The organism is Deltaproteobacteria bacterium CG11_big_fil_rev_8_21_14_0_20_42_23, from assembly GCA_002796345.1.
Classification (GTDB): Bacteria; UBA10199; UBA10199; order 2-02-FULL-44-16; family 2-02-FULL-44-16; genus 1-14-0-20-42-23.
Genome location: PCXC01000007.1, coordinates 80,193 through 126,142, shown reverse-complemented (window position 1 = coordinate 126,142; position 45,950 = coordinate 80,193). Strand labels below are relative to the sequence as shown.

Sequence of the window (45,950 nt, the reverse complement as noted above, 5' to 3'; positions counted from 1 at the left end):
AAGTTGCGCTAAGAGTGAGTTGTCGAAAGCGGCAGGAACTGGTCCACTTGTTTGAAGGGTTTGCAAGCGCGCTAAAATTAACTGTGCTAACGAAACGCGTGGAGCAGTTGTTTTAAGTATACTTTCTCTTGCAGGTTTATCTCTTTTTGCATGAGCTTCACCATGTGCAGGTTTATCCGGTTGTGCTGGCACTTCCAAACGTGGCGAAGTTTTTCCCGGTGCCCGTGGAGTTTGCGGAAGATGAAGGTGCAGATGAGCATGTGCATGACGGTGATGACGATGATGCCTTCTTCCAAGTCTTGGCGTTCCAGCCTCTGCAGCACGTGGTTTTGCGGCCGTAGCAGCATCAGATACATAGAATGTTAAAGAAGTGCCTGTTGGAGTTCGAGCGGCAAAAATAACCAGCGAAACCAATGCGGCTTCTTCAGGTCTTGGTCCAGCGCTAAAAGGAGAGACGAAGGGAGAACTGGAGCTAACTTTTTCAGAAGCTCTTGCTGCAGGAAGTGGCGTGAGAGCTGCATTCCCCGCAAACACAGCAGTGCCAGCTGCTAAAGCTGAAAGGCCTTGTGGAGCCAATGTTATGGGACTAAAAATCACGCGTTTTTTTCCTAACCTTCTAGAGAAGACTAAAAAGAGCCTCTCTTTTTAGTTATCGGTTGTGTTTAAGCCGTGTTGCTTAGAGAGGTAAAAATAATTCATTTTTTTTAAAAAACCAGTAAAAACAAGTGTTTGAAACAAATATTTTTTGCATTCCTTTTGCTTTCGTGAAATGAAGGGAAACTCACTTCCACCTAGAAAGAGGTGCCATTATGCTAGAAGCTTTACAAGCGTTTTTTTCATTTGTGACCGGCCCGTTCTTACTTATTGTTCTCTTAGGAACGGGCATTTTTTTAACCCTTCGCCTCCGTTTCATCCAGATTCGAGGCCTCAAAGAAGGAATTAAAATTACACGCGGTGCTTATGATGATCCGCTTGATCCTGGTGATGTAAGCCACTTTAAAGCTTTGTGTGCCGCGCTTTCAGCCACAGTTGGAGTGGGGAATATCGCGGGAGTTGCAGCTGCCATAGGTCTTGGCGGTCCGGGAGCAATTTTTTGGATGTGGATGACGGCTTTTCTCGGCATGGCCATCAAGTGTACCGAGTGTACCTTGGCGCAAATGTTTCGCACCACAGACAAGGCCGGTAATATTGCCGGTGGGCCGATGTATTACATCGAGCGTGGGCTGGGAAAAAATTGGAAGTGGCTTGCGGTGGTGTTTGCTTTTTTCACCGTGTTTGCTTCGTTTGGCATTGGCAATATGGTGCAGTCCAATCAGGTTGCGCAAGTTTTGCAAAGTAGCTTTGGAGTTTCACCTTACTTAAGTGGTTTGGTGATTGCGGTCTTAACTGGGCTTGTCATTGTGGGCGGAGTAAAACGCATTGGCCAAGTGGCAAGTTTTTTGGTTCCCTTTATGGCGGTGCTCTATATTGGTGCAGCACTCTTCATTTTGTTTCTCAACGCAGACAAGGTTTTTGCTTGTCTTGCTCTTATTGTGAGCGAAGCGTTTGCTCCCACTTCCATAGCAGGTGGTGCCGTGGGAAGTGCGATAATGCTATCAATGCGGGCAGGTGTAACTCGTGGGCTTTTTTCAAATGAATCAGGTTTAGGTTCAGCTCCTATTATTCATGCCGCAGCAAAAACCACCGTTCCTTTTCGCGAAGGCTTGGTTGCACTGCTGGAACCATTTACAGACACCATTATTATTTGCACCATGACAGCCTTGGTTATTTTGTGCACTGGCACTTGGCAAGGTGGAATGAGTGACGCGCCTCTCACCGCAGCAGCTTTTGAAGCGGGTTTCTCCGGTGGTGCTTATGTGGTGACGTTTTCGATAGTGCTCTTTGCTTTTTCAACGGCGATTAGCTGGAGTTATTACGGCGATCGCGCGGCAGAATATTTGTTGGGCGAAAAAGTAGTGTTGCCGTTTCGTTTACTCTACTGCGTGTTTTTATTTGTGGGTGCGTTTGCAAGTGCAAAAGCCCATTGGATTACACAGGTGTGGAATTATGCAGACATCGCAAACTTGTTGATGGCATTTCCCAACTTGTTAGCGTTGTGGATGCTTTCGGGGTTAGTAGTGAAGGCGCGAAACGAATATTTTGGGAAGTGATGTTGGTGCTATAGTGCGATAGTGCTTGGTACTTTGTTTTTTTTGCTTTGTCATCCTGAACGTAGTGAAGGATCTCCTCTGACAATTTAAGTGTTCGATTATAACAAAACACAAAATTAACCGAGGAGATCCTTCGCTTCCACTCAGGATGACAGCAAAGCGTTGGAATTGCTGGATCCCCTGGTCAAGCCAGAGGATGACAGAGAATTGAAATCACTTCCCCGAAAGCATGAAAATGCCGATGGCGATGAGCATGCCTCCAAAAATTCTTTTCATCATCAGTTCTGGAATGGAGAGGGCTATCGATGATCCTATCCACGCAAAGAAGAAAAAACTTGCCGACAGAATAAGGGCCGGAACAATTTGCACATGACCTGCGCCCCAATATTTGTAGAAAGCCAGAGCGCCAATGGGTGGCAGCAACATGGCTACAGACGTGCCTTGGGCGGTATGTTGAGAAAATTTTGCCAGGTACACCAAGGCAGGAACAATAACCACACCGCCGCCAAGTCCAAATATTCCGCTAAAAAGACCTGCAGAAAGACCAATGAAAACATACAGAAGATAATCCATGAGCACTCCTTAAAGTGGCGTGTAAGCTTGATTCAGAGCCATATAGCAGCCTCAAAAAAAGACACAACTTTTATTCCGATGGGACGATACTGATGGGGAAAAAGATTTTACACATCATTATGCTGTAATAGACTTTTACAACAGTCTTACTTTAAAGAACATGACAATTTTATCTCCACAATATGCTCAATTTTTCCCAACTCACACAGTGAATGCTGTAGCCGCTCACCTTCAAACTGCAGCAAGTAATCGCCAAGGCATTTTTTCTCCCGTAAAATGGGATGGCTTTGGCAGAAAAAAATCTTTAGCGGCTGAAGCGCAAACGCTGGTAGATCGCTATCAGCGGGATCAGCATACTCTTGGGTTTGTCGTTGGACTTATTGACTTGTATCGAAGGGATTATTTTCAAACGATTAACGCAAGATTTGCTGAAGTGCCTGCGAGTGTAATGCAGAAGGTAAAAGCTGACTATGGTTCATATTCAAATGGCGCTTTACAGTTATACCAAGCCTTTACTTCAGCAAAATATTATCCGCGCGATGCTGCAATATACTCGGTCGTAAGGCCTGGAAATCTTCCACATTATACTTTTTTACTCAATGGAGGAGCAGATGTTCTCAACCTTAATCTTTTTATGATTGGGTCAATGAGTTATGACGAGGCAAAAAAAACGCCGCATTTTGTTTCCAGCGTTTTGATTGGGGCTTTGTTGGTCTTTGCGCATGAGCAAGGTTGGACACTTGAACTGGAAACTGAAGTAGATCCTCTTACGAGACATTATGCACAAAAGTTTTTACGTAGGGCGAGACCGTTTTATTTGGGAGCTAATCCGCAGCATATTCACGGAAACAATGCTCATCCATTCGAAGCCATGTATCACGATTTATTCCACCTTCGCATTCTTCTTCACCGTTACGCTACAATACTTAGTTTTGGTGAGGCTCATTTCCAAAAGCAAAGCCGAATACTTCAAGCTGTCTTAGCTGCGTTTGATGAACAAGGTATTGATGATTTTGTGTCTGTATTCGATGGAACTTCACTTCTCACAGGTCTTTCCGAAGGATATGATATTGAAGGTGATGGGCTGCTATCCGGAATCCCTGACGAAGAAAAAAATCGCTTTTTACCTTCTTTTTATCAAAACTATTACAGACTCTTTGGCGTTCCAGCACTATTAGCTGGGCGTTCTCGGGGGATGATGGTGACAGTTTAAAATTTCCACGCAACCTTTCCCCCGTAGCATCGATAATCTACACACTATGCTTCAAGCACTTTATGAAGGTGAATCTGATGTTGAGAGAAGACGATTTGCTGATCTTCTTCATGCCGAAGCAAAAAAACGTGGAAGTGATTTTGTGCCACAACTGTAAAACAATTACGAAAGCGGACAGCTGGCGCAGCGGAATAATCCACCCAACTTTTTAATTTCAGACCAATCGATGGGATGCACTTTGATGTCGTATTGACGCAGTTCTTCATGAAGACGATATTGCTTGGCGCCAACCAGCACGTGATCTGGATTTACCGTCAGCACATTTGCTGCCAAGTGAAAGGCTTCTTCTTTTGTTACAGCGATGTGATATTTAAAAAGCTTTTCTAAAAACTGGTGCTGATCTGCAATAAGCTCCGGACACCACACAATGAGATCTTCGTCTAAAATAGACAGCACGCAATCAAGGTGTAAAACACTTGGCGCCAAATGAATGGGAATAATTTTCCAGTCTTTTCCAATTTTTTTCTTCAGTTCTGGCAAAACCGCTTCAGTAGTGCGTTCGCCGATGCCAACAAAAATATAAGGTGCGTGAATGAGAACATCGCCGCCTTCGATGGTGCCGCTTTCAATATTTTCGTATGGAATTTTTTCGTGTTCCAGAAAAACGCGTAAGGCTTTTGTTTCTCCTTTGCGAACTTCTTTTGCTAAGGTGGAAACAAACATTTTTTCACCCACCACAAAACCAATATCGCGCGTAAACATTTGCTGAGGCAGTTCATCAGAGCCTTCCAAAAAAGTAAGATGAACACCCAAGTGCTGAAGAGTGATTGTCCATATTTCATGTTCTCGCACAAGGTTTTCGCGGTGGGGTGGGTCGTTGAGGTAGTAATAACGCTCAACCTCGTTTAAGGCTTCTCCAAGTGAGAAATGATTGGGTTTGCAGACGATGACGTCGTTAAGTTGAGCAAATTCGGTATAAACAGAAAGCTTTCGCATAAAAAGTAAGCGCATTGTGGTGGTATTCAGGATGAAGATCAAGGGTTTTTATTTTGTCATTCCCTCTGACGATTCTATGTCATCACGAGGAACGTAGTGACGTGGTGATCTCCCCTGACAATTTGAATTTATGAATTGCCTGAGGAGATTGCCACCTTTTGCTTCGCAAAACTCGCAATGACAGCAAATTGCCTGAGGAGAAAGAATGAGAATGCTTGATTCTTTCTTAGGCTTTATTATGAGTGTGAAAATGAACGACAAACTTACACTTATCAAACCTTGTCCGCGATGCGGAAAAAGAGTAAATCTCAAAGAAGATCCGTTTCGTCCTTTTTGTTCAAAAAAATGCAAAGAAATTGACTTGGGAAAATGGGCTCTCGAAACTTACCGTATTCCTGGTGAACGTGTGCATCAGGATGAAGAAAGTTTTTTTCAGGAAGAGGAGGAGTTGTGAAAAATATATTTTTCTTTTTACCGTTTTTGTTTTTCGGCATCACATCAGCATTTGCCGTTACACCTCTTGAAAATGCTCTCAAGCAAACAGTGATGTTTGAACGCACAAAAGATGTGGATTATATTTATTCCGCAAAAGTGAAATCAGAACACTGGCAAATTCGCTTAGGCGATTTTCCCGCTGAGCCGCTTTATTTTTTCATCATCAATGGAAAAGAAATCGCAGAGTTCAACGACTGGCCAACAATAAATTGGAAACGCAGCGATGTAAGGTGAGGGTGGTGAAAATGAAACAGCAAGCTTATCGTGCTAGAATTCTTTCACCTGTTTCTACAAGTGAAACAAAAGATTTTTTGGATGGGGTTTTACTTGTCGAGGATGGGAAAATTATCTCTTGCCAGCCTTATCAAGATACGCTGTATTCAGCTCTCCCCATAACAGATTTTAAAGGTTTACTTATTATTCCAGGCTTAGTTGATTTACATAGCCATATTCCTCAATTGGATTGTAGGGGAAAATATGGAGTGACTCTACTAGATTGGCTTGATCGTTATATCTTTCCAGCAGAGAAATCCTTTTCAGATTTGAATGTAGTGGATCAGATTGCAACCAGATTTTTTAAAAAACTCATTTTAAATGGAACAACAACTTCTCTTCTTTATTCCACTATTCATGAAGCAGCTACTCACAGGTGTTTTGAAATTGCTCAAGCCAGTGGGCTTCGAGCCATTATTGGGAAAGTGATGATGGATCAACATTCTCCAGAGGGATTGTTGGAAAAAACAAAGAATTCGCTTGCAGCTTCAGAAAGACTTTGTAGTTTTTGGCATGGAAAAGAAGACGGCCGGCTGCATTATGCTTTTACACCTAGGTTTGCGCCGACATGCTCCGAAACATTGTGGAGGGAAATTTCAAGTTTAGTAAAATCAAGTGGAGCATATCTTCAAACGCATATTGCTGAGACGCTTGGTGAAAATAAAAGAGTTCAAGAATTGTTCCCTCAATTTAAAGATTACTTTAGTCTTTTTGAAGAAACGGGTTGTGCATGTGAAAAAACTGTTTTTGCTCATGCAATTCATCTTTCTGATAATGAGTATAATCGTTTAGGAAAAAGCAAGTCAGCCATTGCGCATTGTCCTACTTCAAATCTCTTTCTAAAAAGTGGAACAATGCCAATTAAAAAAGTTGAGGATGCAGGTATTCATTTTGGTTTTGGAACAGACTTAGGTGCGGGTTTATCATTATCGCTTTTTCAAGAGATGAGACATGCGGATTATTCCCAAAGAGAAATAGATGTATTGCCAACGAAAGCATTTTATCTTGCTACTTTGGGTGGTGCACGCGCTTTAAACCTCGAAGATCATATTGGTTCTTTAGAACAAGGGAAAAAAGCCGATTTTTGTGTGGTAGATATTAGCCATGTAGAGCCCGCTTTTAAGCTAAATAAATTAGATACAAATGAAATTCTCTCACTTTTAATGTATCGAGGTAACGGACGTGCTATTCAGAAAACCTTTGTTAATGGTAACGAGCTGAAAGTAGATTTTATTTAAGAAAACTATTTCATCATTGAAAGAGGATGCTCATGCAGCGAAATTTACTAGGATTTTTTTCTTTCCAAAAAGAAAAAAGCTTTAAACAGAATTTCCTCATAACTCTTACTACCATAGGAATTTCTGTAATACTTTGCACCCTTGGGTTTGAACCCAACTCAGTTCCACCTGATGGTATTGCAACAATTTGGCCTGGAGCTATTACTCAAGTCATTGCCGGAATACTATTTGGAGCTTGGGGTGTGATAGCAACTGTTTCAGCTGGTGTGATAGTAGATATCATAAATGTAAATGATCTCTATATTGTTTTTGGTTTTATTATCCCAGCTTTTATACAATCCTTTATCCCAGCTTTTTATTACCGCTTACTTATCAAACGCTATGGTTGGAATGATAAAATATTTCGATTTACTCCATTTTTAATATACGGAGTCATTATTCCAAATGTTATAGGTGCTCTTATTGCAGCTTTTTTACTTTCTTCTCATACCAACACTTCATTTTATTTTGCTTTTGCAAGATGGACAATCGCAAATATTCCTATAGCGCTTGTATTGGGTTGGCCGCTCTTTAAAATTTTTGGAAAAGTGATGGCTGATGAAGGGTGTGTTGTAAGTGGGTGGTGGAAATGAAAAAATAATGCCAAAAAAATTATTTTATCAGATTTTATTCTTCTTTTTGGTGTTAGGTGTTTTTCCTGTTTTGTTGGTAGCGTTAATTTTAAGCTTGCCTTATCACTTTGATATTTCTTGGTACAAGAGAGTAGTGGGTTTGCTGCTTATTTTTTCTACTGTAAGTACACTTTGTCTTGCTGCTTTAGTTACTCGTCTTCTTAAAGGTCCATTGGATGATATTTTGGAGGCTCAATCAAAAATTAAAGAAGGTAATCTAAAATTTAGATGGCTGTAAGTGATGCAAGTAGTGAAGTGCATCAAATTTATAATGGCTTCAATCAAATGGCTGAGGGACTGGAAGATGCTGCTAAGCAAGAACGAATAATGTTTGAACAACAGTTGTTAGTAAAAATTGCCCAGCAAGTAGCCCACGACATCCGCTCGCCGCTTTCTTCGTTGAAAACTTTTTCAGAATATTTTGGACATTTGCATCTTCCAGATGAGAATTATTCAGATTACTACAATCTTTTGGGCTTGAGTATTAAACGGCTCAATGGAATCGTGGATGGTCTTTTGGAAAAAAATACAAAAAATGTTGAAGCGTCTTCATATTTTTCTCTTTATCAAGTTTTAGATGAGCTTGTTGGAGAATACGAAAATCAAGAGCAATTTAAAAAAATTACATTTGAGAAAAAATATTCTGAGCAAGCCATTTTTCTTTCTGGAAATGCGCGAAAACTTCAACGTTGTTTTGGAAACATAATAAAAAATGCAATTGAAGCCATGAATTACAATGGAGCTGTAATAATTCGAGTGACAGCAAATTGTGATATGGCCAGCGTTTCCATAGAAGACGATGGTCCAGGAATGTCCGATGAAAAACTTAATCGCATTTTACAAGGTGGTTTTTCAGAAGGAAAAGCGGATGGCCATGGTATAGGCATGACCGTTGTGAAAGAAGCTGTAACAACTCATGGTGGAAAACTTTCAGCTTCTTCGCAATTAGAAAAAGGAACAACATTTTTAATTGAGCTTCCATTGTCCAAAAATCTAGTTACAAGGAAACAAAGAATAAACTCCTCACCTCAAGAAGTGTTTACGTTGAGTTGCCAGAGTACTGCTGTTTTAATTGTCGATGATGATGAAAACATGCGTGAACAATGGCGCTTGATCTTAAAAAAACATGGAAAAGAAGCTGTTTTGTGCAGCTCTTATGAAGACTGTGAATTAATACTTCCATCTCATCTCAAAATGACGACAGCCATTGTAGATTATCATTTCGAAAACAGTGAAAAAAATGGACTCGATGTCATCGAGTTTTTAAAAGAAAACGGTTTTACACATCTCTCTCTTTGTACGGCTGAATACTGGAAACCTTCAATTCAAAATCTCGTAAAAAAATTTGAAGTTGGTTTATGCCCAAAACCACTTCCTCACATTGAAATTACAACTTCCTAAACCGTAGGATCAACGTATCTAGCTGTGGCAAGTTCGTGGATGATTTGTTCGTTGGCGGCGGGAAAGTTGTGTTGGAGAAGGTCTTGCGGGGAAACCCATTTTAGTTTTTGGTTTTCTTTTCCTGTTGCTTCGCCTTTTAAAATTGAGCAACGATGAAAACGTAAGTGGACTAGCTGGTCGCCGTAATCGTAATCCACCAACCAATCATGCGGGCGAACTGCAACTTCAATTCCTAACTCTTCAAAAATTTCGCGCTTCAAGCAGGTTCGCCAATCTTCTTTGCCTTCGCGTTTTCCGCCAGGAAATTCCCACAAACCAGCAAGGTGTTTTCCGCTTTGTCTTTTGGTAATAAGAATTTTTCCTTGTTTGTGAATAATACCAACAGCAACTTCAACTCGATCTGATGAAACTTCTTTTTTTAACTTCTTTTTAGGCAAAGTATTTTCTTTTTGAGTTGGAGCTTGCTGCGCAAACACACATTTTTTTTGCAAAGGACATTCAGAGCAGAGAGGGGTTTTTGCACCGCAGATTGAGGAACCAAAATCCATCAAGCTTTGGTGAAAGGCCCAGGCTTTTCCTTTAGGCACCAGCCAATGAGCTTCTTCGGCCAGAGTTTTTAAAAGATTTTCTCCTTCAATGCCAAAGTAGCGTGAAAAAATTCTGCTGGTATTGGTATCAAGCACAAGCTTGTCTTGCTCGTAAGCAAACACGGCAATAGCTCGCGAAGTATAAGGTCCAATGCCAGGAAGTGTTTCTAAGGTTTCAACATCTTGCGGAAAATGTCCGGCATGTTCTGCAACAATGGCCTGCGCAGTTTTTAGCATGTTGCGTCCGCGGCGGTAAAAGCCTAAGCCGCGCCAGTATTCCAGCATTTCATCCCAAGTTGAATTGGCTAAGTCATTGAGTGCTGGATAACGTTGCAAAAAGCGTTGATAATAATCCACAACACGATCAACTTGAGTTTGTTGAAGCATCACCTCGGAAACCCAAATGTGATAAGGGTTTCTGGTTTTTCTCCAAGGAAGATCTCGTCCATTTTTTTCAAACCAAGAGAGGATTGTATTTTGAAAAGCCTTGCTAGTTTCTTTCTTCGTCTGTAAGCTCGGCGTTGATTTTTTATCCATATTGCGGGTGTGTACCTTAATAAGTGAGAGTTGGGAGAAACAAACATGGCACGGAAAAAATATCAACTGGTGATTATTGGTGGCGGTGTTGGTGGTCTTGTTGCTGCAAGTGGAGCGGCTCAATTGGGTGCAAAGGTTGCTCTGGTTGAAAAAGCGCGCTTGGGTGGCGACTGCCTTCACTATGGTTGCGTTCCCACAAAATCACTTGTGCGTTCGGCGCATGTTGCTCATCTTTGCAAAAATGCAGCCCTGTTTGGCATGAAGATGAAAAATTTTGAAGTCGATTTTCACAAAGTGCAAGAACGCCGTTTGAAGGTTCAACATCACCTTGAAGAACATGATGATCCAAAACGCTTCGAAGAAATGGGTGTTGATCTTTATTTTGGTGAGGGCACTTTTCTTGATGCCAATCGCTTTGAAGTTGATGACACCATTTTGCAAGCGCAACATTTTCTTATTGCAACAGGAACTCGCCCCGCAGTTCCACCTATAGCTGGCATTGAGACCAGTGCTTATTTGACCAACGAAACCATTTTGGGCCTCATCGATTTGCCAAAGCGTTTAACTATTCTTGGTGGTGGACCTATTGGAATTGAATACGCGCAACTGATGCAACGGATGGGTTCGCAAGTTTCTGTTTTGGAAATGGGCGATCGCATTTTGCCAAGAGATGATGAAGGCTTAACGCGCCGGCTTTCGCATATGCTTTCTGCTGAAGGAGTTTGTATTCACACTGGTGTTGAAGTGAACAAAGTGGAGCGAAAACGATCTGGTGTTACTGTGACGGCAGCATCCGCAAAAGGTGAAGTAGTCCTTGAAAGCGATCAGCTTTTGGTTTCTGCTGGAAGGCTGCCAAACCTTGCGGGGCTTGGATTAGAGAAGATTGGAGTTGAAACAAGCAAACGCGGTATCAAGGTAAATGACATGCTGCAAACAAGTGTGCCACACATTTACGCTGTAGGCGATGTGACGGGAACGTATGCATTTACGCATATGGCAGAATATCAAGCAGGAATTGCTCTCAGTAATATTTTGTATCCCATCAGAAGGCATGCAGATTATTCAGCTGTGCCTTGGGTAACGTATACAGATCCTGAACTTGCCAGTGTTGGTATGGGGCAGGTAGAAGCGCGTGAAAAATTTGGAGCGTCTGCGATTGAAGTGTTACGTTTTCCCGTTGAAGAAATTGACCGCTCGCTCATTGATGGTTATCAAAAAGGACTTGCCAAAATTATTTGCACTAAACGCGGAAGAATAATAGGCGCAAGTATTCTAGCGCACAGAGCTGGAGATTTGCTTCCAGCATTTTGTTTGGCCATCCGCAAAAAAATGAAAGTGCAAGACTTGGCGCAAACGGTTTTGCCGTATCCAACAGCAGGTCAAATTGTGTGGCGCACAAGCCAGCAGTGGTATCGCAAAAAACTTTTTGATGGTTGGTTTGGAAAAGCCAGTAAATGGTGGTTGAAGTTTAAGCGATAGTTCCACCGCAACTTGAGCCGCAGCCTGCAGTACAAGCAAAGCAGTGTTTGGCTACCGCAATTTCAGTTGGATAGCCGTCGTTGAAATTGACCTCACTTAAGTGGATCTGTTTTCCTGCAAGGGGAAGATCGAGTGCTAAGTTGAAATCGCAGTCGTAGAGATATCCATCCCAGCGAACCGAAATGAGATCTCTGCACATGACATTTTCAAGTGTTTTCTCGTTATAGTTTTCCTTTAACAACTGCATGTAGCTTTCGTATTTTTCATGTCTTTTGAGCCACGTATCAAAACGCTTGATGGGCATATTGGTGAGACAAAAAAGTTGGTTGAAGACGATGCCAAAATCTTGCGAGAGCCGCTTTTTGTAGTCAGCCTCCAATTTTTCTTGAGCAGGAGGAAGGCTTGCGCCACCCGGATTGTACATAAGGTTGAGCACGAGGTTTGTGTTTTCTTTTCCATATCCAAGCGAGTTCAGCATCTGAAGGCCAAGGATACTTTTTGAAAAGGTTCCATTTCCGCGTTGTTGATCAACATTCTCAGGCGTGTAGCATGGCAGAGAGCAAACCAGCTCTACACCTTGATCTGCCAAGAATTGCGCTAAGGTTTCGTAACCTGGTTCGGTGAGGATGGTGAGGTTGCAGCGATCGAGGACGCGAATGTTTTTTGAACGAAGTGCTGAAACAAAATAACGAAAATGTTCATTCATTTCAGGTGCACCGCCAGTGATATCAACTGTTTTCACATCTGCTTCAAAAATTTTTTCAAGCAGCAAGTCCACTGTTTCTTTGTTCATACCTTCAGTTCGTTTTGGACTTGATTCAACATGGCAGTGAAGACACGCCTGATTGCATTTTGCCGTGATGTTCACTTGAACCGTGTTTATTTTTCGTCGCGTTATCCGCGGAAATGTATTAGGGGCTGTTTTCATATGTTGAGTATTATCATTCCAAATTATAACGATGCAGAGTCTCTACAGAAGAATTTGCCAGTCCTCAAGAGAAATTTTCCTCATGCCGAAATTTTGGTGGTAGATGGCGGGTCAAGTGATGGTTCGCAAAGCCTTGTGGAGCAAATGCCAGCGGTTAGCCTTATTCGTTCGTCGCGTTTGCAGCGAGCGTATCAAATGAATCTTGGCGCTTACGAAGCAACGGGAAGTGTGCTTTTGTTCTTGCACGCTGATACCGTTTTAAGTGTTGGTGCCTGTGCAGATGTTATTGCAGCTGCAAAAGATCCGCAGGTGAAGGCGGGTTTTTTTCGTTTCAAGCTTGATGAAAAAAAATGGAAATATCGTTCAATAGAGTGGATGGTGAAAAAACGCATTCGGCTGTTCAACCTTCCTTATGGGGATCAGGGCTTATTTATTCGAAAAGATTTTTTTGATAAACTTGATGGTTTTCCGGCTCTTGACCTTATGGAAGATGTTGCCATGATTGAAAAAATAAAACGCAATGAAAAACTTTTTTCATTTCCTGGAGCAGCACTTACTTCAGCAAGACGATGGAAGAAAAAAGGCGTTGTCCGCATTAGCTTATTTCATGGGGTTTTGCTGTTTGCTTATAAATGCGGAGTAAAACCAGAAACCTTATCAGGTTGGAGAAAGAAGTGGGGATGAAGAAATCAATGGTGAAAATTATATTTTTTTTAGTTCTCATGATAAGCGCTTTTTTTCTGGCAAGATATTATGGATTTAGTCCAGGTGACTGGTCGCCCGAACGTATTCAGACTTGGATAAAATCTTATGGGTCATTAGCGCCGCTTCTTTTTATTTTTCTGTATACCATTGGTCCAGTGATTCTTTTTCCGGGTTCGCTTTTAACCCTCGCTGGTGGATTGGCTTTTGGACCCTTGCTTGGCGGCCTGTATGTGTTGATTGGATCTAATCTTGCTGCCAACGCCTCTTTCTTCTTAGCCAGATTTTTTGGAAGGGAAGTGGTTGAAAAAATCACCAAAGGCAAAGCGGAAAAAATTCAAGCTTTTATTCAACGTGAAGGTTTTTATGCGGTGCTGCTCTTGCGGCTTATTCCGGTGGCACCATTTACTTTGCTCAATTATGCAGCAGGTTTGTCTCCGGTGAAATGGTTTAGTTATTTTATAGCAACACTTTTAGGAATGATTCCCGGCATTTTTGTTTATGTCTTCCTGGGCGGAAACTTAGACTGGAAGCGACCTTCCTTTTGGATGGCACTTGCGCTCTTAGCGCTCTTGTCCGTTGTTCCGTTGTGGTATCGAAAACGAAATAAAAAAATTAATTCACTTTCTTCATAATTTAGTAATTTTCTCATGTACTTTTTCCTTTGCTTTTTCTTGTCATCCTCGCGTACGCGGGGATCCAGGAATTCATTGTCATCACGAGGAGTAAATCGACGTGGCCTGCCGGGAAGGCCACGTCTTGCTTCGCAAAGCTCGCAATGGCAGCAAGCTGCTTGAATTGTGGTTCCCCGCGTACGCGAGGATGACAGTAAAAAACCAAACCAGAGGATGACAAATTTCTATTGCCCTATTGAACAAAAAAAGGTTTCACTTTTTTCCAAAAAAAGCGTGCAAAGAAGAGGCTTGCCAAGATGTTGTGGGCTCCAAAAAGAGGAATGCTTTGGAATGGAGTAGAGATTAAAAAAAGAGCTGATGGAAAAGTGAGATATGACTGAGGCAAAACATAGTAAGGAAGATGAGAAATGCATAAAAGAAGAAACGCTGCAAAACTCCAATAAAAAAGTGCTGGGTTTGAAATGCTGATTTCATCCGCCTTTCCCGACAAGAAGATATTTTTCCCAATGCGACTGAGCATGCGCAAGCAAATCCAAGTAAAAAACAGAAAGAAAAAGGAAAGAAAGAGAGCTGGCGATGTAAGAATGCTCCAAAGGAATGATTCGCTCCCATTTCCGGTGTCGGGGTTGAACTCAAAAAGCGAACGCGCGAACGAACTTAAGTGAATAAAAGCAGCTTCCACAAAAGGCCAAAGCAAAAACGAAATAATATAATTCCAAATGAGAAAAAAGTGATGTCGCGACATTATTTTTCCTTGTAGGTGTTTGAAAGTTTTTTCCCAAACGGAGAAATTTTAAATGCTTCCAAAAATGCTTTTCCTTCTTTCGTTTTTTGAAACTTGATCATGAGATGAGAAAATTTTTTGCTGCTGATATCATTTTTTTTATTTCGTACAAAAAGTGCTGGTGTGGGAATATTTTTGCTTTCAACAACAAGCACCGTATTTATTGGGGAGTGTTGTTTTTGAAATATTTTGTTTTCAGTTTCCGACAGCAAAACAAGCGGAGAATAGTGTGCGTGATCCATACGATGATCGCGCGCTTCCATAAGTTTTAAAAGGTTTAGCGGGTGAGCAATAAATTCGAAACGACCATGATTTTTTTCAAGTGCACTTCCTGCAAAAAGAAAGGAAAAATACTTTTGTGAAAGAGGTTCAGCCATATAAACAGGAAGTGAAGTAATAGAATTTTTGTTCACTTTTTCAGTATAGAGATAATAGTTGAATTCATTTTCTCCGTCTTGAGTGCTTTGTAAAAGAGGTGAAAGTTCATAGTTCAAAGATTTCAAATTTTGGTAAGTGCTATGGTTTAAGAGGAAGAAACTTGAACTTTCTTTTTCCTTTGCAGTTTCTAAAGTATCTAGCTCGGTTCTTTGGTTGAGCGCTATTGCTGTAAGCGAAACTTTTTTTCTCTCAAAAAAATGCTGAAGTGCCGAAATGTTTTTGTTTATCTCGGCTGCATCATAACTGTTGTTTGGCATCCAGATAAGAAACTTATCTGTAGCATAACTTTTTTCCGAAAAAGAAAGCAGGAGAACAAAAAGTAAACACCTTATTATAAACATGTGAGACTCTCTCGAAATTCTTGAAGGGTTATATCATTTGATTTTTTCAAAATCTGAAGCAGTTTTTCTAAGTCTTCCTTCGTATCAACGTCGGAGCATACATCTACATATGTTGTTTTAAAGTGAAGAGCTGCAAGTTTTTTTTCGATTTTTTCCAAAGCATCTTCTGTAGAAAGATGAAGTTCAGAAAAAATCTGTGCATCAAAACGGCTGAGGCCAATGAGCCAAAAACCACCATCTTCAGCAGGGCCCAACACGCAATCGTGCTTATTGAGAAGCTGATAGGCTTTTTTTATTTCATCTATCTTTAGATGTGGAGAATCAGAAGCAATCATAATTACTTTTTGGTGCGTGATAAAGGCCTCTTGAAAGGCGTTGCTCATGCGGTCCGCAAGTGTGCTGCCCACTTGCATTGTATGGTGATAGAAGTGAGAGGGGAAAATGGTGTTTAAGGTTTTTTTCTCTTCATCTGGCGAGGAAATAGTAATGGGAAAAGAACTTAATTCCAAAAGCCTCTTTGCAAGGGTGCGCAAAAAAAGCGTGTACACTTCACTTGCTTTTTGAAAGGTGAAGTCCGGCGTTAGACGAGTTTTCACTTTTCCGGGCACAGGTTCTTTTGCAAAACAGATGAGCATTGGTCCTCGTGTTTGAAAGTTCGTAAATCTGGTCAGTAAATTAGAACAGCATTTCAAGAATGCAAGCAGAAGTCTTGTGTGCGCTTTTCTGCACTTGGCACACAATCTGCTTAAGACCAAGTATGTTTTTAAAGACCTTCTCTTTTTTGCTGCTTTTTATTTTTCCATTTTATGAATGTGCAGTTGTTTATGCACAGTTTCAAGCACCACGTATTTCTTCTGAAGCATCCCTTGCGTTTGTGGCTTTTGAAGATGCTAATGCCGATGAAGAAACGGCTCACTTGGCCAATGAACTGTCATCAATTTTTTTTCACACTCAAGACTATCACGTTGTAGAACAAAAACTTGTTCGCGATGTGTTGGAGTATCATCCTTTTTCACTTCTTGAGGTCAAAGTAAATGATGCAGAAGAAAAAATGAAGCAGGCAAAAGAGTTTTACTATTTTAGTCAGTTTCAAGATGCAGAAATTCTTCTTCGTTCAATTTTTTCGGATCAAACAAGCGACAGCAAAATGAGTAATGGAGCGCTTTTGATGGAAGCTCATTTGCTTTTGGCGCTAGTTTTTAAAGCTCAACATAAAGAAGATGAACTAAGCATGAGTTTTCAAGAAGCTTTGAAAATCAATCCATTTTTTCAGCTTGATGAAACATTATATTCGCCCAGTTTTCGAACAGCTTTTGAAAAAGAACGAAAGAAAATATTTTCTGGTCCCTTGGGAAGCGCCACTATTGTAAGTGATCCAGAGCTTGCTTTGGTTTCTATCAATGGCGTTGTGCAGGGGGCAACTCCACTTTCTCTTTCAGCAATTCCAAGTGGAAAATATGTCATCAGCCTTAAAGCCGAACATTATAAAGAGGAAGCTCGTCTTGTTGAAATTCTTCCAGAGCAGCATTATCGCATTTCTACGCATTTGCAGTGGAATTTTAAAAAAAGAAAAGCAGCTTCTCCCACAAAAGAAAAGAACGAGGCTGAATCTCTTGAACAGTTTCGTTTTGCCCAGCATGCCAGCAACACGTTAAAGCTCAACAAGCTTGTTTTGCTCGACATTGATGTCTCTTCAGATGGAAAAAAAACAGCTTTGGCCATGGTCTATGATGGGAAATCAAAGGTAAGTTTTAAGCCCATTGTCGATTCCCATTTCCTTTCAGATGCAAAAGCAAAAACACAACTTTCTTCAAATATTATAAATCTTCTTCAGCTTGATCCTCTGAAAAACCCAGAAAAATCTCTCTTGGCTTTGGGTGATGCTTCGGTTGGTATTTTGCAACAAACAAAAGATCGGAAAAAACAAAAAAGAAAAAAAGCACTTTGGTATAGCATAGCAGGTGCCGCTGCAGTTGGCGTTATCAGTGCTTTTGCAAGTGGTGCAACTACACGTTCTGGAAGTGCGAATGCAAATCTCACAAACCTTGAAGTGCAATTGAAAGGAAATGGAAAATGAAAAGAATTTTTCTTTTTTTTCTTCTTTGTTTGTTCAGTAGTTGTGGAACTCTTGAAGAAACTTCGAGTGCGTCTTTGAACCTTCAGGTGAATAAAATATTTTCTGCTCCTCATTCTTATGGAACAGCTTCTCATTATAAACTCATTTTAAGTGCAGACGATCTTGAAGAAACGCATTTTAATTTTACAGGAGAAAGTGAGACGCTGCTACTTCAAAATGTTGCATTTGGAAAAAATAGAAAACTTTTTTTACAAGCCTTCAATAAAAAAGAACAAGTGATTTATGAAGCCGTAAAAGAAAATATAAATATCGAAGCAGAAAAAAGAAATGTCATTGAACTTTTGCTAGAGTCGGTTCCTGTTTTTACCAATCCTTCTTCATCTCGAGCTGTTTACAATACTCATCTTCAGTTTCAGGTTTTTTCTAAACCTGGAGAAGAAGTTGTTATCGAGAAAATTGATGAAGATGGAGAACAGCTTCTTCTTGATGTCTCGCAGTCAAGTCTTTTGCTTCAATTTTCAGCAAATACTGGATTAGCAACGTTTTCCCCGGAATTGCTTCCCGCAGGAAAATATCATTTTCAAGTAAGAAATGTGAATAATGGAAAAAAATCAAGCTTAGTTCTTACCATTTTAAATGGAACTCGAACACAAGGCGCAGCTTTTATTACTACAGGTTTTTCTACGAAGCACACTCAACGAATGGGAAAGGTGACATGGTAAGATGAAAATAAGCTCTTTTATTCTTTTTTGCCTTTTTTCCTTTTCGTGTGCGCATCGCGAAGTTGCGAAAACTCATCAGCATCAAGAAGAACAAGTTCATTTCGATGCAAGCAGTTTTCATCCGCGCCTTCATTTTAAAAGTGGAAGTGATGAACTTCAAAACGATGCAAAGCTTCTTCTCATCGAAAATGCTCAGTGGATGAAAGCCCATCCTCTACAAGTTTTTGTTTTGGAAGGCCATGCCGATGAGAGAGGCGAAACTTTTTATAATCTTTTACTTGGAGACAGGAGAGCTAGAAAAATAAAGTCTTTGCTGATGAAGGAAGGTGTTCATGAACAACAAACCATAATGATTGTTTCGCAAGGTGAGGCAAAGCCTCTGAACAAAAATCATGGCTACAAGGCCTGGAAAGAAAACAGGCGAGTAGAATTTATTCTTCGATAGGAGAAAATATGAAAAAAAGTTTTTTTATAGGAATGATTTTTGTGATGCAATTAAGTTTTCCTTCTTTTTTGCACGCGCAGGTTCCGCATGTGATGCACTATCAATCTTTAGTATATGATCAAGACGGAAATTTTATTGAAGATGGAAGTAAAAATCTTGTCTTTAATATTGTAAATGCAGACGGTGAACTTTTGTACAGCGAAGAACAAGAAGTGCATATAAAAGATGGACTTCTCTCCACGCTGATTGGAAGTGGAAAAAATCTTCAGACGCAAGAAATCAATCTTTTAGGTCTTCCGTTAGATCTTTTTCAATCAGAAGAAGATCGCTTTTTAGAAGTAAACCTTGAAGGTGCACCACCGACTTCTCAACTTCATATCAGTTCGGTGCCTTTTGCTTATGTTTCTGAATATACAACAAGCGTGGCGCCCGCTGTGTTAGGTGTAGAGCACTTTAGCGCTGGTGGCTTGTTAGCGCTTCAATCTGCTCTTACTACTGGCATTACGCAAAATCTCGATGCTGTAGAAAATCAAGTAGAGAGCACAAGCCAAACGGTGAATACGCATACCACTCAAATTGCGGATATCAATACTCGTTTAGGTGATCTTAACCAAACGGTAAATCTCAACGGAAACATTGATGATGACATTCAACTTTTTTCTGGCGTCTTGAGTAATAATGGTGTGGCAAGTGTGCTTGGAAATTTTACAGCGTCTACTCAGTGTCACTATTTGCTTTCGCTTTCAAATTCAGGACCTGAGTTTGCGGATGGAGGTCTTAAGTTTACAACCAGTGGATCATGGGAAGGAAATAACTTACGTGTGCGTTGCGATTTGCGAAACCCATCCTATCTTTATCAATGTCAGGTTTCATACCTGATCATCTGCAAAAAATAACAATTCGCAGGAAAATCAGGACACAAAAAAAGCTCCCTGTGAAAGGAGCTTTTTTGCGGGGACGACGGGGCTCGAACCCGCAACCTTTGCCGTGACAGGGCAACGATCTAACCAATTGATCTACGTCCCCCCGAGAAAAACAGTTATTAGTTTTTGGTTTTTAGTTAACTACAAACTATGAACTATAAACTAATAACTGCCTTTATTGTGGGCGTTGCAGGGATCGAACCTGCGACATCTACCTTGTAAGGGTAGCGCTCTCCCAGCTGAGCTAAACGCCCTTCGTCCTAAAAACCGCTTCCGCGTTTCAAGAGCGATACGATCTAGGTCATCAGTAGGGAGGAATCAAGTATTTTCTACAAGTCCTTGCATTTTCGGCATTTCACCCCTAAAAAGCCAAAAATTTTGGGGGATGCATGGAAAGTTTATCACTCTTTAAAGCACTTTTTCTTGGGTTTTTGCAGGGAGCTACGGAATTTTTGCCGGTTTCCAGTTCGGGTCATTTAGTTTTAGCGCAACATTTTTTAGGCCTCACCTTGGAAGGCCAGTCTTTACTGGCTTTTGATGTCTGTCTTCATTTTGGAACCTTGCTTGCGGTGCTTGCCTATTTTTGGCGAGATCTTTCGGCTCTTTTTCTTTCTGCTTTTGCTTCTTCACAAAAAGCTGAACTTTCACCACGCGAATCTCGAACTTTTATTGGCATGGTTGTTTTGGGAACCATACCGGCGGTTATCATTGGACTTGGTTTTAAAGATTTTTTTGAACAACTCACGCATGAACCCAAGGTTGCAGCTGTGATGCTGTTGATTACAGGAACTTTGCTCTTAGCTACTCACTTTGCAAAACAAGAACGCATCGGAATGAAAAATCTCAAAGCTTGGCAAGCCTTTGTGGTGGGCGTTTTCCAGGCGATTGCGATTCTTCCTGGCATTTCTAGGTCGGGCACTACAATTGCCGCAGCTTTGTACTTAAAGTTCAATCGAGATTTCGCTGCTAAGTTTTCATTTTTTCTGGCTATTCCTGCCATTGCTGGTGCCACCATTTTAAGCATTGATGACCTCAAGCATTTTAGTGGTGATATGCTTTTTGCCACAGCGTTGGGAACACTCGTTTCATTCCTCGTTGGTTATGCCTGCATCAAGTGGCTCATGCGTATTATCCGAAAAGGCAAAATTGCATGGTTTGGGGTGTATTGCTGGGCGGTGGGTATTGTTGCGCTGTTGTGTTTGTGAAGATGGGTCAATAGTTCAATAGGGCAATGGAGCAATGACATCATCCTGAACGTAACGCCCGCCTGCCGGACGGGCAGGAAGGATCTCCTCTGACAATTTAAAAATCGAGATCACCACGTCAGCTTTGCTTCCTCGTGATGACAGTGCATTAAGTGAGCTTTCTGATTCGTTCCAAGCGTTCTTTAATCACACGCTCATATCCGTTTTCGGTAGGGGAATAATATTTTCGCTTTTTCAATTGATCGGGAAGATATTGCTCGCCCGGCACCACGTTGTTTTCAAACTCGTGCGCATACTTATAATTTTTTCCATACCCCATTTCTTTCATGAGTTTTGTAGGTGCGTTACGCAAATGCTTTGGTGTGGGAAGTGTGCCGGTTTCTTGAATATCCATCTTGGCTTTTTTGTAGGCCATGTAACTTGCATTTGATTTTGGAGCGCTGGCTAAATAGCTTGCAGCCTGTGCTAGCGGGATCCATCCTTCCGGCATGCCCACAAATTTAAACGACTCCATGCAGGCAATAGCCACTTGCACCGCTTGCGGATCGGCATTGCTGACATCTTCAGATGCAAAGATCACCATGCGTCTGGCGACGAAGAGTGGATCTTCTCCCGCTTCCAGCATGCGTGCTAAATAATAGATGGCAGCATCGGGATCGGAACCTCGCATGCTTTTGATGAATGCCGAAATAACGTTGTAATGTTCTTCGCCGCCTTTATCGTAAACGAGGCTTTTCTTTTGCAGGGCTTGCTCCGCCAGTTTGAGATCTATTGTATCAGCGGCATGTTCAGCGTTGTTGCTGCTTTGCAAAAGGTTTGCTGCAATTTCTAGAGTGGTGAGGGCTCGTCTGGCGTCGCCGTCTGATTGATCGGCAATGAAATCTAAAGCGTCATCGCTGATGGTAAAATGCAATTGGCCCAAGCCTTGTTCGGTATTTTCTAAGCTCCGGTTCAAAAGTTTTTTGACGGCTGCTTTGTCTAAAGGTTCCAACACAAATACTTTTGTGCGAGAAAGCAGTGCCGAAATAATTTCAAACGAAGGATTTTCCGTTGTGGAACCAATAAGCGTTATGGTGCCATCTTCCACATGCGGAAGCAGGGCGTCTTGCTGAGCCTTGTTCCATCTGTGAATCTCGTCGATGAAGAGAATGCTTTTGTTTCCCGCAAAGGATTTTTTTTCTTTTGCCTGCTTAATCACTTCACGCAATTCTTGTACGCCAGAAAGCACAGCGGAAATTTGAAAAAAATGGGCTTTGGTATGACGCGCGATAATTTTGGCCAGGGTTGTTTTCCCGGTGCCCGATGGACCCCAAAAAATAAAAGAGGGAAGGGTGTCAGCTTGAAGCAAGAGCGATAATGATTTTCCTTCACCAATCAAATGCTCTTGGCCCACCACTTCATCTAAGCTGGAAGGCCGCATGCGCTCTGCAAGTGGTGCCCGCGAACTGCCAAGCTGATCAAATAAAGTGCTCATGCCCATGTGATCTCACATAACCCGTTCACAGATCAAGTGCTTTGCTGGGGCTCATTCCACTTGACTTTGCGGGATGCTGCACAGTATGGGGCTTGTATTCTTTTAAGGAGATTTTATGAATATGACACAATTTGGATTAAACCCCGCAACTTTACGCACATTTGCATGGCAATTAACTGGAGCTCCACATATGCCAAGCATAGATGCTACGGGAAACTTTTGGCAACGGGTAACTCTTACTGGTGAAAATGCTACGAATGTGGGAAGAGCGCTGCAAGCATTTGTGCAAAAATGTCCAGACAGAGAAGATGTGTTGGCACGAGCTACACAGTCTAACTGGCATACTGCCCTTCCTTTGTGGCATTTTGCACAAAGGCAATTTAGCAACCAAACGCCAATAGAATGGGCACTTGTGCATGGAGAGCTGCCACCTACATTTGAAGCAGCTGGTTTTACGAACAGTGGTGATTCACGCTTATTTGCCGAGGTAACGCAGAGAATAATTGCTGGTGGAGAAACTGTTTTAGCAGGGGCAGAAGAATTTTGGGGACGGGTTTTAGGAATCTCTTTTCAAGATCCTGATAATTACCGGTTCGAAATAGGCTATGCTTTTCCTTCACTTGTCCATGATGGCGATGCGAACAATACACCTCTTTTGCTTGCAGATCGTCTTGTTGTTGAACATGGTGCTATTGAACGTCATGATCGTAGAGTACAACTAAGTGCGATGTTGCTTTTTGATTTGTTGAATCGAGATGCTCAAGATGGTTTTGGAGGATTGCTTTCCAGACTTTTAACATCACCTTCATCTAGAAATCGTAATCAAATTGAGCAAGAGGTTTTGTTGCATTCTGATCATGATGTTTATCCTGAGGCCGATGAGCTTCAACGAAGGATTGATGCTCTTCTCCATCTTACTGCATCTTCAAGTATAAGCGATCCATTTCCTACTTATAGTGCTAGAGTGTTTTCTGACGGAACATGCACTTTCTCTGATACTTGTCTTCGTGGAATTAATCGATATCATCCACTAGTTGCAGCTATAGCAGCAGTAAGAGCCGATGAAGCCGCATTCTTGCTTCAACACGGCATCGAAAGAGTACTTGGCGTAACATCAGCTGTGTAAGCAACTTTTCTCCCGAAAGGCCGATAAGGGAACATGAGTGTTTTTACCCCTCCTAGGCCTTTTCTTGTCATCGGAGTAGATCGTGTTTCTCTCGCGATTCCTCTTCCGTTTTCTGCTGTACTTTCTGGATGTATGCACTCACCTCTTTTGGCTACTCCAGCAGCTGGAACGCGATATTATTCGCACATTCCTCTAAACAGCGACAAACCTTTTTGCACGAAAGCTCCTTATGCTGTGAAGTTTGCAGGTGACACTATAACGGTGAAAGCAAGCAGTGTGCTCCGCGCAAGTGAAGTGCTGCTGCGGCTTGGCCAAAGGCCAGAGTGGAAGGTGAAAGTGAGCCTCACTCCACATGCGAAAAATGGCTCAAACTCTCAGCACGCTCTCACACAAGCTCTTACCTTATGGTCATTCATGCAAAGAAAGTGTGCAAATTCCTTTGCGTCTCATGCTTTATCCATCCCATCCGATATTCATTTTTCTTGTTCTGCTGAAGATGGAAATGTTCTTACCCTTGTTGGCTTTGGTGAGAAAACTTCAATGGAAGAGATGCTTTCTCTGCTTTTGCTTTTGAGAGATCGAGAAGGCATTGATACTGCAGAAAATAAAAATTGGCATAGAAAAGTCTCAGAGGCTTTTCGTGTGCAAGTTCCTTCAGATTTTCTACGTAAGCTTCAACGTTTTGGGTATGCTTTGAGAGAGAGATTTTGGAATGACATATCAGAAGCTAGAAAGATTTTACTCGAGATAAATCAAAAAAAAATGGATGGTAAAGCTTTAAGCGAAGACGATAATACAAACTTACAGCACGCCTCGGAAATTATTGATAGATCTAGATCACAGCTTCTTGATGTTCAAAATATTGTTTTTTGGCTCATGCAAAATATTGATGCGGATGCTTCAGCTCGAAAAAAATTGAGTACAACGATGCATGATTTTAGCTCTCTAATAAGAGGAGTTGTTGAACCCATAAATTTTGTAAGAGAGGATTGTGTGAGAGGGGAAATCCTTTTGCCTGAGGATATCGCTCTTCTTCGCTCAGAGCATGATGTGGCTCATCTTGAAGATGTTTTTTCACAAACAAGAGCTTTACTTGTCTCAGATCTTCATCACCACGAAGTTAAATATTATTATCCTTATCAAGAAATGGACAGAGTTTCCTTTAAGGAGCGCGATCATCTTTTTTCTTTCAATGATATTCTGTTGAATCTTGTCAGCAACGGAGCACGTTATCACAATTCAAATCTTCCCGCTGGTGAACGAAAAGTGGAAACAAACACCCGCATTTTAGCAGATGGCTCTCTTGAAATAACGGTGACTGATAATGGCATGGGCATGAGTGCAGGTTTTGTCGAACGGCGCCTTGGTCAATTTGAAGCTCGTGAAGTAAAAGTTGATTTGCCGGAAAGCCACGGCATTGGTGTCTCATCTGTCATCAGCACTTTAAACCGTCTTGGCGCTGGCCCACTTTGGGTAAAAAGTATCGAAGGCCAAGGCACAAGCTTCCGCTTCACACTCCCTGCTTCGTTGCTGAATTGGGAAGGTGAAATTTCCGCAACTGAAGGCGCACCAAGTTCTCTGCAAGCACAGTTTCAGCAAAACTTAGACGACGGCTTCATCGTTCCCCATGCCAGTTTGCCGGTAGCGCTTGGTTTTGTTTTTGATCGTGTTCCAGCCTATGCGTATGAAGGAGAGCAGAGAGCAGAGCAGGTGAGAGAAGCTATTTTTGCTGGAGAAGCTTCGTTTACTGATCATGATCAAACTGAAATTTCTTTAGCAGCAGCATTGGCGAAGCGAATCTTTTCTTTCCCTCGTTTAGAAATGGTCCTTCGCCTTCTTGCGGGAGCACAAGATTTAGAAAATATTTTGCTGATAGACAATGGACCAGCAGATAACATTGGATTGGCAGTTGTTGCAGCAAATCTGGGAATGTCAGTTGTGGTGAAAGAACCGAATGCACCAGCTGTTACTGTGCATAAATACAGATTGGCCAAACATTCTGATGTGAAAGCGAAAGAAAGAATAAAGTATGCTGTTGAAGCTGATGACATTGCAGCTGCTACTCCAGCTCATATTGTTGCATGGACAAATCCATTTCCTGGGACCTCCCAATTTATTCAAAGAAGTATTACTCCTCTCGGTCGCTCCATTGATTCAACTTACCCTACAAGAGATGTTGCCGTGGGTGCTTATCTCGTTTTTCAAAGCGAGCAAGTTTATGTTGGTATGGAAGGAAAATCTGATTTTGAAAAAGTTTTTGATATGAGATTACCTGGGCAGTATGATGAAACACCTCATCTTCAGTTTTTGTTTCCAACAACTCACTTTCATGAAGGCTCAATGTTGTTTCAAATCTACCGTCGCATCAGATAAACCCCAACACCACTTTCCCCTTGTGCTTGCGCAAAGACTTCGTTAGTCGAAATGTGGCAGAGTGGAGTTATTCTTTGTTTGTCATCCTCTGGCTTGACCAGGGGATCCACAGTTCTCATCAAATTTAAAATTGCTGGATCCCCGCCTGCGCGAGGATGACAGTGAAAAATCAAGCCAGAAGATAACAAAAGGCAAATTGAAGTTGTTGTTTTCTCCTCACAAAGCAATAACTCCCCCAGCCCCCTCTTAATTTAAGAGGGGAGATTCTTGGAGAAGAGTATGAAAAAAATTGTTTTGTTTTTGTGGTGTCTGCTTTTTTCACTTCAACTTCAAGCAGCGCCACTTCAGCACGTTTCACATTTTGATTGGCTTGTGAAAAAGGAATTTGTGGCAAGCCCAAATGCAAATTTCTTTGAAGCCATTACTCCACAAGAAATTGCTTTTTCGCTTTCGAAGCTTTCAAGTCAAAAAATTGAGCTTCCCCAAAAAAAACACCTTTCGCGAGCAGAATTTTATCAAGCCTTGGGAAATGCACTTGCCACGCAAGTTACCGTGGCACATACCAACGATGTTCATAGCCACATTTTGGAAAATAAACGCGCAAAAGAATTTGGCTATGCAAAAATAGCCAGCGTCATTAAAGCGTGGCGAAAAAGTTCGGAACATTTTCTCCTTTTAGATGCAGGTGATACCACGCAAGGAAGTTTGTATGGCAATTTGTTTAAAGGAGAATCGATTATTGGGCTTCTCCATCTTTTGGGTTACGATGCGATGGCGGCGGGAAACCATGAATTTGACTACGGTTCCAAGCAGACCTTAAAATTAAAACGTCGTCTCAATCTTCCACTTCTTTCTGCGAATGTCTATTCCCACAATGGAAAATATTTCCTTACACCTTATACGTTTAAAACAATTGCCGGAATTCGTTTTGCCATTTTGGGATTAACCACGCCAGAAACTCCCATTTCAACTCATCCCAACAATGTAAAAGGCTTGCAGTTTGCTTCACCCGAAGAAGTAGTGCGTAAACTTGTTCCAGAACTGAAGAAAAAAGCTGATAGAGTGATAGTGCTTTGCCACACCGGCGTTGAGGAAGACAGAAAAATTGCCGCAGCAGTTGATGGCATCGATCTCATCGTTGGCGGACATTCCCACACTCCGTTACGGAAACCGGAATATGTGAATGGGACTTCCATTGTTCAAGCGTGGGAATACGGAAAAGCGATTGGTCGCGCTGATCTCTATTATTATCAAGATGAGCTTGTAGCTTTTTCGGCAGAACTTTTTCCCTACACCGAAAATATTGCCGAAGACCAAGAAATGAAAAAAGCGGTTGATGCCATCGTGAAAAAATTGGGGCCACGCCTTGAGGAAGTGCTTGCCGTTACAGAAGTTCCTCTTGATGGCGAACGCACAAAAGTAAGAACGCAAGAAACCAACATTGGCAATTTTATTGCCGACACACTTTTAGAACGCACAAAATCTATTGCAGGTCACGAAGCTGATGTGGCGCTTATCAACGGCGGTGGAATTCGCACTCACATTCCAGCTGGAAAACTTACGCGGCATCAACTTTTTGATATGCTTCCGTTTCCCAACACACTTGTGGTGCTAGAAGTAAGCGGAAAAGAAATGTGGAAAGCTCTGGAACACGGAGTGAGTAAAGTGGAGCACGCAAGTGGTGCCTTTCCTCAAGTGGCGGGCATGAGCTTCCGTTATGATGCGCGAAGAGCTTCGGGGAAAAGAATCCTTGAAGTAAGCGTTAAGGGAAAAGCTTTAGACCTCCAGAAAACCTACCGATTAGCAACAAACGATTTTCTGGCAAGTGGTGGTGATGGCTATGTCTGGGACGAAAAGAATTTCTACAACTCGGGCATTACGATGTTCACCCTCGTCGAAGAGGCTTTTTCGAAGCAAAAAAGTTTGTCCCCAAAAGTTGATGGTCGCATAATCGACCTTTCAAAGCCATAAGCTGCTGCCAGAAGGCCTGATGTTTGGGTAAAATGCAGGCTAATGCCTTTTTTGCCTTTTCAACGGGCACTATTCATAATATCATAATAGTTTCAAAGTCTTGGAGAAGGGGAAAGCATGCAAGTTCGCTTTGCAGGAAAGTCTGATGTAGGAAAGCGTCGCCAAAAGAACGAAGACAGCTACATTATCTCAGAAAAACTCAATTTAGCTATTGTTGCAGATGGTATGGGTGGCCATTTAGGTGGCGAGCGGGCCAGCAAACTTGCGGTTGAAACGGTGAAGGAGATCATCGATACCTTAGAAGGCGATCCAGAAACAACCTTAGAAGAAGGAATGAATCTTTCTCCAGGCGATTACCGAGCCTATATTCGCTATGCCATTTCCATGGCAAGTGCTCATATTTTTGATGAGTCCAAAAAAGTAGCAACCCTCAAAGGCATGGGCACCACTACGGTGATGCTCTTGTTCCGCAACAACTTGGTGTACATAGGCAATGTTGGTGATTCCCGCGCCTATCGTGTTCGCGATGGTGAGGTAGAGCAAATCACGCAAGATCACTCTTTAGTTGGCGAGCAAATACGAGCTGGGCTTATTTCAGAAGAAGATGCAAAGTCGCATCGGCTCAAAAATATCATTACGCGTTCGGTAGGCTTTCAAGATGAAGTGGAAGCTGATGTTGAAATCCGTGCACTCAATATTGGAGACAAATTTTTACTTTGTTCCGATGGCCTTTCAAACTTGATTGATGCAAATGAGATAAAAGATATCTTGGTTCACAATTCTTTGGACGATGCCAGCGCGCGTTTAATTGACTTGGCGAACGAACGCGGCGGAGATGACAATATCACCGTGGTGCTTGCAGAAGTTGAAGCGTTGAGTGCCGCAGCCAGTGAAGATGAAACCATCGAAGCTTAAACGATCCTCTTCTATACTTTCACCATAATATCGTCTTTCTCGAAGCGAACTTTTTTGGCGTGTTGTAGTGCGTCACTTTCATCTCGGTATCCAGCTGCAATAGCTGCTACGCTTGAGTATCCGCTGTTTTTAAGATTTAAAATCTCATCATACTGTTCTTGAATAATACCTTCCATAGGACAAGTATCAATGTTGAGTAATGCAGCCGTGTTCAAGAAAAATCCCATTGCAATATAGGTTTGTCGCGAAGCCCATTCTCGAATGGCTTCATGATGAGACGCATTAATGAGGCTGTTTTCGATTCTTGTTTGATAAGCTTGCAGCTTTTCTTTTTCAGTTCCACGCACATTTGAGATGCGCTTGATGTAGTTCTCCACATATTCTTTTGTTAATGACGTGAGAGCTGTTAGCACAACAAAATGCGAGCAGTCTTCAACTTGCGTTTGATTCCATGAAGCGGGCGTAAGTTTTTTCCGAAGTTCAACGGATTCAACGACTAAAAACTTCCAAGGCTGTAATCCATACGAAGAAGGACAAAGATGTAAACTTTCTTCCAGAACATGCCAATTAGCTTCAGAGATTTTTTTATGGGCATCAAATTTTTTTGTCGCATATCGCCATTGAAGTTGTTCGAGTATGGTCTTTTGAAGTGAGTTTTCCATTATCCTTTTCTCCCGGTTAAAAAAGAGCAATCTATTACGGTGTTCAGTTTTTTTTGTCATCTTTTTTGTCATCACGAGGAGCATAGCGACGTGGTGATCTCGATTTTCAATTGCCAGAGGAGATTGCCACGTTTTGTTTCACAAAACTCGCAATGACAGCAAATTGTCCAAAGGATCATAAAATAAAAAACATCTTTTAAATTCAATCTCTTAGACTGCTCTTTTTCAGCTCATTTCTGAGAGAATAAGCTTTCACTTTTCTTGACACTGGAAGGGTGAGTTGATAGACACGAGTCACTTGAATTTCAAACCACGTTAGGATGACTCGCTCATCTCTTTTAGGAGATGAATTGAAACATGAAAAAAATAAAACTAAAGCAATACAGCATTCTTTGTCTTTCGAAAGAAAGCGCCAATGTAAAACGTTTCGAACTCAAAGCTAAGCATATTTTTTCTGTTGCGGTGCTTGGGGTGTTTTTTTCGTCGCTTTTTGTTTACTTTGTGTTCCAAACTTTTTCCTACCAACGTCTCTACCAGCAGGCTAAACTTCAGAACCAAGAAGCAACCCATTTTCAACTTGAAAAGGCCGAGCTTCAGCGCCGTGTTGCCACCTTGGCAAGTTCCTTGGGGCGAGCAAAACGTTTTACCGGAAAGCTTGAAAGTCTTTTGAAAGAGCATGAGCTTACCAAGCAAGGAACAGGCCCCATCGATAGCCACGATCTTAGCTTTTTTCAGCGCTCCACTCAGCAAAGTGCCGTTCTTGAAAAGGCTAATCAGTGGGAATCTTCATTTTCTCTTTTAGACATTGATAGTGTTTCTGAAAACATTAGCTCCCTGGAAAGCAACGTAAATAAGCTCGAACAGAATGTTCATTTTGTTTTGTCAGAAAGAAATGACAAACTTCTTCCTTGGAAATCTTTGCCAACCCTTTGGCCAACTCGTGGTTGGATTACTTCCGAGTTTGGCGATCGAAGAGGGTGGTCAAATCATTCCAGATGGCATGAAGGTGTTGATATTGCTGGTCCACGAGGCACGTCTATTATTGCGCCTGGAAATGGTGTCGTGAGTTTTGCGGGATACAAAAGTGGTTATGGTCACACCCTTATTGTCGATCATGGTTCAGGTATTAGCACTTTGTATGGCCATTGTTCGCACATTTTTTTGAAAGAAGGCGATACAATTAAACGTGGTATGGTCATGGCAAGTATGGGAAATACGGGCCGTAGCACGGGGCCACACTTGCATTATGAAATTCACGTTGATGGTGTTCCGGTAGACCCAATGCTTTACATTGCAGAAAAAATCTAAAAGAAATTTTACCTTTTCATCACCACCAAAAAACGATAAGTCGGTAGCCTTCCTCCTTTGAGAAGCAAGTAGAGATGAGGTATTTTTATGTTTTCGCAGGCGTTGAAAAAAATATTTGGAACCAAAAATGAGCGCGTCATGAAGGCGATGAGTCCGCTTATCGATCAGATCAACTCGCACGAAGCTGCCTTAAAGCCATTGAGCGACAAAGAGCTTCAAGCAAAAACCGCCCAGTTTCGAGCGCGTCTTGTGAATGGCGAAGCGCTTGACGATCTTTTGCCAGAAGCATTTGCCGTTGTGCGTGAAGCTAGCATTCGCGTCTTGGGTATGCGTCATTTCGATGTTCAGCTCATTGGTGGTATTGTGTTGCATGAAGGAAACATTGCCGAAATGAAAACAGGCGAAGGAAAAACGCTGGTTGCCACTTTGCCTGCTTACCTCAATGCTCTCGCGGGTAAAGGGGTTCACGTAGTTACGGTGAACGATTATTTGGCAACAAGAGATGCCGAGTGGATGGGAAAGCTGTACGCGTTTTTGGGCATGACGGTTGGAGTGGTGAAGCATGGTATCAACGATGCCGAACGCCAAGCAGCTTATGGTTCTGATATTACGTACGGAACCAATAATGAATTTGGTTTCGACTATCTGCGTGACAACATGAAGTTTGATGCAGCTCAGTTTGTGCAACGGCCTCTCTACTTTTGCATCGTGGATGAAGTGGATTCTATTCTCATTGATGAATCGCGCACTCCGCTGATTATTTCTGGTCAGGCCGAGCAATCAACAGATCTCTATCGAAAAGTAGATGTAATTGTTCCTCATCTCAAAGTTGAAAAGCATTATACTATCGATGAAAAAGCAAAGTCAGTTATGCTCACCGATGAAGGTTGTGCTGAAGTAGAAAAACTTCTTTCCCTCGAAAACTTATACGATCCCATCAACATCGGAATTCTCCACCATGTGAATCAAGCTTTGCGCGCGCATGTGATGTACAAGCTTGATGTCGATTACGTTATTAAAGACGGAAAAATTGTTATCGTAGATGAGTTCACCGGAAGGCTTATGCCCGGAAGAAGATGGGGCGATGGCTTACACCAAGCAGTCGAAGCAAAAGAGCATGTGAACATTGAAAACGAAAATCAAACCCTTGCTACGGTTACCTTTCAAAACTTTTTTAGAATGTATGAAAAACTTTCTGGGATGACAGGAACGGCAGATACTGAAGCACCGGAGTTTGCCAAGATTTACAATCTTGATGTTCGCGTTATTCCCACAAACAAACCTCTTTGTCGCGAAGACATGGCGGACAAAATTTACAAAACTGAAAACGCAAAGTTTCGTGCCGTGGTTGAAGAAATTCGCGAGCTCAATAAAAAACATCAACCCGTTTTGGTGGGAACCACTTCAATTGAAAAATCTGAACGACTCGGTAAATTTTTGAATCAGTTTGGAGTGAAGCATCACGTGCTCAATGCAAAACAGCACGAACGTGAAGCCGAAATTGTAGCGCAAGCCGGAAGAAAAGATGCTGTCACTATTTCCACGAACATGGCTGGTCGCGGAACTGATATTGTTTTGGGCGGTAATCCAGAGTTCTTGGCAAAATCAAAAGTAAATCCCGAAGAAAATCCTGAGGAGTATACAAAGGTCTTGGCAGAGTGCAAAGCCTTGTGCGCAAAAGAAAAAGAAGAAGTGCTTGCTGCTGGCGGCCTTTGTATTTTGGGTACCGAGCGTCACGAAAGCAGGCGTATCGACAATCAGCTTCGTGGACGGTCTGGCCGGCAGGGTGATCCTGGTCGTTCTCAGTTTTACCTTTCGCTTGATGATGATTTGCTTCGCATTTTTGGAGGCGATCGTATTTCCGGTTTAATGGAACGTTTTGGAATGGGTGAAGAAGATGAAATTCAACATCCATGGCTTTCACGTGCTATTGAAAATGCACAGCAAAAAGTGGAAGGCCACAATTTTCAAATTCGAAAAAACCTTCTCGAATTTGATGATGTGATGAATCAGCAGCGTACTACAGTTTATGGAAGACGCCGCGAAGTGTTGACCCAAGAAGATAATAAAGAAATGGTGCTTGATATGATAGATCAAGCGCTTACCGAAATTGTAGAAGAATGTATTCCAGAAAAAATAAGTCATGAATATGACGCCAGCATTTTTGAAGAAAGAATGCAGGCGCGTTTCGATTTGCCCACTCCCATTTTGAGTGAAAGCGACAAAAGCTTGAGCCAAGAAGAGCTTGGCCAAAAGATGTTCGAAAAGGTAGTGGGATATTACAACGAACGTGAAGCCGAAAACACTCCGCACATCATGCGACAGGTGGAGCGAATTATCACGTTGCAGACTTTGGATACCTTGTGGAAAGAACACTTGCTGCAAATGGATCATCTGAAAGAGGGGATTGGATTGCGCGGTTACGCTCAAAAAGATCCGTTGCTTGAGTACAAAAAAGAAGGCTTCATGCTTTTTCATCGTATGATGAACAGCTTTGTGAATGATGTGGTGGAAAAACTTTTCCGCGTTCGTGTGACCAGCGAAGAGAGTGTTGACCGGGCAAAAGAAGAAACTGCAAAACGTTCCGCGCTTCAGGTAAAACATGCCCTTGCAGCTTCAGCTTTACAAGCCAAAGCTCCGCGGGAAGCGAGTGGAGATCACGATATGCGGGCAGAGACGGTAAAGCGCGACGAGGAAAAAGTGGGGCGAAATGACCCCTGTCCTTGTGGCTCGGGGAAGAAATACAAAAAATGCTGCGGGGCCTAGGGCGTGTGGACTGTTAACATGCTGTCATTCTGAGCGCATGCGAAGAATCTAAATGATTTCAAGGAGATCCTTCACTTCGTTCAGGATGACAAGCTTGAAAGTCATTCTCATGTACCACCTTTGTTCTTGTTTCTTTTTTTCTGTTCTAGAGTCTGGTATACTGCTTGCACTAAAGATTAATGATATCAAAAGGATCACTTAATCATATGGCCATGAACTCAGCAAACGATAGTGGTAGCTCACCATCCGGTATTCCCTTTCTCAACATCAATACTATGATTTCAAAGTACAGCGACGTGCTCATTGCGGTGCTTGTTGTCATGGTGATGGCGATGATGGTGATTCCTCTGCCAACATCAATCGTGGATATTTTGCTCACGATTCAGATTACCATTGGTGTGGTAGTTCTTCTTTCATCTCTTTATATTTCTGATGCTTTAAAAATTGCTTCATTTCCAACCATTCTTTTGCTGAGTACTTTGTTTCGCCTGTCGCTGAATATTTCAACAACGCGTCTTATCCTTTCTCAAGCTGATGCGGGTGAAGTGGTGCGAGCGTTTGGTTCGTTTGTAGTTCAGGGAAATTATGTGGTGGGTGGAATTCTTTTTCTCATTGTAACCCTTGTAAACTTCATCGTTATTGCAAAGGGTGCCGAGCGTGTTTCTGAAGTGGGAGCCAGGTTTACGTTGGATGCCTTGCCGGGAAAACAAATGTCGATCGATGCTGATCTTCGTGCAGGCATTGTCACCATGGAACAAGCGATGGAACGTCGTTCGAAGTTGCAACGCGAGAGTCAACTGTATGGAGCCATGGACGGAGCCATGAAGTTTGTGAAGGGTGATGCCATTGCCGGTATGATTATTACTCTCGTCAACGTTATCGGCGGATTCATTATTGGTGTGGCTCAGCGAGGAATGCCATTTGTTGAGGCTATTGAAGTGTATTCTTTGCTCACCATTGGGGACGGTTTGGTGCAGCAAATTCCAGCGCTTATTATTTCAGTTTCATCTGGTATTATTGTGACACGTGTTACGTCTGAAGAAGAAAATAGTAATCTTGGAAGAGATATCATTACACAAATTACGGCTTATCCAAAAGCAATGATTATTGCTTCTATTATGTTGGGAATAATGGCGGTTGTTCCTGGTCTTCCTAAAATTCCTTTTGCTCTTATGAGTTTGCTGGTTGGGGGCACTGCATTTTTTATGATGAGGTCAAAAGAAAAAGCGGTGCAGGAAATTGCAGAGCAACCACGAGAAGAAGCCGTGAAAAAAGCCATCAAAAAACATGGCGATGTGCTGCCGTTTATTATGCCAAGCCCCATTTCGCTTGAAGTGGGTTCTGCTCTTATTCCTTTTGTGGATGATAGCCAAGATGGTGGACGATTTATCAATGAGCTCATTCCTCTTTTGCGACATGGTTTATATTATGAGTTAGGTGTGAATTTTCCCGGTATTCAAGTGCGTGGGCAAACGGTTGATATGGAAGCTGAAGCTTACATGATCAACATCAATGAGGTTCCAGTGGCCAAGGGGAAAATTATGCAGGGCCACATTTTGGTGGGTGAGCCTCTTGAGCAACTGCAGCTGTTTAACATTGAAGGCATTGAAACGATTCATCCTATCGATGGATCTGTTGTAACGTGGATTGCAGAGGAACATCGCAATGTGGCAACGCAAGCAGGTTTTAGAATGTGGGATATTGCAGAGTATCTCATTTTGCATCTTTCGTATGTGTTGCGTAAGCACGCCGCAGAATTTTTGGGCGCGCAAGAAGTGCAGACCATGCTTTCTGAATTGGAAAAAACGCATCCAGCTTTGGTGAAAGAACTTATTCCAAAAGTGATTACCCTTTTGCAGCTTTCCGAAATTTTACAGCGCTTGGTGCAAGAAGACATTGCCATTCGAGACTTAAAAACCATTTTTGCAACGCTTGCGCAGTGGGGTGAAATTGAGCGTGATACCTTGGTGCTTACTGAACACGTGCGTGCGGGATTGAAGCGTTATGTTACGCACAAATATGCTGGTCCAGATAGTACGCTTGCAGTGTACTTGTTAGATCCGGACATTGAAGACTTGGTAAAAAATTCCATTCGCAGAACAGAAAAAGGAAACTACTTGGCGCTTGAGCCAGAGATTACGCAAGAAATTGTGGAGTCAGTTGGAAAAGAAATTGCCTCACATCCATTTCCTCCTGGAGCGCGGCCTCCCGTTATTCTTACCACAGCAGAAATTAGAAGGTATTTCCGAAAAATTGTGGAACTCGAATTTCCACAACTTTCAGTGCTTTCCTATCAAGAGCTTTCAGAAAACTTGCGCATTCAACCTATTGCAAGAGTCTCATTGCCAGAAGAAATTCTTCAAGCTGCTAATGCTTAAATTGCAACACTTTGCTGTCATTGCTGTATGTGTTAGATAATTCGCTGACAGAATTTATTTGTCATCCCCTTGTCATTGCGAGTTTTGCGAAGCAAGACGTGGCAATCTCCTCTGGCAATTGAACGAGGAGATCCTTCGTTACACTCAGGATGACAAATACAATTCCTCACGAAAACAACAAATTGATAATAGTGATCAGCGCCAAAAGCAGGATGAGACTGCCGATGCCGATGAGGCTTATTTCGGTAGTGGTGAGCTTTTGAGCTGTGTGAGGAGTGGGGTAGTTGAGAGCAGTTTTCATTTTGCGTTTAAAGAAGCTTTTTTTCTTTTTCATTTCTTCCGAAACCGATTGTTCACTTTGTTCCGAAACGTCTTCTTTGCTTTTATCTTCCGCCATTTCATGTTCTTCAGCTGAAGAAGTTTCTGGCGCAGCAGTTTTTTCAGTGAGCGGAATTTCATTTGGATTGATCGCCGCAGGTTTTCGTTTTGAAGCCATGCGCTCAAAGCTTTCCACATTAATTTCTTGCGGATTTCGAAACATAACCAAAATAGTTCCAAACGCAATGCGATCGCCATCGTGAAGAAATTCTTCCACTACTCTGCGGTTATTTACGAAAGTTCCATTTTTGCTTTCGAGATCTCGAATGGAAATGCCGCCCCATTTTTTGCTGATCTTTGCGTGATGTCTTGAAATAACATGCTCATTGATGGGAAAAGCAGCTTCGCTATCACGGCCCACGATGAAAGAGGTGATGTCATCCGTGAGATACATTTTTTTGCCTTCTTCAACTCCATTCAACACTTCCAGGCTAGGTGCAGTTTCTTTATCAAGTGCTGCCAATACTTTTTTGAGAAGTTTTACTTCTAACACGTCACTTTCGGTGACTTCATCTTCTTGAAGTCCAGGTTCTGTTTTGTCATCTTCAAGGTAGCGTAAGTCGAAGGTGTCGATGGTAATCACATCGCCACGTTTGAGCAAAAATTGTTCGTTCGCTTCCAAACGTTGACCATTTAAAAAAGTGCCATTTCCACTGCCAAGATCGCTGATGAAATGATCATTTTTTTGTTTCACGATTTCGGCGTGATATCGAGAAATACGATGAGAAGGGAGGTGAATAAAATTATCGTCATGACGGCCAATAGAAATGACGTCACTGTCAAAGTGAAGAGCGTCTTCTTTTTCTTTTCCGCGTTCGCTGACAATTAGTGTTGGCATTGATAATTACCCGAAATAACTTTTCGTGCGAGCTCTTGCTCTTGTTGAAAATCTTTTCCTGCAGCTTTTAAGAACCGGCAAAAAGTACTTCCTGCTTCTTGAGTGTTATGTTGCATTTGGTAGAGCGTTGCTAAGTTGTAAAGTGTTTGCGCATGTTGAGGAGAAATTGCAAGCGCCAACTTCCATTGTTTTTCTGCATCCAAAAGTTTTCCTTGTTTAAGGAAAACGAGGCCCATGTTGTAGTACGCGTCGGCTAGTGTGGGATTGATTTTGACAGCTTTCTCGTACGCCTTCATGGCTTGAGAATAAAAGTGTTCGGCTTGATCTGGTTTGTTGTTTTGGCTCGCTTCGCTTGCAAGTGCAAAATAGCTTGATCCAAGTCGGAACCAAGCAAGATCATTGCTGGCATCAAGCGCTGTGGTGCTTAAAAATTCTTGCAAGGCTTCCTGATATTTTTTCTGGCCAAGATAATAGACGCCTAGTTGCATGTGACCATCAGCAGAATTTGCGTTGAGTTCAAGTGCTTTGAGAAAACAGTTTTGTGCCTTTGTTGGTTGTTGCATTTCCAAATAAAGGTTTCCCAATTTGTTCCACAGCTCAACAGAATTTGGCTGATCATCCAAGGCTAAGCGATAACGAATGACAGCAAGTTCATATTTTCCAAGGTTGCGGTAAACATCGGCAAGTTTTTCATGCACGTATCTCAAGTTTGGGTTGAGTTGAGTTGCAAGTTTAAATTCGCTTTCGGCATTATCGATGTAAGATGATTTTTTTGAAGCCGTAGCTTTTTCAAGATAGGAAAGTCCAAGATTATAATGAGCATCAGCTTGAGTGTTATCTTTTTTGAGCCCTTTTTTTATAGTGCTAATGGCGTCATCAATATTTCCTATCGCCAGATAGACAGCGCCCAAGTTGCTATAGGCAGAAGCATAGCGCTTATCCAAGGAAATAGCTTTTTCAAATTGCTTAATCGCTTCGGGGTAGAGCCCTTTCTTTTTGTAAAGAATGCCTAAGTTGTTGTAGGCTTCCACATAATCTGGAGAAAGTTCGATGGCGGTTTTGATTTCGAAGAGGGCGCGATCGAGATCATTTGCATCGAGGAAAACAATGCCGCGATTGTTGTGGTAGACAGCTCGTTCGGTGGGTTGCGTGATTTTCTTTTTTGCCGCCAGATTTGGTGAGGCAAACACAAGAAAAAGAAGAGCGAATATAAAACTAAGACAAGGTTTTTTCTTTTCAAAAAGCATAAATAGTTTTCCTTTAATGTCACTAACAACAAAGTGAAATAATCTTGTTTTTGTCATCCCGCACTTGATGCGGGATCTACAATTCTCACAATTTGCGTGTCATCACGAGGAGTGTAACGACGTGGTGATCTCCTCTGACAAATTGAATTTGTGAATCGTCTGAGGAGATTGCCACGTTTTGCTTTGCAAAACTCGCAATGACAGTAAATTGCCTAAATTCCTCGTCAGAAACACGGGTCTAAACGCTTTACTTGATTATAAGCATTTTTAGCTTCTTCTGTTTTTCCAAGTTTTGTTGCCACATCAGACAGAAAATGCCAAGCCACAGCATCTTCAGGTACAAGCTCCACCGTTGTTTTTAGAGCTGTGAAAGCTTTTTTCAATTGCTTTTGATCTCCGTAATGCAAGGCTTCTAAGAAGGCATTATGGCTTGCAAGAAAACGATTTGCCGATGTTTTTGATTTCTTGCCATCATTTTCATCTCCACTTTTTTCAAATGCAAGAAGCGAAGGAGTTAGTTTTTCTTGTGTAATTTTTCTCATGACTTCAACTTCTTTTGCAGCAGCTTTGTAGAAAGGTGAAAAATTTTTCTTCTTTTGTTTTGCGACGAGTCCCAAAAAAGTGTTGGTGTCGATTACACCCTGATAGCCAAGAGGTGATCTGGGATCTGCACTTTTTGCTTCTTCAAAAGCAGCCAATGCCTTTTCAGCAGAAGCTTCGGTAAACTGAAATAATTCTTTTCTGCCCTGCACAAACCATTGATAGGCCTGCGTTGACTGTGTACGATTTCGTATTTGTTGCAGCGCTTCTTCGTGAAAGGAAAGTTTAAGCGCTTTCAGTATTTCTTCGCTGGTATTTTTAAGGGTTTCAAAAAAAGCAGTGTGCTCAGGATATGGAATCTGAAGTGAAAATGTTTTGAGAAGTTTCTGCTGTTTATCTTTTAAGCTGATATACACTTGAAGATTTCCTTTTGCTTCATGGAAAGTTCCTTCAAGGATGTAGTTGATTTTTTCTTTGTTGCTTTGATCACTTTCAAGCACCGAAACGAGATTGGTGTTTGAAAGATAGTCGCCCAACAAAAAAGGAATGCCAGAACGAAGCCAAGTAAGTTGTGCATTTTTGCCTTCAAAGGAAAAAGATTGGAGGTAAATTGCAGTATTTTTCTTTTGATGTGCAGCCAAAGAATAGTGCATCAGTTGGGGCCAATGAACACAAGACGCGTTCGTTGGAGAAGCTGATGAAAAAAGAAAAAAAAGAACACCAAAAAAGAAAGTAAAAAGGAATCGCATAGCTTTCTTGATTAAGATGAACAGAGAGAGAAATCAACTCAATTAGACTTCCCCCAGAATACTGTGGACGCTTTTTTTCAACTATGATAGTGCAGCCGGAACATGGCAGATGAAGATAAAAAATCAGAGCTAACCGGTTCTCATCCCGATATTCACGAAAAAACACTTGTTGGTGTTTCTGCACATGGCGATGAAATTACGCCGTCTCCCGAAAAATTGAGCCCACCATATTTGGTTGTTGTAGACGGGCCACGTGTTGGTACGCGGTTTAGCCTCGGCCAAGGTGGTCATGTTCTTGGTCGCTCATCTGCTGCAAATGTGAGGCTTGAAGATCAAAGTGTTTCACGTCAGCATTCAGAACTTTTTGTAGAGGGAAGTTCGTTTCAGGTAAAAGATCTCGGCTCTAAAAATGGGACACTCGTAAATGGGAGGCTCATTCATGAATCGGTGATGATTGGGCACAAAGATTTGGTTAAAGTGGGCATTTATCTTTTGCGTCTCGTTACGCAAGAAATTTCAACTGAAGAAGAGATGACACTTCCAGCCGATTACATCATGGTCGATAGAACAGTGTTTGCTCAAGCAGAGCCAGATGGTGAAACTGCAAGTGTGATGAAAAAAGTAGAAAATTTGCAGAGAGAAGCAAAAGAGAAATCAAAAGAAGAAAAGAAAACACAAAAAGCCGAAAAGAAAAAAATGTCTCCGCGCACAAAACGGGAAAAAATCTTTTTAGCAGTGGGCATTCTTTGTGTTGTTTTGGCGCTCGGGTTTTTCTTGAAGCCATATTTGTTTAATGGGAAAAAAGAAAAAGAATTGCCCAACAAAAAAGCTGCAGTTCTTCAGCCTGAAAAAACTGAAACACCAGCCGAAAGTGCCAAAAATATTCTTCCTGAAGAAACATCATCAGAACAAAATGCAGATGCGCCAGAGTCCTCACCTGAATCTCAGACAGCATTAGAAGGCGCAAGCCCTGAAGCAACACCGTTAGATGCTTCTTCCGAAACAAAAACGCTTTCGCCTGCAACAGGCACAACGCAGTCAAATACGCTTCCGGTTTTTCTCGATTTTGCTTCCAGTCCTATTTCCGCCGAGGTGACATTCCAAGGAAAAATTTTGGGACGTACGCCACTTCGAATAAACTTGGAGCTTGAACCAGACAAGACCTACACGGCAACCGCAGACTTTGTCCTTCCAGAAATAAAAGAGCAGTTTACGCAAGATCTCGAATTTACCGTTTCAAAAGATAAATCCGTTATTCCACTTTTATTCCGTGGCCCTATTGGGATGATCAGGGTTGATAATTTACCTCGCGATGTTCAGTTTTATCTCGAAGGCAGTTTCGACTACGATCGTTTCAATCAACGCTCGGCAAAGCTTGATGAGATTGTGTTGCAGAAGCCTATCTATGTTCCATATGGCAATTACATTATCGAACTTCGTCGCGCGAGAAGGCTCAGTGAAAGTTCCGAAACCTTTGTGCAAGATATTATTTATCGCCGTGAAGTAAAACTTCAAACTGAAAATCCATCTTATGTCATGGCGGTGAGTGATGAAGACTTAAGTGTCTTTCCTGCTGCCATTCGTTCGTTCCCAGAAAATGCCGATGTGTTTGTAGATGGAAGCAAAGTTGGTGTTACTCCATACAACGGCATGCTTCCTCTTGGTGAACATCAGATGACACTTCGAAAAGAAGGATATTTCGAGCATACCGAAGCGTTGAAAGTAGATATCAATACGCCGTATGCAACCGAAGTGAAGCTGAAAACTTCACTCTCAGGTGCGCACATCAACAATGCAAAAGCTGCACTGAGCAGAAAAATGTATCAACAAGCGGTGAATGAGTTGGCGGAAGCCCTTGCCAGTACGCCATCTTCTTCCGAAGAAGGTTTGGCGCAGTACATGTTGGGCAAAGCGTATTTGGGCACCGGTGATTTAGAGCGAGCACTTGGATATTTTGAAAAAGCAAAAACGGATGAGGGAAATCGCTATCCAGCCATGCTTGGCATTGTAAATGTGTACGCCATTCAGGGAAAAACAAACGAGTCACTCCCACTTTTGGTTGAAGTGATGTTGAAGGCGCAGGATGAAACGGTGAAGCAAGAAGCCAATGATCTCTTCCAAAAAATTTCTCCCTTCAAGTCTGTGCTCTATATTCATTCCGAGCCTGAGGGTGCAAAAGTAGTGGTAAATGACAAGTCTGTTGCGCAACAAACGCCGGTGATTTTGCATGAGTTGCCGCTTGGAAATTACCGTATTCGAATTGAGCAAGAGGGATATTTGCCAACCGATCTCAACCTCAACCTCACGGTAAATGAGTTCAATCCGGTGGTGGTAAAACTAAAACCTATTCCACAATGATCCATCTAAATTGTTGAGATTTAATAGACCTCTTGCATAACCGTAGCGAGCAGCCCAAGGACGAGGCGGGGCGGGGCCCCGAAACCGGAGCGTATATGGAAATACGTGAGGATTTTGGGGTGCCCCAACGAAGTCATTGGGTTGCGCAGCAGGTTATGCAAGAGGTCTAATGAAAAATTAGCATTTCCCCATGTGTTTTTGCGAGCAATGCTTGACTTTATGTTCCCTTGCCCCATCTAGGTTTTCACCCAAGGAGGAAAAATGGTGAATGAAAAAGAAAAAGATCTCTTAGAGCTCAATCAAAAAATTGTAGACTTGTTAAAGGAGCGTTTTGAAGAAGATGGTGGCGCCGAGCATTATGAGCGTGCGCACGAGTATGCCAGCATTTTACTTGAGGCTGGTTTGCTACAAGCTGCTAAAAACGCCTATCATCAATTGTTAGCAGTTGATCCCGAAGACGAAGTAGCCCTAGAAGCTCTTGAAGACATTGAGCAAAGTTTGCAGTAAGAAAAACCTAAAATTGATACCATAAAAAACCGATGTAAACTGCATCGGTTTTTTGATATCTTTTCGAAGAACGAATTTCGAATTACGTAAACGAAATTTGGTTTACGCCAAATTTTTGCGCACCCGGAGGGATTTGAACCCCCGGCACCTGGTTCCGAAGACCAGTGCTCTATCCGCTGAGCTACGGGTGCAAATTTTCCGAAGCTCCTAATCTTTCTGCCAGGCTTCGTCAATCATCAAGGTTTACGAGAAGAAGAGCTTGAATAATCCGTTACCGCTTACCGTAATAAGGGTGACAGCAGCTCCAGCTAAAAAAACTCCGATGGTATTAGCAATGAGAAATTGTTTAAAGCTTAATCCTAAAAGATAAGCGCCAAGCGCGCCTGAGTATGTTCCGCTTCCGGGAAGGGGAACAGCAACAAAAAGTGCAATTCCAAGTGTTCCCCATTTTTCAACATAAGGATGAATTTTGGCTTGAGTTCGATGCGTGAACTTCGTCCAGTGTTTTCCGAATGTGGGAATGTGTTCTAAAAGATGAATAAAACGATTGATGAGTGGGTACAAAATAAGACCTAAAAAAGCGTTGGAGAAAACACAGATTATGAATACCAATGCCCAGTTGAGCCCCAAACCACTCATCTGATAGCCCAGCGGAAGTTGCAGGGTACCTGAAAGAATTCCAAGAGGAATAGAGGCTCTGAGTTCAAAAAAAGGGAGAAGGGTGACGGTAAAAAGAAGAAAAAGAGATCCGAACATGAAAAACTCCAATAAAAAAGGGTGGTTAAGGCGAGTTGTCTAGCATGAAGCTTAAATGAAAAAAACTTGTTTTTTTAGAGGTGATCAGTTAACACTCCGCCCCTTCAGATGAACAGAAGGCGGGTAAAGGAGTTTTTAAGATGAAGTTATGCATTATTGGAACAGGATACGTGGGCTTAGTTACAGGCAGTTGCCTGGCTGATGTGGGCAATCAAGTCTGGTGTGTAGACAAAGATGCAAAAAAAGTTGATTGCCTGCGAAATCACAGAATCCCGATTTATGAACCAGGTTTAGAAGAAATCGTAAAAAGAAACAGTGTCGAAGAGAGACTCTTTTTTACCACAGACCTCAAACGAGGTTTGGCTGAAGCAGAAATATGTTTCATTTGTGTTGATACGCCGCCCGATGAGAAGGGAAAGGCAGACCTTAGCAATGTGTTAGCAGTTGCAAAACAACTGGGAGAGCTGATTGACACTCCAAAAATTGTGGTAACAAAAAGTACAGTTCCCGTTGGAACAACGCTTCGTGTAAAAGCTGTTATCGCGGAAGAGTTGAAAAAGAGGGGGTTAGATGCTGATGCATTTATCTCAGTTGCAAATAATCCAGAATTTCTCAAAGAAGGCGCGGCTGTTCAAGATTTTATGAAGCCTGACCGCGTGGTGGTTGGAGTAGAAAAAAAAGAGGTCGGCGAAAAACTTCACAAGCTTTATACTCCCTTCATGCTTAAGCAAGATCGTTTTTTGCAAATGGACATTGCATCATCTGAGTTGACCAAATATGCCGCAAATTCAATGTTGGCTACGCGCATTTCGTTTATGAATGAACTTGCACGCCTTTGCGAAGTAGTTGGTGCCGACATTTCAGCTATCCGTCGAGGCATAGGTTCCGATCCTCGCATTGGTTCCGATTTTCTTTATGCAGGTCTTGGATACGGTGGCTCATGTTTTCCAAAAGACATGAAGGCACTTGTTCAACTTGGAAAAGAATACGATGTTTCTCTCAGTGTTGTAGAAACCGCAGATAAAGCGAATGACGAACAACGAAAATGGTTTTGGAATAAAATTGTAAAAAATTTTGGTGGTATGAAGCAACTTGCTGGAAAGAAAGTTGCTGTTTGGGGTTTAGCGTTCAAGGCTGAAACAGACGATGTTCGATTTGCACCATCGTTAGATCTTATTCGAAATCTTTTGGAAGCGGGAGCAAAAGTGACAGCCTACGATCCAGCTGCAGAAGAGAGTGCAAAAGCTGCGTTGAGTGATTTAGCTTCTCGTGTTGAATGGTGTCATACCGCTTATCAGTGCGTAGAAAATGCAGATGCACTTCTTGTGTGCACAGAGTGGCGGGAGTTTCGTAGTCCTGATTTTGCAAAAATAAAACAGCTTATGAAATCGCCTACTGTTTTTGATGGAAGATTATTGTATGATTCTACAGCCCTTGCTGCGCTTGGGTTTGCTGTTACTACAATTGGAAAATAAAAAACATATCTCCTACAAAACTAATGTGGGGAGGAGTTTTGCTCGTGCAGGCACAGAAAAAAGAAAATGCTTTACCAAGGTGGTATATTGCCCAGACCAAGCCGGCATGTGAAGCTTTTGTGGAGATGCGTTGGAAGCAAGTTGGATATGAAGTTTTTTATCCTCGCATTCTCAAGCGTGTTCGTCGCGCAGAAAAGTATTTTGAAAAATCCTCATCTCTTTTTCCTTCCTATCTTTTTGTTCGTCTTGATTTGAATGATCCCACACATCATCGCAATGTGCTTTACACAAGAGGCGTACGGAAACTTTTGGGCGTAGATTCTGTTCCAGTTCCGGTACATGATCGTATTGTTGAACTTCTGCAAGAGCACGTGAATGAGAAGGGGCTGTTTGCAACGGCAGAAAAACTTTCAAAAGGCTCGAAAATTAGAGTTATACATGGGCCATTAAAAGACCTTGTTGGAGTTTTGGAAAAACCTGCCTCTGCCGATGGACGTATTAAAGTTTTGATCGAGGCCTATCACAAAACTATTCGTGCAGAATTATGGGATGTTGAGGTTGAATACCTCTAAAGTTATCCTTTAACAACTCCTTCTAACTCCACTCATCTTCTAGAAATGAATAAGCACTTGACGCTCTGTTTCAAAGTGACTAGAAGTGTTCGCCAATCGAACGTTCACAGCTTGAACAAGATGTTTTCTATCTAAAAGTGAACAGTATAGCGGAACGAATTCTTCTCTGTTTTTGGTACATTTTCCGAATGTGCCCCGGCGGTAGCCTGTCTTTTTCTCATTTTTCATGGAAACTCAACTCAACACCACTCCACAACTTTCGCAAAGTGAACGTTCCATTTTGGAATCACTTTCACTAGAGCCCCGAGCCATATCACAGCGTCAGCTTGCTCGTGATACCGGTATGTCGGTTGGTTTTGTGAATGCGGTCTTGAAAAAGTTGATCAAAACAGGCCACATTAAAGTAAGTCGCATGAATATGCGATCAGTTCAGTATTTGTTGACGCCAAAAGGACTTCTGCAAAAAACAATTCTTTCTTACAAGTATATTGTGGAAACGATTCACACGTACAAAGATTTTAAAAAACATTTTAGTAATTTAATGTTGAAACTTGAGGCCGAGGGTGTTGATGAGTTTTATCTTTATGGCCAAGGTGAGTTTGCACATTTAGTGGATGGGTTTTTAAAAAGTGGCACAAACGGAACAGTGAAGCGAGATCTGCCCGCTGATTTTTCCTCGTCTGAAAAAATAGCAATACTCAATGCGAGCACAGAGTTTGTTGACGTTAAAAAATTTGAAAAAAA

General features: G+C 42.0%; 41 protein-coding genes, 3 tRNA genes and 2 pseudogenes (2 of these 46 cut by a window edge). 28 read left to right on the top strand and 18 right to left on the bottom strand.

Annotated features, from left to right (window positions below; genetic code table 11):
* A pseudogene (locus COV43_01160) lies at positions 1–597 on the bottom strand (hypothetical protein); it reaches 78 nt to the left of the window's first position.
* 212 nt (positions 598–809) lie between these two features.
* Here COV43_01160 and COV43_01155 point away from each other — a divergent pair.
* Positions 810–2,150 carry a sodium:alanine symporter family protein gene (locus COV43_01155; GenBank protein ID PIR26727.1) on the top strand — a complete coding sequence of 447 codons (1,341 nt, stop codon included), beginning with the start codon at positions 810–812 and terminating at the stop codon, positions 2,148–2,150.
* A 213-nt stretch (positions 2,151–2,363) separates the two neighbouring features.
* Here COV43_01155 and COV43_01150 read toward each other — a convergent pair whose 3' ends face one another.
* Positions 2,364–2,723 carry a permease gene (locus COV43_01150; protein PIR26726.1) on the bottom strand — a complete coding sequence of 120 codons (360 nt, stop codon included), beginning with the start codon at positions 2,721–2,723 and terminating at the stop codon, positions 2,364–2,366.
* 160 nt (positions 2,724–2,883) lie between these two features.
* Here COV43_01150 and COV43_01145 point away from each other — a divergent pair, with 160 nt between their 5' ends.
* Positions 2,884–3,936, top strand: coding sequence for a hypothetical protein (locus tag COV43_01145; protein ID PIR26725.1), 1,053 nt, complete (start codon positions 2,884–2,886; stop codon positions 3,934–3,936).
* A 162-nt stretch (positions 3,937–4,098) separates the two neighbouring features.
* Here the strand turns inward: COV43_01145 and COV43_01140 are convergent, their stop codons facing one another.
* Positions 4,099–4,947, bottom strand: a complete 849-nt coding sequence (locus tag COV43_01140; GenBank protein PIR26724.1) for a hypothetical protein — start codon at positions 4,945–4,947, stop codon at positions 4,099–4,101.
* A 235-nt stretch (positions 4,948–5,182) separates the two neighbouring features.
* Here COV43_01140 and COV43_01135 point away from each other — a divergent pair, with 235 nt between their 5' ends.
* From COV43_01135 to COV43_01110, 6 genes are read left to right on the top strand one after another with little or no spacing between them, the layout of a single operon-like run.
* The gene (locus COV43_01135) at positions 5,183–5,386 is read left to right on the top strand and encodes a DNA gyrase inhibitor YacG (protein ID PIR26756.1); all 204 of its coding nucleotides are present in this window, start codon (positions 5,183–5,185) and stop codon (positions 5,384–5,386) included.
* Positions 5,383–5,661: a hypothetical protein gene (locus tag COV43_01130; protein PIR26723.1), complete on the top strand. Its 279-nt coding sequence runs from the start codon at positions 5,383–5,385 to the stop codon at positions 5,659–5,661. Before COV43_01135 ends, COV43_01130 begins: the two co-directional genes overlap by 4 nt.
* A 2-nt stretch (positions 5,662–5,663) precedes the next feature.
* A complete protein-coding gene (gene guaD, locus COV43_01125) occupies positions 5,664–6,938 on the top strand; it encodes a guanine deaminase (protein PIR26722.1) in 1,275 nt (424 codons plus the stop codon).
* Positions 6,939–6,970: 32 nt separating this feature from the next.
* Entirely contained in the window at positions 6,971–7,570 is a 600-nt protein-coding gene (locus COV43_01120) for a hypothetical protein (protein ID PIR26721.1), read from the top strand.
* Complete coding sequence (locus COV43_01115; GenBank protein PIR26720.1) at positions 7,554–7,847, top strand: hypothetical protein; 294 nt, start codon at positions 7,554–7,556, stop codon at positions 7,845–7,847. Before COV43_01120 ends, COV43_01115 begins: the two co-directional genes overlap by 17 nt.
* Positions 7,838–9,010, top strand: a complete 1,173-nt coding sequence (locus tag COV43_01110; protein ID PIR26719.1) for a hypothetical protein — start codon at positions 7,838–7,840, stop codon at positions 9,008–9,010. Before COV43_01115 ends, COV43_01110 begins: the two co-directional genes overlap by 10 nt.
* On the opposite strand, the gene COV43_01105 is transcribed toward COV43_01110, so the two are convergent.
* Complete coding sequence (locus COV43_01105) at positions 9,007–10,134, bottom strand: A/G-specific adenine glycosylase (protein PIR26718.1); 1,128 nt, start codon at positions 10,132–10,134, stop codon at positions 9,007–9,009. The genes COV43_01110 and COV43_01105 overlap by 4 nt on opposite strands.
* Before the next feature lie 45 nt (positions 10,135–10,179).
* Here COV43_01105 and COV43_01100 point away from each other — a divergent pair, with 45 nt between their 5' ends.
* Positions 10,180–11,613: a pyridine nucleotide-disulfide oxidoreductase gene (locus COV43_01100; GenBank protein ID PIR26717.1), complete on the top strand. Its 1,434-nt coding sequence runs from the start codon at positions 10,180–10,182 to the stop codon at positions 11,611–11,613.
* Here COV43_01100 and COV43_01095 read toward each other — a convergent pair.
* Positions 11,603–12,541, bottom strand: coding sequence for a radical SAM protein (locus COV43_01095; protein PIR26716.1), 939 nt, complete (start codon positions 12,539–12,541; stop codon positions 11,603–11,605). The genes COV43_01100 and COV43_01095 overlap by 11 nt on opposite strands.
* On the opposite strand from COV43_01095, the gene COV43_01090 reads away from it, so the two are divergent.
* Complete coding sequence (locus COV43_01090) at positions 12,437–13,225, top strand: glycosyltransferase (GenBank protein PIR26715.1); 789 nt, start codon at positions 12,437–12,439, stop codon at positions 13,223–13,225. The genes COV43_01095 and COV43_01090 overlap by 105 nt on opposite strands.
* A complete protein-coding gene (locus tag COV43_01085; GenBank protein PIR26714.1) occupies positions 13,174–13,878 on the top strand; it encodes a hypothetical protein in 705 nt (234 codons plus the stop codon). Before COV43_01090 ends, COV43_01085 begins: the two co-directional genes overlap by 52 nt.
* Before the next feature lie 232 nt (positions 13,879–14,110).
* On the opposite strand, the gene COV43_01080 is transcribed toward COV43_01085, so the two are convergent.
* Genes COV43_01080 through COV43_01070 form a run of 3 tightly spaced genes read right to left on the bottom strand, consistent with a single transcriptional unit; the run spans position 14,111 to position 16,076 of the window.
* Positions 14,111–14,623, bottom strand: a complete 513-nt coding sequence (locus tag COV43_01080) for a hypothetical protein (protein PIR26713.1) — start codon at positions 14,621–14,623, stop codon at positions 14,111–14,113.
* The gene (locus COV43_01075) at positions 14,623–15,441 is read right to left on the bottom strand and encodes a hypothetical protein (protein ID PIR26712.1); all 819 of its coding nucleotides are present in this window, start codon (positions 15,439–15,441) and stop codon (positions 14,623–14,625) included. The genes COV43_01080 and COV43_01075 overlap by 1 nt, the downstream gene beginning before the upstream one ends.
* Entirely contained in the window at positions 15,432–16,076 is a 645-nt protein-coding gene (locus COV43_01070; protein PIR26711.1) for a hypothetical protein, read from the bottom strand. The genes COV43_01075 and COV43_01070 overlap by 10 nt, the downstream gene beginning before the upstream one ends.
* A 59-nt stretch (positions 16,077–16,135) precedes the next feature.
* On the opposite strand from COV43_01070, the gene COV43_01065 reads away from it, so the two are divergent.
* The 4 genes from COV43_01065 to COV43_01050 are packed head-to-tail and all read left to right on the top strand — an operon-like array spanning position 16,136 to position 19,581.
* A complete protein-coding gene (locus COV43_01065) occupies positions 16,136–17,518 on the top strand; it encodes a hypothetical protein (GenBank protein ID PIR26710.1) in 1,383 nt (460 codons plus the stop codon).
* A complete protein-coding gene (locus tag COV43_01060) occupies positions 17,515–18,240 on the top strand; it encodes a hypothetical protein (protein ID PIR26709.1) in 726 nt (241 codons plus the stop codon). The genes COV43_01065 and COV43_01060 overlap by 4 nt, the downstream gene beginning before the upstream one ends.
* A gap of 1 nt (position 18,241) precedes the next feature.
* Positions 18,242–18,685 (top strand): hypothetical protein, encoded by a 444-nt coding sequence (locus COV43_01055; protein ID PIR26708.1) that lies wholly within the window; start codon positions 18,242–18,244, stop codon positions 18,683–18,685.
* 8 nt (positions 18,686–18,693) lie between these two features.
* Positions 18,694–19,581, top strand: coding sequence for a hypothetical protein (locus COV43_01050; GenBank protein ID PIR26707.1), 888 nt, complete (start codon positions 18,694–18,696; stop codon positions 19,579–19,581).
* Positions 19,582–19,634: 53 nt separating this feature from the next.
* On the opposite strand, the gene COV43_01045 is transcribed toward COV43_01050, so the two are convergent.
* Both COV43_01045 and COV43_01040 read right to left on the bottom strand, forming a co-directional pair.
* Positions 19,635–19,711: transfer RNA gene (locus tag COV43_01045), tRNA-Asp, on the bottom strand.
* A gap of 75 nt (positions 19,712–19,786) precedes the next feature.
* Positions 19,787–19,862: transfer RNA gene (locus COV43_01040), tRNA-Val, on the bottom strand.
* Positions 19,863–19,997: 135 nt separating this feature from the next.
* On the opposite strand from COV43_01040, the gene COV43_01035 reads away from it, so the two are divergent.
* Positions 19,998–20,813: a hypothetical protein gene (locus tag COV43_01035; GenBank protein PIR26706.1), complete on the top strand. Its 816-nt coding sequence runs from the start codon at positions 19,998–20,000 to the stop codon at positions 20,811–20,813.
* Between the two features lie 148 nt (positions 20,814–20,961).
* Here COV43_01035 and COV43_01030 read toward each other — a convergent pair whose 3' ends face one another.
* Positions 20,962–22,287: an AAA family ATPase gene (locus tag COV43_01030; GenBank protein ID PIR26755.1), complete on the bottom strand. Its 1,326-nt coding sequence runs from the start codon at positions 22,285–22,287 to the stop codon at positions 20,962–20,964.
* 115 nt (positions 22,288–22,402) lie between these two features.
* Here COV43_01030 and COV43_01025 point away from each other — a divergent pair, with 115 nt between their 5' ends.
* The 4 genes from COV43_01025 to COV43_01010 all read left to right on the top strand — a co-directional run bounded on the left by COV43_01025 (position 22,403) and on the right by COV43_01010 (position 28,672).
* Positions 22,403–23,413, top strand: coding sequence for a hypothetical protein (locus COV43_01025; GenBank protein ID PIR26705.1), 1,011 nt, complete (start codon positions 22,403–22,405; stop codon positions 23,411–23,413).
* A gap of 33 nt (positions 23,414–23,446) precedes the next feature.
* Complete coding sequence (locus tag COV43_01020) at positions 23,447–25,786, top strand: hypothetical protein (GenBank protein PIR26704.1); 2,340 nt, start codon at positions 23,447–23,449, stop codon at positions 25,784–25,786.
* 279 nt (positions 25,787–26,065) lie between these two features.
* Complete coding sequence (locus COV43_01015; GenBank protein PIR26703.1) at positions 26,066–27,757, top strand: multifunctional 2',3'-cyclic-nucleotide 2'-phosphodiesterase/5'-nucleotidase/3'-nucleotidase; 1,692 nt, start codon at positions 26,066–26,068, stop codon at positions 27,755–27,757.
* Between the two features lie 117 nt (positions 27,758–27,874).
* A complete protein-coding gene (locus COV43_01010; protein PIR26702.1) occupies positions 27,875–28,672 on the top strand; it encodes a protein phosphatase in 798 nt (265 codons plus the stop codon).
* Between the two features lie 11 nt (positions 28,673–28,683).
* Here the strand turns inward: COV43_01010 and COV43_01005 are convergent, their stop codons facing one another.
* Entirely contained in the window at positions 28,684–29,334 is a 651-nt protein-coding gene (locus COV43_01005; GenBank protein ID PIR26701.1) for an NAD(P)H-dependent oxidoreductase, read from the bottom strand.
* Between the two features lie 357 nt (positions 29,335–29,691).
* On the opposite strand from COV43_01005, the gene COV43_01000 reads away from it, so the two are divergent.
* From COV43_01000 to COV43_00990, 3 genes are all read left to right on the top strand, one after another.
* Positions 29,692–30,642 carry a hypothetical protein gene (locus COV43_01000; protein ID PIR26700.1) on the top strand — a complete coding sequence of 317 codons (951 nt, stop codon included), beginning with the start codon at positions 29,692–29,694 and terminating at the stop codon, positions 30,640–30,642.
* Positions 30,643–30,729: 87 nt separating this feature from the next.
* Positions 30,730–33,408 carry a preprotein translocase subunit SecA gene (locus COV43_00995; protein PIR26699.1) on the top strand — a complete coding sequence of 893 codons (2,679 nt, stop codon included), beginning with the start codon at positions 30,730–30,732 and terminating at the stop codon, positions 33,406–33,408.
* A 251-nt stretch (positions 33,409–33,659) separates the two neighbouring features.
* On the top strand, positions 33,660–35,786 hold the full coding sequence (locus tag COV43_00990) for an EscV/YscV/HrcV family type III secretion system export apparatus protein (protein PIR26754.1): 2,127 nt from the start codon (positions 33,660–33,662) through the stop codon (positions 35,784–35,786).
* Positions 35,787–35,952: 166 nt separating this feature from the next.
* Here COV43_00990 and COV43_00985 read toward each other — a convergent pair whose 3' ends face one another.
* The 3 genes from COV43_00985 to COV43_00975 all read right to left on the bottom strand — a co-directional run bounded on the left by COV43_00985 (position 35,953) and on the right by COV43_00975 (position 39,538).
* Positions 35,953–37,002 (bottom strand): hypothetical protein, encoded by a 1,050-nt coding sequence (locus tag COV43_00985; GenBank protein ID PIR26698.1) that lies wholly within the window; start codon positions 37,000–37,002, stop codon positions 35,953–35,955.
* The gene (locus COV43_00980) at positions 36,990–38,306 is read right to left on the bottom strand and encodes a hypothetical protein (GenBank protein ID PIR26697.1); all 1,317 of its coding nucleotides are present in this window, start codon (positions 38,304–38,306) and stop codon (positions 36,990–36,992) included. Before COV43_00980 ends, COV43_00985 begins: the two co-directional genes overlap by 13 nt.
* 167 nt (positions 38,307–38,473) lie before the next feature.
* Positions 38,474–39,538: a hypothetical protein gene (locus COV43_00975; GenBank protein ID PIR26696.1), complete on the bottom strand. Its 1,065-nt coding sequence runs from the start codon at positions 39,536–39,538 to the stop codon at positions 38,474–38,476.
* Between the two features lie 102 nt (positions 39,539–39,640).
* Here COV43_00975 and COV43_00970 point away from each other — a divergent pair, with 102 nt between their 5' ends.
* Together COV43_00970 and COV43_00965 are read left to right on the top strand one after the other, a co-directional pair.
* Positions 39,641–41,896, top strand: a complete 2,256-nt coding sequence (locus COV43_00970) for a hypothetical protein (GenBank protein ID PIR26695.1) — start codon at positions 39,641–39,643, stop codon at positions 41,894–41,896.
* Positions 41,897–42,157: 261 nt separating this feature from the next.
* On the top strand, positions 42,158–42,403 hold the full coding sequence (locus tag COV43_00965; protein ID PIR26694.1) for a hypothetical protein: 246 nt from the start codon (positions 42,158–42,160) through the stop codon (positions 42,401–42,403).
* A 115-nt stretch (positions 42,404–42,518) separates the two neighbouring features.
* Here COV43_00965 and COV43_00960 read toward each other — a convergent pair.
* Positions 42,519–42,594: transfer RNA gene (locus COV43_00960), tRNA-Arg, on the bottom strand.
* A 52-nt stretch (positions 42,595–42,646) separates the two neighbouring features.
* A complete protein-coding gene (locus COV43_00955) occupies positions 42,647–43,159 on the bottom strand; it encodes a hypothetical protein (GenBank protein PIR26693.1) in 513 nt (170 codons plus the stop codon).
* 140 nt (positions 43,160–43,299) lie between these two features.
* On the opposite strand from COV43_00955, the gene COV43_00950 reads away from it, so the two are divergent.
* Together COV43_00950 and COV43_00945 are read left to right on the top strand one after the other, a co-directional pair.
* A complete protein-coding gene (locus COV43_00950) occupies positions 43,300–44,634 on the top strand; it encodes a UDP-glucose 6-dehydrogenase (protein PIR26692.1) in 1,335 nt (444 codons plus the stop codon).
* A 23-nt stretch (positions 44,635–44,657) separates the two neighbouring features.
* Complete coding sequence (locus COV43_00945; GenBank protein ID PIR26691.1) at positions 44,658–45,206, top strand: hypothetical protein; 549 nt, start codon at positions 44,658–44,660, stop codon at positions 45,204–45,206.
* Positions 45,207–45,245: 39 nt separating this feature from the next.
* Here COV43_00945 and COV43_00940 read toward each other — a convergent pair whose 3' ends face one another.
* The gene (locus tag COV43_00940; protein PIR26690.1) at positions 45,246–45,434 is read right to left on the bottom strand and encodes a hypothetical protein; all 189 of its coding nucleotides are present in this window, start codon (positions 45,432–45,434) and stop codon (positions 45,246–45,248) included.
* Between COV43_00940 and COV43_00935 the strand changes: the two are divergent.
* Positions 45,433–45,950: pseudogene (locus tag COV43_00935) on the top strand (hypothetical protein) (it continues 34 nt past the right edge of the window). The gene COV43_00940 and the pseudogene COV43_00935 overlap by 2 nt on opposite strands.

Excerpts from the sequence above, each read along its gene's own strand:
- COV43_00970 (PIR26695.1), top strand. The coding sequence starts at position 39,641 with ATGGCAGATGAAGATAAAAAATCAGAGCTAACCGGTTCTCATCCCGAT.
- COV43_01140 (PIR26724.1), bottom strand. The coding sequence starts at position 4,947 with ATGCGCTTACTTTTTATGCGAAAGCTTTCTGTTTATACCGAATTTGCT.
- COV43_01085 (PIR26714.1), top strand. The coding sequence starts at position 13,174 with ATGCGGAGTAAAACCAGAAACCTTATCAGGTTGGAGAAAGAAGTGGGG.
- COV43_00945 (PIR26691.1), top strand. The coding sequence starts at position 44,658 with ATGTGGGGAGGAGTTTTGCTCGTGCAGGCACAGAAAAAAGAAAATGCT.
- COV43_00985 (PIR26698.1), bottom strand. The coding sequence starts at position 37,002 with ATGCCAACACTAATTGTCAGCGAACGCGGAAAAGAAAAAGAAGACGCT.
- COV43_00995 (PIR26699.1), top strand. The coding sequence starts at position 30,730 with ATGTTTTCGCAGGCGTTGAAAAAAATATTTGGAACCAAAAATGAGCGC.
- COV43_01020 (PIR26704.1), top strand. The coding sequence starts at position 23,447 with ATGAGTGTTTTTACCCCTCCTAGGCCTTTTCTTGTCATCGGAGTAGAT.
- COV43_01000 (PIR26700.1), top strand. The coding sequence starts at position 29,692 with ATGAAAAAAATAAAACTAAAGCAATACAGCATTCTTTGTCTTTCGAAA.
- COV43_00955 (PIR26693.1), bottom strand. The coding sequence starts at position 43,159 with ATGTTCGGATCTCTTTTTCTTCTTTTTACCGTCACCCTTCTCCCTTTT.
- COV43_00975 (PIR26696.1), bottom strand. The coding sequence starts at position 39,538 with ATGCGATTCCTTTTTACTTTCTTTTTTGGTGTTCTTTTTTTTCTTTTT.
- COV43_00980 (PIR26697.1), bottom strand. The coding sequence starts at position 38,306 with ATGACAAAAACAAGATTATTTCACTTTGTTGTTAGTGACATTAAAGGA.
- COV43_01145 (PIR26725.1), top strand. The coding sequence starts at position 2,884 with ATGACAATTTTATCTCCACAATATGCTCAATTTTTCCCAACTCACACA.
- COV43_01035 (PIR26706.1), top strand. The coding sequence starts at position 19,998 with ATGGAAAGTTTATCACTCTTTAAAGCACTTTTTCTTGGGTTTTTGCAG.
- COV43_01015 (PIR26703.1), top strand. The coding sequence starts at position 26,066 with ATGAAAAAAATTGTTTTGTTTTTGTGGTGTCTGCTTTTTTCACTTCAA.
- COV43_01105 (PIR26718.1), bottom strand. The coding sequence starts at position 10,134 with ATGGATAAAAAATCAACGCCGAGCTTACAGACGAAGAAAGAAACTAGC.
- COV43_01110 (PIR26719.1), top strand. The coding sequence starts at position 7,838 with ATGGCTGTAAGTGATGCAAGTAGTGAAGTGCATCAAATTTATAATGGC.
- COV43_01065 (PIR26710.1), top strand. The coding sequence starts at position 16,136 with ATGCAAGCAGAAGTCTTGTGTGCGCTTTTCTGCACTTGGCACACAATC.
- COV43_00950 (PIR26692.1), top strand. The coding sequence starts at position 43,300 with ATGAAGTTATGCATTATTGGAACAGGATACGTGGGCTTAGTTACAGGC.
- COV43_01060 (PIR26709.1), top strand. The coding sequence starts at position 17,515 with ATGAAAAGAATTTTTCTTTTTTTTCTTCTTTGTTTGTTCAGTAGTTGT.
- COV43_00965 (PIR26694.1), top strand. The coding sequence starts at position 42,158 with ATGGTGAATGAAAAAGAAAAAGATCTCTTAGAGCTCAATCAAAAAATT.
- COV43_01080 (PIR26713.1), bottom strand. The coding sequence starts at position 14,623 with ATGTCGCGACATCACTTTTTTCTCATTTGGAATTATATTATTTCGTTT.
- COV43_01025 (PIR26705.1), top strand. The coding sequence starts at position 22,403 with ATGAATATGACACAATTTGGATTAAACCCCGCAACTTTACGCACATTT.
- COV43_01120 (PIR26721.1), top strand. The coding sequence starts at position 6,971 with ATGCAGCGAAATTTACTAGGATTTTTTTCTTTCCAAAAAGAAAAAAGC.
- COV43_00940 (PIR26690.1), bottom strand. The coding sequence starts at position 45,434 with ATGAAAAATGAGAAAAAGACAGGCTACCGCCGGGGCACATTCGGAAAA.
- COV43_01030 (PIR26755.1), bottom strand. The coding sequence starts at position 22,287 with ATGAGCACTTTATTTGATCAGCTTGGCAGTTCGCGGGCACCACTTGCA.
- COV43_01100 (PIR26717.1), top strand. The coding sequence starts at position 10,180 with ATGGCACGGAAAAAATATCAACTGGTGATTATTGGTGGCGGTGTTGGT.
- COV43_01050 (PIR26707.1), top strand. The coding sequence starts at position 18,694 with ATGAAAAAAAGTTTTTTTATAGGAATGATTTTTGTGATGCAATTAAGT.
- COV43_01095 (PIR26716.1), bottom strand. The coding sequence starts at position 12,541 with ATGAAAACAGCCCCTAATACATTTCCGCGGATAACGCGACGAAAAATA.
- COV43_01070 (PIR26711.1), bottom strand. The coding sequence starts at position 16,076 with ATGCTCATCTGTTTTGCAAAAGAACCTGTGCCCGGAAAAGTGAAAACT.
- COV43_01010 (PIR26702.1), top strand. The coding sequence starts at position 27,875 with ATGCAAGTTCGCTTTGCAGGAAAGTCTGATGTAGGAAAGCGTCGCCAA.
- COV43_01075 (PIR26712.1), bottom strand. The coding sequence starts at position 15,441 with ATGTTTATAATAAGGTGTTTACTTTTTGTTCTCCTGCTTTCTTTTTCG.
- COV43_01155 (PIR26727.1), top strand. The coding sequence starts at position 810 with ATGCTAGAAGCTTTACAAGCGTTTTTTTCATTTGTGACCGGCCCGTTC.
- COV43_01005 (PIR26701.1), bottom strand. The coding sequence starts at position 29,334 with ATGGAAAACTCACTTCAAAAGACCATACTCGAACAACTTCAATGGCGA.
- COV43_01135 (PIR26756.1), top strand. The coding sequence starts at position 5,183 with ATGAACGACAAACTTACACTTATCAAACCTTGTCCGCGATGCGGAAAA.
- COV43_01090 (PIR26715.1), top strand. The coding sequence starts at position 12,437 with ATGGCAGTGAAGACACGCCTGATTGCATTTTGCCGTGATGTTCACTTG.
- COV43_01055 (PIR26708.1), top strand. The coding sequence starts at position 18,242 with ATGAAAATAAGCTCTTTTATTCTTTTTTGCCTTTTTTCCTTTTCGTGT.
- COV43_01150 (PIR26726.1), bottom strand. The coding sequence starts at position 2,723 with ATGGATTATCTTCTGTATGTTTTCATTGGTCTTTCTGCAGGTCTTTTT.